The sequence below is a fragment of the Hoylesella buccalis ATCC 35310 genome, assembly GCF_000177075.1.
In the GTDB taxonomy this organism is placed as follows: domain Bacteria; phylum Bacteroidota; class Bacteroidia; order Bacteroidales; family Bacteroidaceae; genus Prevotella; species Prevotella buccalis.
Genome location: NZ_ADEG01000094.1, coordinates 1 through 57,671, shown reverse-complemented (window position 1 = coordinate 57,671; position 57,671 = coordinate 1). Strand labels below are relative to the sequence as shown.

The following is a 57,671-nucleotide window of genomic DNA, read 5'->3' as shown; positions in this document are numbered from 1 at the left end:
TGACACACCTTATTTTTATGCCGACACAGCGGCACATCGTCTTTTGTTTGACCTTGATTAACGGGCAGGTTCTTCTTTTTTAGCCTGCGCTGCTCGTGGTGATTTCTTCTTTTTGTTCACCTTAAACTTGTCAAATCCCAGTCCGTACACACCGATAACCGCACTCTGAGAGACAAAAGCCTCTGGGTCAATCTCGTCAATCGTTCTGAAAATCATGGACGACTCGGTTTGTTTGGCCAGCACGAAAAGCATTTTCATGTCGCGTCCCGAGTAAAATCCGTTGCCTGTGAGCGTGGTACATCCTCGTTGAACCGTCGTATTGATGGCCTTGCCTATCTCTTCGTATTTTTCTGAGATGATGAAGAATTGAACCGACCGTCGGTTCATGTTCACTACTTTGTCCACGCAAGCCGAAGAAACAATGAGCACCACATAGCCATACAACACCTGCTCCCAGTCGTGTAGCACCAGGTAGCTGGACGTGATGATGGTGATGTCGCAGAGCAAAATCACCTTTCCCAGCGAGATGTCATGATATTTGTTAATCATGGCCGCAATGACATCCGTTCCTCCCGTGCTGCCGTTGCTCGACAATCCCATTCCGATGCTCGACCCCATGAGCACAGCTCCCAGAATGGCCGCCATGAAAGGTTGGTCGTTGATGATTGCCTCATCGTGTGTCACTTGTCTGATGAGCCACACAAACATGGCGAACGTCAGGGCGGCATAGATGGTCTTGACGCAAAATCGCCACCCCAGAATCTTGAGCGCAAAGGCCAATAGGGTGGCGTTGATGACCAAATAGGTGACCTCTACGGGAATCTCAAAGCCCCAATAAATGATAGACGAGATACCTGTGATGCCGCCCATGCCGATGTGGTTGGGCAACAAGAAGACGGTTAAGCCTAAGCTGCCCATGAGCATGGCCAGTGTGATGATGGCGTAATCTTTCAGTTCTGATTTCTTTTTTCTTGGCATGGTAAGTTTGTTTTTTTAGCGTCTTGTTATTCCTTGTTGCACCTTGAATGGTGCAAAATGATGTCGTCGGCAAAGTTACGAAAAAGTAGTTTATCTGTATCGCATTGCGTTTAAAATATGCTGATGATGTGTGGTCTGTAATTCCAATGTAGCTGTTTTGGGGATGCGCTTGAGCCTTTTCCCGAAAACTGTCTGATAGTGTTTTGTGCAAAAATGTTCAGTTTCTTAACTAAAAAACAGCCCTAAAATGGCACTTCAAAACTTTCAATATAGAAAAAATCAATAGGCAAGGAAGAAGCAAACAAGCTATCATGAAGCAAGAAAAATGAGGTTTTAGGGCAAAAGCAATGCGTTTAAGGTGTTAGATGCATGATATTGCCGCCCAATAAACATGGTATTGCGCGGCAAAAGCATGCAAATATCTGCCTAAAAGCTATGCTTTTGTGCTTAAAATAGCGCACCATTTGAAGAATATTTGTGGTTTGATTTTGTAAGATATTGTATATCAGTCGAATACAAATGTTGCTCATTTTGGGCGTATTTGGGACGAAAGTGAAGGCTGTTCGTAAATACACAAATTATAAGAGAGTGTGTTGTCAAGAAAATTCACGCATTGGGGCGTGATTGATTGCGCTCCGCCTCTTTGTCATCACGTTCCGCATTCTTGTTTATTAGGTTTCGCATCGTTGCCATGATGTTCCCCTGCATCGGCATTATATTCCCCCGTATTCCCATGAGGTTCTTCCACATTGCCATCGTCTTTCATCGCATCACGCCCCATCTTTGTGCGAATGAAACCGCAGGTTTACCTTAAAAGTGTTAAAAAACAGGATGAATAGCCTTGCATATAGAAAAAACTCACTATATTTACATTCATTTTGAAATAACTAAAAATTGTTTTGTCGATATGGAAGATAACACGCAGCAGCAGGGATTGCAATTGGAGTTGAATCCCGAGGTGGCTCAGGGTAAGTATGTAAATCTGGCCTTGATCTCACACTCCAGTTCAGAGTTTGTACTTGATTTTACCAGTATTTTGCCCGGAATACCCAAACCTCAGGTGGTAAGTCGTGTGGTGATGGCACCCGAACATGCCAAACGACTTCTCATGGCCTTGCAGGAGAACATCTATAAATACGAGCAGCAGTTCGGCAAGATTCAACTGCCAGAGATGGCTGGCCGCACCATTGCTCCTTTCGAAGGCACAAAGGGGGAAGCGTAGATTGTGCTCCCTTTGGCGATAGATAGTTCTTTCTCTGTCGATAGGTGGCTCTTTCTTCAGCGAATGTGTTAAAGACTGTGGGTCGTTCGTGAAACTTTTTTCACGTTTTCTTGCTGTTTTCGTTAAGTCGTATCTGCGTAAAATCGGTTCCTCATCTTTGTCTTTCTCGGCCCCTTGATGAGTTTTCTCGTATTTTTAACGAAAAGCTTTGAGTTATCATTAAATTGTAGTATTTTTGCAACGGCTAGCGGTATCTGATACCTAAAAATGAGGATGTTTGATGATGAACACTTGTAAAGAACACCAGCCAAGGAACAACTATTTAAACGCACACATCAATATACTAACATTTAAATACTTTAATTATCAATCATTTATGTGGTTAATCAATTCATCTATTGGTAGAAAAGTGGTCATGTCGGTTACCGGCATTGCGCTTATTCTGTTCCTGACATTTCACATGTCAATGAATGTTGTCGCCCTCTTTTCAGGAGAAGCGTACAACATGATTTGTGAACTTTTGGGTGCCAACTGGTATGCGGTGGTGGCTACGATAGCACTTGCAGCTTTGGTTGTTTGTCATATCGTCTACGCATTCATCCTGACGGCACAAAACCTGCGGGCTCGCGGCAACGAACGTTATGCCGTTACGCAAAGAAGCTCTAAGGTAGAGTGGGCATCTCAAAACATGTTGGTGTTAGGCATCATCATTCTTTTGGGCTTACTTCTTCACTTGTACAATTTCTGGTACAACATGATGTTTGCCGAGATCTTTCACATTGCCGACCCGTTAGGCAATCCTGCTGACGGATTTGGTTACATTCGTGAAACATTCGCACAACCTCTGTACGTGGTGCTGTATGTCATTTGGCTGGTTGCCATCTGGTTCCACCTCACGCATGGCTTCTGGAGTGCGATGCAAACACTTGGAATCAGCAACAAAATCTGGTTCAATCGATGGAAGACCATCGGCGAGGTGTACGCCACGTTGCTGATGCTGGGCTTCCTTGTTGTTGTTCTCGCATTTGCCTTTGGCTGCGCGCCAAGTTTGTGCTGTGCGTAATTGTTTAATCTGATTACATGTAAGGAAGAATATTATGACACAAATAAATTCAAAAATACCTGAAGGACCAGTAGCTGAGAAGTGGACCAATTACAAGGCTCACCAGCGTTTGGTTAACCCAAAGAATAAATTAAAATTGGATGTCATCGTTGTTGGTACAGGCTTAGCAGGTGCCAGTGCCGCCGCTTCATTGGGCGAGATGGGATTCAACGTTTTCAATTTTTGTATTCAAGACTCGCCTCGCCGTGCACACTCTATCGCTGCACAAGGAGGTATCAATGCTGCCAAGGATTATCAGAATGATGGTGACTCTGTTTATCGTTTGTTCTATGATACCGTAAAAGGTGGCGACTATCGTGCTCGCGAAGCTAACGTTTACCGTTTGGCAGAGGTGTCGAATGCTATCATCGACCAATGTGTGGCACAAGGCGTACCATTCGCTCGTGAATACGGTGGCATGCTCGCCAACCGTTCGTTTGGTGGTGCACAGGTAAGTAGAACGTTCTATGCCAAAGGCCAAACAGGTCAACAGCTGCTGTTAGGTGCTTACTCATCACTGATGTGTCAAGTACATGCAGGCAAAGTAAAGCTCTATACGCGTTACGAGATGGAGGACGTAGTCATCATTGACGGTCGTGCTCGTGGTATCATTGCCAAGAATTTGGTGACTGGTAAGTTAGAAAGATTCTCTGCCAATGCTGTAGTAATCGCCACTGGCGGATACGGAAATGCTTATTTCCTTTCTACCAATGCAATGGGATGTAACTGTACTGCTGCTGTTCAGTGCTACCGTAAGGGAGCTTATTTTGCTAACCCTTCGTATGTACAGATTCACCCCACCTGTATTCCTGTACATGGTGACAAGCAGTCGAAGCTGACGTTGATGTCAGAATCGTTGCGTAACGACGGACGTATTTGGGTTCCTAAGAAGATTGAAGATGCCAAGGCATTGCAGGCAGGAACGAAACAAGGCTGGGAAATACCAGAGGAGGATCGCGACTACTACTTGGAGCGTCGCTACCCAGCATTTGGTAACTTAGTGCCTCGTGATGTGGCTTCGCGTGCTGCGAAGGAGCGTTGCGATAAGGGCTTTGGTGTGAACAACACTGGTTTGGCTGTGTTCCTCGACTTCTCTGAGTCGATCAATCGATTGGGACTTGATGAAATCATGCAGCGTTATGGAAACCTCTTCGAGATGTATGAAGAGATTACTGACGTATTCCCCGGTGACATGGCGAACGAAATCAATGGTGAAAAGTACTACAAGCCCATGATGATCTTCCCCGCTATCCATTATACCATGGGTGGTATCTGGGTAGATTACGAGTTGATGACCTCTGTCGCAGGACTGTTTGCCATCGGTGAATGCAACTTCTCTGATCATGGTGCTAACCGCTTGGGAGCTTCAGCGTTGATGCAAGGTTTGGCAGATGGTTATTTTGTGTTGCCATACACCATTCAAAATTATTTGGCAGACCAAGCTGTTTGGCCACGTCTTTCTACCGATCTTCCAGAGTTTGAAGAGGCAGAAAAGAAGGTACAAGCAGAGATTGACCGTTTGATGAACATCAAGGGTAAGCGCTCTGTCGATTCTATTCACAAGGAGTTGGGTCACATCATGTGGGAACACGTGGGAATGGGTCGTACCAAGGAAGGTCTTGAAGAAGGTTTGAAGATGATAGCAGACTTACGTAAAGAGTTCGATACCAACCTGTTTATTCCAGGTTCTAAGGAAGGTCTGAACGTTGAGTTGGATAAAGCTATCCATTTGCGTGATTTCTTATTGATGGGCGAACTCGTTGCTTACGATGCCATCTCTCGTAATGAGAGTTGTGGAGGTCACTTCCGTGAGGAGTACCAAACACCTGAGGGAGAGGCAAAGCGTGACGATGAAAACTATTTCTATGTAGGTTGTTGGAAGTACCAGAACAATGATGAAACCGCCCCCGAGCTGCTCAAAGAGCCACTCGAGTACGAGGCCATCAAGGTACAAACACGTAATTATAAGAATTAAATTGATGAGTTGACGAGTTAACAAGCTGACGAGTAGACAAGATGATAGTGAATTCGTGAGGTTCTTCTCATAGCTAATATGTAATCCGAATTGGATATGAAATCTACGCACAAAGACTTGATTGTTTGGCAAAAGAGCATCATTCTTGTGAAAAGGATTTATCAAGTAACGAGATGTTTTCCACATGAAGAACTCATGGGAATCTCCTCTCAAATGCGTAGAGCTGCAATTTCAATACCTTCGAACATAGCCGAAGGTTATGGAAGAGGAACAACAAAAGAGTTGTTACATTTCTTATATATAGCTTTGGGTTCAGCTTCTGAATTGGATACTCAAATTATTCTCTGTAAAGAGCTGGGCTTTATTATTGATTTGGAGGTTTATCAAGAACTTTATCAATTAAATGTAGAAGTCTTAAAAATGCTAACAGCACTCATTAAAAGTCAACAACAATAGACAAAATATTCATCAAACCGTTGCATTAAAATATATAGCTATCTATAAATATCTTGTAACTATTGAAAAAAGTCTATCAGCTTGTCAACTTGTCAACTCGTAAACTCGTAAACTAAAAAAAATACAAGCCATGTCAAAAAATATAAGTTTTACAATTAAATTTTGGCGTCAGAACGGTCCTAAAGACAAGGGACATTTTGACACTCACGAGATGAAGAATATCCCTGACGATACTTCTTTCCTCGAAATGCTTGACATCCTCAACGAGGAACTCATAGAGGATGGGAAAGAACCATTTGTTTTCGATCACGACTGTCGTGAAGGTATTTGCGGTATGTGCTCACTTTATATCAATGGTGTGCCACACGGAAAGACCGAACGTGGAGCCACAACGTGCCAGTTGTACATGCGTCGTTTCAACGATGGCGATGTCATTACTGTGGAACCTTGGCGTTCGGCAGGTTTCCCTGTCATCAAGGATTGTATGGTAGACCGTAACGCTTTCGACAAAATCATCGCTGCCGGTGGCTACAATACCATTCGTACAGGACAGGCACAGGATGCCAATTCCATCCTTATTCCAAAGGATAAGGCCGATGAGGCCATGGATTGTGCTTCATGCATCGGTTGTGGAGCCTGCGTAGCCGCATGTAAGAACGGCTCTGCCATGCTCTTCGTTAGCTCCAAAGTTAGCCAGTTGGCCCTGTTACCACAAGGCCGTCCAGAGGCTGCCAAGCGTGCCAAAGCTATGGTTCTCAAGATGGATGAGTTGGGATTTGGTAACTGTACCAACACTCGTTCATGTGAAGCCGTGTGTCCAAAGAACGAGTCGATTGCTAACATCGCACGACTGAACCGTGAATACATCACGGCAAAGTTTAAGGATTAAGCAGTGCTTGTTTTGTAAATTCACGATTTAGTCGAGCGTATTTGCAATTCAAAAACTCATAAATATAGCCCATACGTTCTCTTTGACGTATGGGCTTTTATAATGTTCATCATAAGGTGACGCACCAAGTAGATGCTTGTTCGTGGTTTAATGATTGGCGAGCAGGCGTTTACTAAAGTATCTTACGGGATACCATACCGCCATCCAACCAACTGCTATGACGGTGATGAAGATGAACAAGATATCTAAATAGTGGACACTAACGGGGTAAGCATTGACAACAAAGTCACCAGATCTTTGCCCAAGTGATACGAAACCGAAGGTTTGTTGAAGCCAACAGAGCAGCAAACCCAACAGAATGCCTATGAGAGCGCCTATGACTGAAATCATTCGGCCTTCGAAAAGAAAGATTTTAGTGATTTGTTTGTCACTGGCTCCGATGTTTCTTAACGTCACCACGTCGTTCTTCTTGTCAATCATGAGCATGGAAAGCGAGCCGATGATGTTAAAGCATGCCACAATCAAGATGAACGTAAGGAAGAAATAAGCGATAATTTTCTCTATCTGCATAATCTTGAATGTGTCCGCTTGTTGTTCAAAACGGTCAAGCACCTTGTACCGACTTCCCACGATAGCCTGTATCTCTTTCTTCACCTCCTTAAGGTTACAGTTCTCTTGAAGCCGGAGTTCAAGTGAGGAGATGCGCCCCTTCATGTCAAAGAGGTTGCGTGCAAATTCAATGGAAGTGAGTATATGTCCCTTGTCATATCTGGCTTGATTCACCGAGAACACCACGCCTGGTGACAGAAGAGAGTCTACCGCAAACCCGCTGGCAGGATTACTCATGTCCAGTTGTCCTGACCGTTTGGGTGCGTAGATCTTGAGGTAACCGTTCCAAGTTGCGCCTACATCAAGTGTTTGAGCCAGTCGAATGCCGATGATACCATACTCCAAATTGCCGGCGTGCAATTCATATTCGCCGTCGCCATATAGGATTTCCTTGATGTGGGTGAGCTTATCAAAATTGTCATCCACGCCTTTGATGGTCACCATAGTTAGTTTGTCGCCATACATGGCCATTGCCATGTCCTCCACATTCTCTGTGGCTACATCCACCTGGCGAAGTTGTTTAACCTTCGTGAGCAACGGGTCGTTGGCATTGGCTGATTTCCCTTCCGTAGGAACCACTTCGAGTTGTGGGTCGAAGTTGGTCAGAAAAGAGGCCACCAAGTCATGAAAACCGTTGAAAACACTCATCACAATGACCAATGCCATCGTTGCCACCGCCACGCCTATCATGGAGATGATGGAGATGACATTGATGGCATTCGTGCTCTTTTTTGAAAAGAGATAACGACGTGCGACAAATAAAGGGAAGTTCATTTACTGGAATATTTGTGCTCTGAGTCGTCGATTTATTTCTTCAACAGTTCGTCGATGTGCTCGATATAGTCAAGGCTGTCGTCGATGAAGAAACGCAATTCGGGAACAATACGCAACTGATTGCGTACCCGTGTACCCAAGTCGTAACGAATGGTTTTCTCATTTGCCGTGATGTTCTTAATGATTTCCTCCGCTTTTTCTGATGGAAATATACTTAAATAGGCGGTGCAAATGCTCAAATCAGGACTGACACGTACCCGGGTAACACTTACCATGACACCATGGGTAGCTCTTGTTTGCGATTGAAATATGATGGCGAGTTCTTTTTGAAGCAGTCGCGCAATGCGGTTTTGTCTTGTCTCTTGCATAATACTTGTATCTTAAGGGTGTATAATTTAGTGGAAAACTTAGTGGAAGACAAAGATAATTATAATAGTTGACAATTAATTCTTTTTTCGTATTTTTGTGGCGATGGTGACTACTTCTCCTACAAAACCTCGGGCAAGAATCTTGGAATTAGATTATCTCAAGTGTGTGTTTATTCTCTTGATGATAGTCTTTCATCTTGTCTATATTGGCAATCGCTATCCCGTTGCCAAGGCTTTTGTGTACACATTTCACATGCCTGGATTTCTCATTATTTCGGGTTACTTGCTCAATGTACACAAGCCCGTTCCGCAGTTCTTGCGCTATATACAGTGGATTTTCGTACCCTATTTACTGATGGAGAGCGGGTATGTGGTCATGGCATCTATCTTACCTATTCGTGAACATATTCAGCAACTCACCTTCGGTTTGTTTCTTGAAAAACTGTTTTTACACCCTTTGGGGCCTTATTGGTACCTGCATACGCTGATGTTGTGTGGTATTGTTACTTATGTAGTAGCCCAATTTGCGGGTCGTCATCGTGTGTTGATGTTGTTGGGCGTGTTACTGTGTTTGTGGGTGTTGGCACTTTTGGGACTTGTTACTTGGATCAATGCTGTGTATTTTTGTGTAGGTGTCGCGTTGCGTCTGAATCATCGCCCATTCGTTGATACATTCCATCCCGCATGGTGGTCGTTCATAGGTGTTGTGTTGGTTGCCACTTGTGTGCCAAATGCACTTCAAAGGCACACCATAGGGGGCATGCTCATCGTGTATTTCGTTATCTCTTTCTTGCTTTGGCTGTATCCCTATTTGCCCAAAGAAGTGGCAAAAATCTCCCATTTCATCGGTAGAAATTCACTCATCCTGTTGCTTTTCTCTCCCATGTTTACGGTACTTTCCAAGCTGTTTCAATCTTACCTGTTGTTCGAGCCGTCAGGAATGCTTTTCATGTTGGTGGCTTTGCTGTTTACGGTAGTTGGCAGTTTCGCCGTTGCATGTGCCTTACAAAAGCTGCATATAGCACGGTATGTGTTTGGACAATCAAGGATTATCAAGTGACAGCCCATCTGTTTGTCCTTTTAAGAGCTTCTTGTCATTCGTTTAACTTCTTCCTAATGATGGTCAAACCGTCGCGAATGGGCAAGATAACCTTTTCCACTCGTGCATCTTGAGCGATGAAATCGTTGAAATGGACGATTCCTTGTGTTTGCTGATCGTGTTGATAGTGCGGATCTATCACATGCCCATCCCACAACGTATTGTCAGCAAGAATGAATCCACCGGGCCGCAATAGCTTTAATACCGTTTCGAATGTTTCTATATAGGTGCGCTTGTCGCCGTCGATAAACGCCATGTCAAACACGACATTTAGCTTAGGAGCTTCCACGTTTGCGTCGCCAATGATGAACTGAATCTTTGATGCCACAGGACTATCTTCTATCCATGGTCGTGTAAAATCCTCCATTTCATCGTTGATTTCAAACGTATACAGTTGTCCATCTTCACCCAATCCCTCTGCCATACAAATGGCACTGTAGCCACTGAAGGTACCTACTTCTAAAACATTCTTAGGCCGAATCATCTCCACCAACATCTTGAGTAGTCGTCCTTGCAAATGTCCACTCGCCATGCGTCCATGCACAGTATGGATGTTTGTGGCGCGATATAGGCGGTATAGATAATCGCCTTCGGCATCAATGTGTGCGAGCAGATAACGTTCTAATTCAGTATCCATAGGTAGTTATTTAGTTTACGAGTTGACAAGTTTACGAGTTGACAAGTTGATAGTTTTGTTGTTGGAGTATTTCATGATCATTCCTCTTACAAGCCATTAACTCGTGAACTTGTGAACTCGTTAACTTGTCAACTATCCATAGTTGTTTTGTTGGGCTATTTCTAGTTCATTCCTTTAGCAAGCCATTAACTCGTCAACTTGTCAACTTGTGAACTTGTACACTTATCAACTATCCAGCTACTGCCTCGATGGCCAATTTGTACGAGTTCAACCCAAAGCCTGCAATGACACCAAGGCATGCCGATGAAATCATGCTTTTATGGCGAAACTCCTCTCGGGCGTGCACGTTCGAGATATGAACCTCTACGACAGGTGTGGTGAGCGAGCGGATACAATCGAGCAAGGCAATGCTGGTGTGGGTGTAAGCACCTGCGTTGAGCACGATGCCATCGTACGAAAAGCCCACCTCTTGCAACTTGTCGATGAGTTCACCCTCGATGTTGCTTTGGTAATAATCAATCTCCATCTGTGTAAAATCGTGGCGCAACTTCTGTAAAAACTCGTCAAACGAGCGGTTGCCGTAAATGTCTGGTTCCCGTTTGCCCAGCAAGTTGAGGTTCGGGCCGTTGATGATCATTATTTTCATAATTCGCCTTATTTGTTTATCTTTGCAGTATTGCTGCCACCCGCGCTTTTCTTTCTTTGATGCGGCGTGAATGCGTGGCAGGTGTATGTTGCAAAAATACGCATAAAAATGGAAAGCAACAAGAAAACAACAACAGATATCGTGAAGTCGTATACCCGCTATCTGAAGCTGGAACGCAATTACTCACCCAACACATTGATAGCTTATCAAAACGATTTGGGCTGGCTCTTATCGTTCTGTGAACAGCAGGAGATAAGCCCCTTAGACGTACGATTGGAAGATTTACAGCACTTCGCGGGCCAGTTGCACGAACACGATATCGGTCCAACTTCGCAAGCTCGCATCCTAAGTGGGGTGCGTTCGTTCTACCGTTTCCTGGTTCTTGACGGCTACATCGAGCAAGATCCTACCGAGTTATTGGAGTCTCCGCGGCTTGGGGAGCATCTGCCGGAGGTGTTGTCCACCGAGGAAGTTGACATGATAGAGAACAGCATCGACCTATCTAAGCCCGAAGGACAGCGCAACAAGGCCATCATTGAGGTGTTGTTCTCGTGCGGTTTGCGTGTGTCAGAGCTGGTCAACCTACAACTTTCCAATCTTTATTTGGACGAAGGCTTCATCCGCGTCACCGGCAAAGGCAACAAAGAACGGCTTGTACCCATCTCGCCCAAAGCCATCAAAGAATTGAATCTTTGGTTTCTCGACCGCAATTTGATGAAAATAAAACCTGGTGAACAAGACTATGTGTTCCTCAATCGCCGTGGTGCTCATCTCACGCGTACCATGATTCTCATCATGCTAAAACGCCAAGCTCAGGAGGCTGGCATCCAGAAAACCATCTCTCCGCACACCCTTCGCCACTCGTTCGCCACCGAACTGCTGAAAGGTGGGGCCGACCTCCGCGCCATTCAAGTGATGCTGGGACATGAAAGCATTGGCACCACTGAAATCTATACGCACATTGACACCACGACCTTGCGCGAGGAGATACTCCTGCATCACCCGCGAAACGCCAAAGATAGACCCGATGAGGCCAGCAGACCGTCTGCCAACGACCTTGAAAGTCAACAGTAGGCGCATGCTGACCAAAATGAACATGCAAACTCTCATGAATCTCGATTTACAAGTATTTAGAAGTGTGGCTCACCATCTGAGCTTCACCAAGGCCTCACAAGAGCTCTACATCAGTCAGCCTGCCATCAGCAAGCACATCCAGAAGCTGGAGGCCGCTTATCATGTCAGGCTGTTCGACCGACTGGGCAACCGCATCTCGCTGACACAGGCTGGGCGACTGTTGCTGAAGCATAGCGACGTGTTGGCGGCCGATTACCAGCGACTCGACTTTGAGATGAACCGTCTGCGGCAGCGCGTCAGTGGTGGAATACGCATTGGGGCCAGCACCACCATCTCGCAGTATGAGCTGCCCCAGATGCTGGCCAACTTTCTCAAAGCTTACCCGCAGACGGACGTCTCGGTTATCAGTGGCAACTCACGGGAGATAGAGGCAGCCTTGATGGATGGTAAGATAGACATTGGATTGGTAGAGGGCATCGTGCGGCAGCCGCCCTGCAAGTATTCTTTTCTGATGAAAGACGAGTTGGTGGCCATTGTCCGGTCGGGACATCCGCTGACGCAGCGTAGTTCCATCACTATCGGTGATCTGTGTCGACAGCCGCTGGTGTTGCGCGAGATGGGGTCGGGTACGCTCGATGTCTTCGAGCGTGAACTGAAAAGACACCAGTTAACGCTCGCAGACATGAATGTTAAGCTATACCTCGGCAGTACCGAAAGCATCAAGCGATTCATTCTGCATTCCAACTGCATGGGCATCATTTCCATCCGCGCGGTGCGGAAAGAGGTGCTGGAAGGTGAATTGAAGGTAATCGAGATAGAGGATGTGAAGCTGGAAAGAGATTTTGTTTTTGTAGAAAAACACGGTGAGAGCGGCCAATTGGTCAATGTCTTCAAGCGGTTTGTTACGTCAGAATGTAAGAGGTGAGTCCTGTTAAAATGCGATTCAAGGAAACTGTTAAAAGTTGCAGAAACGCTCATTTTTATACAGGCTGGTTTTGCATCGAGTTTTCTGTTAAATAGAAAAAACAAGACGGCAAATATGTGTTTTTCAGAGTACATTTTGCGTGTTGAAAACTTAGTAGCATGCTTTTGCCAGCCAATCTCTATGCTTTTATGCTCCAAAAGCATGCAGATTGATGACCGAATGCATAGAGATTACGAGGAAAAAGGCCGTCTTTACCGAGCATTTTGTAGGGGCAAAAATCGCAAAGTGTTGATAATGAGCGCGGTACATTTTTGCGATATTTTGAAAAATCTGATGCCTCGTGCGGAATAGGTCAAGGATTTTAGTTAAAAAACGCAAAGTTTTCTGTGTGGTTGTATAGATATGTAGGCGGCTGAAAGTTGTGTTGTTCTTGTCGTTATAACTACAGGTTATGAGTTATAGTTATTTACTATACGTCGCATTAGCGATTTTTGTGTACCTTTGCCACTCAATCATTAAAAAGTAAAATCAATGCTTAGTGAAAAAAGAAGCAGCATGCTGCATGGCGTACTGTTGATTACCTTGTTTTCGTTAGCCGCGTTCTATATTGGCGACATGGGGTTTGTAAAAAGCCTATCGTTCAGTCCGATGATAGTCGGCATCATCCTTGGCATGCTCTATGCCAACAGTTTGCGCAACAATTTACCTGACACATGGGTTCCGGGAATCCTGTTCTGTTCCAAACGCATCTTGCGAATTGGCATCATTTTGTACGGTTTCAGGCTCACTTTTCAGGATGTCACGGCCGTGGGGTTGCCTGCCATTCTCATCGATGCCATCATCGTAACCGTGACCGTTTGTGGCGGTGTGCTGATTGGTAAGCTGTTAAAGATGGATCGAAGTATCGCTCTGCTCACTTCCGTTGGCAGTGGCATCTGTGGTGCGGCGGCTGTGCTGGGTGCCGAGTCGGCCATCAATACCAAACCCTATAAAACAGCTGTGGCTGTGTCTACCGTGGTCATCTTTGGTACGTTGTCGATGTTTCTCTATCCAGTGTTATATCGCAACGGTGTCTTTGACCTGTCGCCCGAGCTGATGGGGCTTTTCACCGGTTCTACCGTTCATGAGGTTGCGCATGTCGTGGGCGCAGGCAATGCCATGGGGCAGGGCGTGTCCAACACCGCTATCATCGTGAAGATGATTCGGGTGATGATGCTCGTGCCCGCCTTGTTGGTCATTAGTTGGACGGTTGCCCGTAATCTTACCAAACGCGATTCCGCAGAACAAGCCAAAGGAAAGATTACCATTCCATGGTTTGCCATCTTGTTCTTGGTAGTCATCGGGTTCAATTCGTTCAATCTGTTGCCCGTTGCTTTGGTAGAATGGATTAATCAGTTTGATACCTTTCTCTTAACCATGGCGATGACAGCTTTAGGAGCTGAAACCAGTTTTGACAAATTTAAGAAAGCAGGAGCCAAGCCTTTTCTGTTGGCAGCCATCTTATTTGTTTGGCTCATTGGCGGTGGTTATTGCTTGGCTAAATATGTCGTTCCTATGCTGATGAATATATAAGGTACTTGATATAAAAGTCCTTTTGATGAACAACGCCACTTGGTTTCAGTAAACCAAGTGGCGTTGTTCTATATTTGCCAATGACGAAGTGTCCTTATTTCTCGTGCTTTCTGATAATAGCTCGCACCTCTTCAATGCTTCTGTCAAAAGGTCCGCTGTGTTCTAACTTGAGTGTACACATGGCAGCGGCAAACTTTCCTGCCTCTTCAAACCCTATTCCCTGTGACCGACAGTACAAAAAGCCAGCCGAGTAAGTGTCGCCACACCCCGTAGCATCTACTACTTCTCTCGGTGCATAGGCTGGGATGTCGTAAAAACGGTCGTTGGCATAAATGATAGACCCTTCACTTCCCAGTGTCACGATGACCTCTTTAACACCCCATGCGTGTAGTTGTTTGGCTGCTTGGCGTGCGTCTTTGAGTCCCGTGATGACCTCCATTTCGTGTTCATTCACCTTGATGATGTCCGTACATGCCAAAATTTCCAGCTTGTCTTTCCAGTCAATGGGGTGAACATCTTGTCCGCGAACCTCCCGAAGATAGCCTTGTGCATCTATAGAGATTTGTCCTTTGGTAGATAAATACTTCACTACCTCGGGTGAGAAATCGTCATTTAGAAGAGAACCGATGTGGTATATCTTTCCCGTTAACGGCTTCATCTCCTCAATGGTGAAGGGATCAGCCTTCGCTAATACACGTTGTGAGCGAGTATTTTGATTCTCTCCGTAGATGTTTTCAAACAAAACGGTGTGTTCACTGGGGTAAACTTTCACGTCAATACCCGCCTCTTTCATTTCTTGTGTCACTGGCATATCTTCGCTACCCACCTTGGTTACTAACTGAAAACTAACCTTCGAGGGAAGATGGTTGAAAGCATAAGCAACATAATAAGCAGTGCCTCCCGACATGGAAACGGTCTGTTTATGTGTTGTATTTTTATCTCTCGTGATATGACCCAAACAACATATATCTGTCATCGTATGTACCTTATTTGTGGCAAAGATACTTAAAAACAGCGAATATCAAAGGATTAGCTTTACAAAAAAAATGAAATGGGAGAGAATCGTGTCGTGTTTTTGATGGGTATGAGGCGTTGGTTCTTCTTTTGTTCATCGCAGAGTGTCGTTCCGCCGCATCATGTTTGTTTGGCATTGATAATCAAAACGATGCCGAATGTTAATGTTTGTATCACGATAGATAGAAATAAAGGTATTTGCTTTGCGCATCCATGGAATAGCCGTACCTTTGTACTCGATTAAAGAAAAGAATTTGAAGACATTTGAAGAATTAGGCGTTAGCGAAGAGATTCGCCGCGCCATTGAGGAGCTGGGGTTTGTACATCCCATGCCAGTACAAGAAGAGGTCATCCCTTATTTGTTGGGAAACAAGAACGATGTAATTGCATTAGCACAGACAGGAACAGGTAAAACGGCAGCATACGGCTTGCCCCTTTTGCAGAAAATAGATGTTGACAGCAAGCATACACAAGCCATTATTTTAAGTCCTACACGCGAACTGTGTTTGCAAATCGCTGATGACTTGAAGGATTTTGCTAAATATATCAAGAATCTACACGTAGAACCCGTGTACGGAGGTGCCAGTATTGTCACCCAAATTCATGCACTGAAACATGGTGCGCAAATCATTGTGGCGACTCCGGGACGACTTATCGACCTGATGAACCGTGGGGTAGCAAAGCTCGATCATGTAAACAATGTGGTGTTGGATGAGGCTGATGAGATGCTGAACATGGGTTTCTCGGAGAGTATCAATACCATTTTGGCAGGTGTTCCCGACGACCGCAACACCTTGTTGTTCTCGGCAACCATGAGCAACGAGATAGAAAAGATTGCCAAGACTTACTTGCGTGACTACAAGGAGATTGTAGTGGGAAGCCGAAACGAAGGTGCCGAGAACGTGAACCACATTTATTATATGGTGAATGCGCGTGACAAATACTTGGCACTGAAGCGCATCGTGGATTACTACCCACGCATTTTTGCCATTATCTTCTGCCGAACAAAGATAGAAACGCAAGAGATTGCTGACAAACTTATCAAGGATGGATACAACGCAGAGGCGCTGCATGGCGACTTGAGTCAGCAACAGCGCGACCTCACCATGCAGAAGTTTCGTCAACACGTCACCCAGCTGTTGGTGGCAACCGATGTGGCTGCACGTGGATTGGATGTGGACGACCTGACGCACGTCATCAACTATGGCATGCCCGATGATACCGAGAATTACACGCACCGTAGCGGACGAACGGGCCGTGCGGGGAAGAAAGGTACTTCTATTTGCATTATTCACACCCGTGAGCGTTCCAAAGTGCGTGCCGTGGAGAAAATAATTGGCAAGGAATTTGTTGATGGAACATTGCCTACCGCACAGGAAATTTGCGCCAAGCAGTTGTATAAAGCCATGCACGACATCGAGAAGATTGATGTTGACGAAGAGCAGATTGCGCCCTTTATGGTTGAAATTAACCGACACTTTGAATATGTCGACAAGGATGATATCATCAAGAAGATTGTCAGTTTGACGTTTGGACGCTTCTTGGATTACTATGCGAATGCGCCAGAGATAGAGAAACCCTCGCTCAAACGTGGTGACAGAGGTGAGGAAAAGGGTATGCGTGGTGGCAGAAAAGCTCGCTCGGAGCGAGGCGGAGGCCGCTCTCGAACGCCCGAAAAAGGTTATCGTAGGCTGTTTATCAACTTGGGTAAGGACGATGGATTCTATCCCGGAGAGGTGATGCAGTTTATTAACCAGCATGTAAAAGGTAGGCAGCAGGTGGGACATATCGACCTGTTGGGAAAAATATCCTATATCGAAGTACCCGAAAAAGATGCCAACAAGGTGATGCGTTCTTTGTCGGGAGCAATCTACAAGGGTAGAGAGGTGCGCTGCAATGATGCCAACGAGGAAGGTCATGGACGCAAATCGCAAGCCACAAGAGGTGGCGGAAGGGCTGCAGGTAGACGTGCGGAGGGTGGACGCAAGAATGGAAAAAGCACGAAACATCCCTCTTATCAGCAGGAAGACACTGGCGACTGGCGACAGTTCTTCCAGCAGCCCGAGGTGAAATTCAAGGGCGAGACCCCCGATTTCTCCGAAGAAGGTTGGGCACGCCGCAAGCCAAGAAAGAAATAGTGACGATGCAATAATAAATATAAGTTTCCATTTTATAAAATTATTTTACCTATGAAAATCAGACATCTTTTTAGTGCTTTGCTTCTGTTGTGTGCAGGAATGTTGCATGCCCAGATGCAGATGCCGCCCGTACCGGTAGACACTGCTGTGAGAATGGGTAAGCTCGACAATGGCTTAACCTATTTTATTCGTTACAACAACTGGCCCGAACACCGTGCAAACTTTTATATTGCACAGAAGGTGGGGTCCATTCAAGAGGAAGAAAGTCAGCGAGGACTGGCGCATTTCTTGGAACACATGGCGTTCAATGGCAGCGACAACTTCAAAGGCAACGACCTCATTGAGTACTTGCGCTCCATTGGTGTGGAGTTTGGAAGCGACCTCAATGCTTACACCTCCATCGACCAAACAGTTTACAACATTGACAATGTGCCCACTACCCGGCAGAGTTCGCTCGATTCTTGCTTGTTGATTTTGCGCGATTGGTCTACGGGTTTGACACTCGATCCAAAGGAGATAGACAAGGAGCGTGGTGTGATACATGAGGAATGGCGACTGCGAACCAGCGCACAGAGCCGCATGTTTGAGCGTAATCTGCCCAAACTGTATCCCGGAAGTAAGTACGGTGTGCGTTATCCTATCGGTCTGATGAGTGTCGTAGACAACTTCTCACCCAAGGAATTGCGCGACTATTACGAGAAATGGTATCATCCATCCAACCAAGGCATCATTGTGATTGGCGACGTGGACGTTGATCATACCGAGGCAATGATCAAGAAACTCTTCGGTGGTATCAAGAACCCAGCCAACCAAACTCCTGTGTTGAACGAGCCAGTACCTGACACTGCTGAGCCAATCGTTATCATTGACAAGGATAAAGAGCAGCGAACCAACAACGTACAGGTGATGTTCAAACACGATACGTACCCCGACTCGTTGAAAAATTCCGTTGAATACATCTTCTATGGTTATTTGAAAGGAGCCGCACTCAACATGCTGAACGATCGCTATACCGAAGCAGCACAAAAGGCAGACTGCCCATACGTGGGTGCTGGAGCCAGTGATGACAACTATATTTTCGCGAAGACAAAAGATGCGTTCAGTATCTTTGCTCAACCCAAAGACCCCTCTCAACTTGCCGCTTCGCTCACCGCAGCCGTGGTAGAAGCACGCCGTGCAGTCGAATTTGGATTCACCCCAACCGAATACGATCGCTATAAAGCCGACCTGTTGAGTAGCCTTGACAAGGCATACAGCAACAAAGACAAGCGCAAGAACACGCAGTTTTTCAATGAATGTCTGGGTTATTTCTTGACCAACGAGCCTATGCCGTCCATCGATTATACCTATCAATTGATGAAGCAGATGGTTCCAGCCATTCCAGTTGAGGCGGTCAACGAATACATGAAGCAGCTGATTCCCAAGAACGACAGCAACATTGTCATTGTGAACTTTAACAACGAGAAAGAGGGTGCTGTGTATCCAACCCGTCAAGAACTGCTCACTGCTCTCCAAACGGCCAAACAACAGCAGGTAACGGCATACGTTGACAACGTGAAGAACGAACCGTTGATTACGAAAAAACCGACCCCTGGAACCATCAAGAGTGAGAAGAAGAACGACAAATTGGGGTACACAGAGCTGAAACTGTCTAACGGTGCGACGGTTGTGCTCAAGCATACCGACTTGAAGAAGGATGAGGTGCTGTTGTCGGCAGAGGGCTTTGGAGGCTCTTCGTTATACGGTGAGAAGGATTATCTCAACGCCAAGATGTTTGATGAAGTGATTGCAAATAGCGGATTGGGACAGTTCTCGCTGACCGAACTGCAAAAAGCATTGGCCGGTAAGATTGCCAATGTCAACCTATCATTGGGTTTTAAGAATAGCTCGGCATCGGGGTCGTCCACGCCCAAGGATGTAGAAACGATGCTGCAAATGCTGTATCTCTACTTCACTGGCATCAACAAAGACCAGAAATCGTACGACAACCTCATCAGTCAGTACAAGGTAAGTCTGAAAAATCGCTCGCTCTCGCCGGAGGTGGCCCTCTCTGATTCGCTCACGGCGACGATGTATGGACACAATCCACGGTTGACTCCTGTCAAAGCAGATGACCTGCCAAACGTATCTTACGACCGCATCTTGGCCATGGCTAAGGAGCGTACGGCCAATGCGGCAGCATGGACATTCACCCTCATAGGCAACTATGACGAGGCTGCCATCCGACCCTTGATTTGTCAATACATTGCCAGTCTGCCCTCACAGAATAAGATTGTGAAGGGACATCGCGTCACCTTCTTGCAGAAAGGCAAGATAGACAACACCTTCAAGCGCAAGATGGAAACACCTAAGTCAACGGCTTATAAGATATGGTACAACGAAGATATGCCTTACACCTTGGAGAATGATGTCAAAGCATCTATCGCCGGACAGGTGTTGTCGATGGTTTATTTGCAGAAGATTCGTGAGGATGCTGGTGCAGCCTACTCGTGTGGGGCGCAAGGTGCCGCAACCATCGACGATGATTATCATGTGATTCAATTATTGGGCGTTTGCCCCATGAAGCCAGAGAAGAAGGATTTGGCCCTGAACATCATGGAGAGTGCCGTGCAAGAGCTTACCAAGACGGTGGATGCCACGATGGTTGACAAGATTAAAGCCGTGATGCTGAAGCAGGCGGATGATGTGGCTAAGACCAATCGTTATTGGAATGGTGTGGTGGATTTGTATCGTAAGCACGGTATTGACTCGCACACTGACTATAAAAAGGTGATTAGCGCACAGACACCACAGTCCATCGCCGCCTTCATGAAAGAATTCTTGAAGGCCGGAAACTACATCTCGGTAACCATGTTGCCGGAAGAAAACAAGTAAGCGATAGGGTGACGGCCTCACCCCCAACCCCTCCCCAAAAGGGAGGGGAGTGGTTAGCTTGTTTGTTCACAGGTATTGCCATTGAACTTGATCAATAGTTCAATGGCATTTTTCTTTGTGGCAGGTTACGGCACGTTACGATGTTGACACATCAAAAGATGAACCCTACATAGGGGCATAATTCAACATGTTCCGTCCGCAGTCTCGCCCCTACGATACCGTAACCGTTTCATCATATTGAACCAAAACGCCCATGCTCAGGGCGGAATTTCAATTGTCCTTTTTCTTGACAAACACCTCTTCACCTTTGGCGTATTTGCGAACAACATCCCTGCTTGCTGTAAATATGGGAAATATGAGGCTGTTTTGTAATGCTGTGTGTATCAATTTGTTGAGTGGAATTATCGGTTTTTCAATCCTTTTTGACCTGCGTTTTTTGTGCAATAGCATTGAGATTGGCTGGCAATAGCAATGCTTTAACGCTGCAAACCCATGTGAATGACAGACCAAACACATGCAAATAGGCCGTAATTTTCGATGTTTTAAGTCGAAAATATCGATTTTCTTCGCTTTTCATCCCATTGATGCATCCTGTAAGCATAGTTAATTTTTCTATTTCATCACTTTACACATGCCGTTTTATAGGCACTTTTTTAGGACAAAAAGTGTCAGTCAAACGAGTCAAAGATGTATGAAAACAATTTGGACATGCCCGCTTCTTGCCGTTGTCACCTTTTGGGTAACGTTTCTCAGAACCATCATTCAAAGGCGTGTAAACATAGTGCTTCCATACCAATGGCCTATTGTGTGTTGGCTTCGTTTGGCGAGCATGCGGAAACGCTATAAAGGAGTTAAAATAAAGCAGATGCGTGACAGATTGTGTTTTTTTTGCTAACTTTGCATGTTCAACAAACAACAAGAATCATAGATATGGCCTATTTATTTTCATCAGAATCAGTTTCAGAGGGACATCCAGATAAAGTTGCTGACCAAATTTCAGACGCTTTGCTCGATCAGTTCTTGGCTTACGATAGTGACGCACATTGCGCTATCGAGACCTTTGTGACCACCGGACAGGTTGTGATCATGGGAGAGGTTCGCTCGAAAGAATACGTTGACTTGCAAACCATCGCGCGCAAAACCATCAAGAAGATAGGTTACACCAAATCGGAATATCAGTTTGATGGCGATTCGTGTGGCATCATGTCGGCCATTCACGAACAGAGTGAGGACATTGACCGTGGGGTGAATCGTGCGAATGAGGACGAACAGGGTGCCGGAGACCAAGGCATGATGTTTGGTTATGCCATCAACGAAACCGAAAACTACATGCCAGTGTCGCTGGACTTGGCTCACCTTATCATGCGAGTGCTGGCCGATATCCGCAAGGAAGGCAAGGAAATGACCTATCTTCGACCTGACTCGAAAAGCCAGGTGACGATAGAATACAACGACGACCACACGCCCCGTCGCATCCACACCATTGTGGTGAGTACGCAGCACGATGAGTTTGACAGCGACGACGACCGCATGTTGGCCAAAATTAAGGCCGACGTCATCAACATTCTCATACCCCGTGTCAAGGCAGCGTGTGACGATAAGACGCGCGCACTGTTTAATGATGACATCTTATATTATGTGAATCCTACGGGAAAGTTTGTCATTGGCGGGCCTCATGGCGACACCGGGCTCACCGGAAGGAAGATTATTGTAGATACATACGGTGGGAAAGGTGCCCACGGTGGCGGAGCATTCTCGGGCAAAGACCCCAGTAAGGTGGACCGATCGGCAGCCTACGCTTCACGATATATTGCAAAAAACCTGGTAGCGGCAGGCGTTTCTGACGAGGTGTTGGTGCAGATTAGTTATGCCATTGGTGAGGCTAAGCCCATCAACATCTATGTAGATACGTACGGACGCGGCAAAGTTGGGATGACAGATGGCGAGATTGCCCAGAAGATTGGTGAAATGTACGATCTTAGACCGAAAGCCATTGAGAAGAAATTCGGCCTTCGCAATCCTATTTATTTCGAGACAGCGGCTTACGGACACATGGGACGACAGTACGAAGTGAAGGAAAAAACGTTTGAAAGTCGTTATCATGAGACGAAAGTCATGCAGGTAGAACTGTTTACTTGGGAGAAGCTGGACGACGTGGAGCGCATCAAACAAGCCTTCGGTATTTAAGAATAAATGTTGCAGACCGACTCTCTTTCACAGTCAATCGTTGCCGATACTGCGCATACTGGGTCCTCTATGGCGCGACAGCCCAAGCAGCTTACGCCGGCACAGGTGCTGAAGTGGTTGCCCAAAGATGCCACTCCGGCACAACAAGACTCGGCCATTCAGGCCCATATCAAGCCCAGCAAAATCAGTTGGAGCCAGATGCCGGATACCCTTCACTTGCCGGGTCATCCGGTAGGGAAGAGCTTTCGTGATGTCAGTTTGCCGCAATATTACAAGGAGTCGTTCTTTTCAAAAGACTCGATGTTCCATCCCGAACTCGATGGAGGGCGCGTGGGCGTGGTCGGTGACCCTGTTCCGTACACGGTGTCGGGTGACGACTTGATTACAGGTGTGCTGCTCGGGTGCTTTATCCTGGCCATGCTCGCCTTTTCAAAGTCTAAGAGGTTCTTGGAAAAGCAGGTCAAGACCTTCTTTTATCAACCACGCGGACGGACGACGGAAGTCACGGAAACGGGCGAAGAGATACGGTTCCAGTTCTTTTTTGTCTTTCAAACGTGCCTGCTGTTGGCCCTCTTGTTCTTTTTCTATTCACGCACCTACGTCACCGATATCTTTGTGCTGGAATACTACCAGATCATGGGTATTTATACCGCAGCCCTCGTTTTGTATTTCATGGCGAAGACCTTGGTCTATACATTCACCAACTGGGTGTTCTTTGATAGGAAAAAAAACGGACAATGGATGAAGGTGCGGTTGTTCTTGGTATCGATGGAAGGCGTGGCATTATTTCCCATTGTCATGTTATTGTCATATTTCGATGTCTCGATGAAAAGTGCTGTTATTTATGCAATTATTGTCATCGTGCTGATTAAATTGCTTACGCTCTATAAGTCGTATGCCATCTTTTTCCGTCAAACGGGGTCTTTTGTGCAAATAATTTTGTACTTTTGTGCACTTGAAATCATTCCAATGCTCGCTTTGTGGGGAGTTTTTGGATTGGCAAACAATCATTTTAAAGTAAATTTTTAGGACACTGATGGTCAAAAAAATCTTAGTATCACAGCCCCAACCAACAAGTGAGAAGTCGCCGTATTATGATATTGAGAAGGAATATGGTGTGAAGTGTGTGTTCCGACCCTTCTTCAAAGTGGAGGGACTCTCTGCAAAAGAATTTCGTAAGCAACGCATTAACATTCTCGATTATTCAGCTATTGTGTTCACTTCTCGCCATGCGATAGACCATTTTTTCACGCTGGCCAAGGAGATGCGCATCACCATACCGGAAGACATGAAGTACTTCTGTGTACTTGAAACCATTGCGCTGTACATCCAGAAATATGTACAGTATCGCAAACGCAAGGTGTTTTTTGGAACGAGTGGCAAGATTGCCGACCTGGTTCCGTTGATGGTCAAGCATAAAACCGAGAAGTATCTCGTTCCGATGAGTAGTGTTCACAACGATGATCTCAAGAACTTGTTGGACGCAAAGAAGCTCAAACATACCGAATGTGTGATGTATCGAACGGTGAGCAATGACATGACAGAAGAGGAAGTAAAGACGTTTGATTACGATATGATTATCTTCTTCAGTCCTACCGGCGTAAAGGCATTGCAAAAAAACGTGCCTCATTTTGAGCAAGGAGACATCAAGATTGGTGCCTTTGGGCCTGCCACATGCAAGGCAGTTGAGGCAGAAGGGTTTAGATTGGACTTGAAAGCACCCGATGCAGACAATCCTTCGATGACGGGAGCCTTGAAGGCTTATCTGAAAAAAAATAAAAAATAGAAAGTCAATTGCCGACCGATAGGCCTTTTAAACTTAGTAAGTGGGAGCGGATATGCAGTAGAACTCAGCTGGAAAAGCTCTTCACCGGAGGCAAAAGCAAATCCTTTTCGGTGTTCCCTTTAAGGGTTGTTTATTTGCTGACCGATCAACCTGATGGCGATTTACAACATGTAGTGCCCGTCAAGATGATGGTGAGTGTGTCGAAAAGGCACTTCAAGCGAGCCGTTAAACGCAACCGCGTGAAGCGACAAGTGCGTGAGGCATATCGGCAGAACAAAGAGATTGTGGTGTCATCTATGGCAGATTCCCCCAATCGTCAGCTGTTATTGGGCTTTATCTGGATGTCTGATGAGCTTCATGATACGGACACCGTGGAGCGAAGTATGCAGGTCTTATTAAAACGAGTAGCTGATAAACTGTGAATGTTCTCAAGTCTATAAGTCATGGTTTGATGCGGATTCTCCAAGGAATCTTGCTGGCTCCCATCTTGTTTTATCAGAAATTCATCACGCCTTACACGCCCCCGTCTTGCCGATTCACACCGACATGTTCGGAATATGCACGGCAGGCCATCATCAAGCATGGCCCATTCAAGGGGTTGGCGTTGGCCGTATGGCGCATCTTACGATGTAATCCGTGGGGTGGTAGTGGATACGATCCGGTACCGTAAGTTTCTCTTTGAGTAGAGGCCCCAGCTTCATAATACAAACGAAAAATATAAATTTGATTCGATGACAAAGAACTTTGTTGAAGAACTGAAATGGCGTGGCATGTTAGCACAGATGATGCCAGGCACCGAAGAACTGCTTGAAAAAGAACTCGTGTCGGCTTATTTGGGCACTGATCCAACGGCCGATTCCTTGCATATCGGCCATTTGTGTGGCATCATGATGCTCCGTCATCTGCAAAGATGTGGTCACAAGCCCTATCTGTTGCTGGGTGGAGCGACGGGAATGATTGGAGATCCGTCAGGAAAAAGCTTGGAACGCAACCTTTTGGATACTGACACCTTGTATCATAATCAAGAGGCTATTAAGCAACAGGTGTCCAAATTCCTCGATTTTGATGGTGACACACCCAACAAAGCCGAGCTGGTGAACAACTATGACTGGATGAAAGACTTCACTTTCCTTGACTTTGCACGCGAGGTAGGCAAGCACATTACCGTGAATTATATGATGGCCAAAGACAGTGTGAAGAAGCGTTTGAACGGTGAAGCCAGCGATGGTTTGTCGTTTACCGAGTTTACTTACCAGCTGTTGCAGGGCTACGATTTCCTTCATCTCTATCAGAAGCATGGCATCAAACTGCAACTTGGCGGCAACGACCAATGGGGAAACATGACGACGGGCACAGAGTTGATTCGCAGAACACTGGGTGCTGAGGAGAATGCTTACTGCCTAACGTGTCCCTTAATCACGAAGGCTGACGGGAAAAAGTTCGGCAAAACGGAGAACGGTAACATCTGGTTGGACAGAAACCGCACAACACCGTATGCGTTCTATCAATTCTGGTTGAACGTTAGTGATGATGATGCGGAGAAATACATCAAGATATTTACCTCCTTGGAGCGTGAGACCATCGAGGCACTTGTGGCCGAACATCAGCAAGATCCCGGCCGACGTGTTCTTCAAAAGCGTTTGGCTGAGGAAGTGACGGTGATGGTTCATTCACAGGAAGACTTAGACATGGCCATTGAAGCCAGCAACATTTTGTTCGGAAAAGCCACCAAGGAGAGCCTACGAAAGCTCGATGAGGCTACCTTCCTCGATGTCTTTAACGGCGTTCCTCAATACGAAATTGATAAGAATCAGTTGGGTTCGACGGCCGTAGATCTCTTCAATCAGGAGGGAATGGAGATGTTCCCAAGCAAAGGTGAGATGCGGAAACTGGTGAAAGGTGGCGGTGTTTCGCTCAACAAAGAGAAGCTTTCGTCCTTCGATCAGGTTATTACGGCAGACGACTTGATAGACGGTAAGTATCTGTTGGTGCAGCGTGGAAAGAAGAATTACTTCCTCATTACCGTAAAATAAAACAGTAACTGGTTGCTCTCAGTTCTGTTTTTAGAACCATAAACGGCCTATGTGTCACAGGGAATCGTGCCTTTCAGACATCGTTTCAGTGACAGGTAGGCTTTTTTGTTGGTGAGGGAAGTGCCGCTTATGCTGAAACATGCTTAAGATGTTCGATATACTTGAATTACTTATCTGTTATTGATTGTTTGGCTAAAACCAAGTGCTGGGTTGGCATGGGTGTTCTTGTTACTTTATTTTCGATAGAAAGTAAAGCGCAGACCTACTATCTACAAAGCGATTCAAGCGCATTGGTTGACAGCGTAGCGCTACCTGATACTTTGTTAAATCAATCGCCCTATGTGTTCAATGTTGACTCACTGATGGACAAACAATCAGCCAGTCCCCCCAAATATCCATGGCGGGCAGCCGCTGAAGTGGTGGGAATCAACGCTACCTTCCTGGCAGTTGACTATTTTGTATTAGATGCTAATTTCGCCAAGGTAACCAGTAAAACGATTAAACGCAACGTTCGGCTCAATCAATGGTTTTGGGATGGGGATGTGTTTCACACCAATTTATGGTACCATCCCTATCATGGTAACCTATTCTTCAATGCCGCTCGCAGTAATGGTATGAACTTCTGGGAGTCGATACCTTATACCCTGGCCGGCGACTTGTTGTGGGAAATTGCCGGCGAAAACGAACTCCCATCCATCAATGACGCCATTTCTACCGGCATAGGTGGGTTGGCTATCGGCGAAAGTACCTATCGTTTGTCGAACCTCGTGTACCATGATGACCAGCGAGGGTGGCGGCGTGTTGCCCAAGAACTGCTGGGAGCAGCCATCAATCCCATCCGCGCATTGAATCGCCTATTCACAGGTGAAGCTTGGAAGATACGTCCTCAAAAAGTAGCTTATCATGATGACGAGCGATTACCCGTACGCATAACAATGGCTGTTGGCGACAGATATGTATCGGGCCACGATGCTTCCACGATGCGGTTTCATACACCTTATTTGGATTTTTCGGTCTGCTATGGCGACGCTTTCAGTGAGGAACACAGACCTTTCGATTACTTTACCCTCGATGCGGGTGTGGTTGTGGGGCATCAACAACATGCGGTGAATCACGTCAACATCATCGGACAGTTGGTTGCAGCTCCTCCGATGGAGAGCTGGGGCATGCAGTCGCGCTTCGGTGTTTATCAACATTTCAACTACGAACATACCAATGGGCGTAACGGAGGCTTGCCTCCTTACCAGCTTTCCGAGGCTGCCAGCGTCGGAGTAGGGTGGCTTTGCAGGGTTCCTTCCATTCGTCAAAACCTGCAATTTGATCAATCTTTCTTCCTCAATGGTATGTTGTTGGGCGGACTTTGGAGCGATTATGCCGACAATCCCTTTCACAAATCCTACAACATGGGCAGCGGCTTCACCGCCCTGTCACGCACGCAATTCTCGGTAGGTCACCGCTTTTCTTTCTCTCTGGATGCCCGCTTTTTTAGAATGTACAGTTGGCGTGGCTACGAAGATGTGCCAGCTGACACGCCATACGAAACCTTCAGCGCACAAGGCGAGCGCAACCAATCATCCGTATGGATGTTGCGTCCCATGCTCAAAATCCCAGTTTGGCGACAATGGGGGCTTCATTTGTCGGGCGCTTATTATCATCGTGATACCCACTATACCTATCGAAACGATGCTACTGCTCGTACATACGAAGTGAGATTGGGCCTGCTTTATCAGTTAAAGTAGTACAAATTTCGCGCTTCCTCGCCCTGTTTACTTGTGTTTTGGTTTGGTTGTGTCACGCCAACTTCTTATCTTTGCAGATACATACGTAAATCATCAACTATCAATACGCATACCATTATGAAAAAATTATTTTGTACACTAGCCCTTGTTGCTTTTGCAACAGTCAGCATGTTTGCAGGTTCAAAAGTCATTGCTCACCGTGGTTACTGGACCACACCAGGCTCGGCTCAAAACTCAAGGACATCGCTCCAGAAGGCACTCGACTTGAATATCTATGGCTCTGAAATAGATGTATGGATCACGACCGATGGAAAACTCATGGTGAATCATGACGCTGATTTCAATGGCGTGGTGCTTGAAAAAGCTTCTTATAAGGATTGTAAGAACCTAACACTTAAGAATGGGGAGAAGATGCCACAGCTGAAGGACTTGCTGAAGATGATGAAAAAGACCAAAAGCAAGACCAAACTCATCATTGAAATCAAGACCCATTCAACGTTAGAAGCCAACAAACGCGCTGTCCAAGCAACGGTGAATGCCGTGAAAAAATATGGAATTCAAGACAAAGTGGAATACATTGCGTTCAGTCATGACGTGTGTTTGGAACTGGTACGACTGGACAAGCAGGCGAAAGTGGCTTATCTTTCGGGCAACAAGACGCCGGCTCAGCTCCATCAGGAAGGCATCACAGGCATTGATTACCATATCGGTGCTCTGCGCAAGCACCCCGAATGGATCAAAGAGGCGCACGATCTGGGCATGACAGTCAACGTGTGGACCGTCAGTGATAAGGCTGGTATTGAAGAAATGAATAAGGCTGGGGTGGATTACATCACCACCAACGAGCCCGTATTGGCCATTGATTTGACGCGGTGATGAGGCTGATGGAAAGAAAAAATCCATCTCTTCGTTAATAGAACATCCATTCAAAGCATGCGAAAAATCATCTTATTGCTTGTCTTGACCACCACTTTTGCCGTGGCTCAAGACAAGCAAAAACTTAGTAAAACGGCACAGTCGCTCGAGCGTCGGGGCTATGTCAACGTGCAACAACTCGACAAGACCATCCAGGTATCCTTGATGTATGCCCGCGCAGACAACTTCACTGGCGGCGTGTTGTACGACGATTTGCGCGAAGCCTACCTCCATCCGCGCGCAGCACAGGCACTGGTCAAGGCGCAAAAGCGGCTCAAGGAGTTGCGTCCGGATCTTCGATTGAAGATTTATGACGCTGCCCGTCCCATGTCCATTCAGCAAAAAATGTGGGACAAGGTGAAGCATACCTCCAAATATTTCTATGTGTCCAATCCCGCACGCGGCGGTGGTTTGCACAATTACGGACTGGCTGTCGACCTCACGCTGTGCAATCTGAAGGGCGATACCCTTGACATGGGCACCAAAATAGACTATATGGGACGTGCGGCTCACATTGACAACGAAGCCCAACTGGTGGCGCATGGGCGCATCAGCAGGCAGGCTCGCAAGAACCGTCAGCTGCTTCGTGACGTCATGACATACGCTGGTTTCAAGCCCTTGCGTACCGAATGGTGGCATTTTAACTTCCGCTCACGGGCACAGGCAAAGCGTTATTATCAGGTAATCAAGTAGCCCGCCGGCTACTTTTTTTATTTTATTTTCGATGAAGAGATGGGTATGATGAACGAAGTTACCGCAGCATTCATTCGCCAACACGCCGATGATGACGTGCGACAGCTGGCCCTCAAGGGAGGTCAACACCCAGGTGTGGACATGCCTTTGGCCTTGCAACAGATTGCGGGGCGACAGACTGCCCGACAAAAACTGCCGTCCTGGGCAGCGATAGACGCATTGTTGTACCCGCCACACCTGTCTATGGAGCAATGCTCTTCCGAGCAAACGGCGCGCTACAAAGCGCAGTTGGCCGCGCGGCTCTGTGCAGATTTCGGTCAAGAATCATGGTCAGAAGACCCGAAGAAAGCCCATCTGCCCCATGAAACAGAGCCATCTTTGGTCGATTTGACAGGCGGTTTTGGAGTTGATTTCTCCTTCATGGCCCGTCAATTCGAGCGTTGTATCTACGTAGAACGGCAACAAGCGTTGTGCGAGATGGCTCAACACAATTTCTCCCTCTTAGGTTTGCAACAGGCAGAAGTGGTGTGTGCCGATGGTGTGGACTATCTTCGGCGGATGAATCACGCCACGGTAATCTACCTGGATCCTGCCCGTCGTGACCGACAGGGCGGCAAAACGGTGGCCATCAGCGACTGCACACCTGATTTGTTGAGCCTGAAAGAAGAGCTCACGGATAAGAGTCTTTTTGTCATGGTGAAGCTCTCTCCGATGCTCGACTGGCACCAAGCCGTGGCTCAACTCGAGACTGATGGGGTGAAGGTGTGCGAGATACATGTCCTGTCGGTGAGAAACGAGTGCAAAGAACTGCTCTTCGTCTTGAGCAAGCAACGGCATAAGCCGCTCACCCTCCATTGTGTGAATGATGACCAGGCCTTTGTTTGTTCGGCCGATGAGCCGTCTGTCGTACCGCCTCCTTACGTAAGTCCCGAAGATATACGGCCGGGATTGTACCTCTATGAGCCCCATGCGTCAATCATGAAGGCCGGTTGTTTCTCGGCTGTGAGCGCCCAATTGGGCGTTCGGAAGATAGCACCCAACTCGCATCTCTTTATCTCCGAGCGTGACCTCCCGGCGTTTCCAGGGCGGAAGTTCTGTATTCAAGCCCTCGCATCGATGAACAAGAAAGAACTGAGGTCAGTGCTTCGCGACGTGCGCCAGGCCAACATCACCACCCGCAACTTTCCCCTTTCCGTGGCCGAGTTGCGCAAACGGCTCAAACTGAAGGATGGGGGAGCGGTTTATGTTTTCGCTACCACGCAGGCAGATGGGCGGCATGTTCTGTTGATTTGCAGCAAATAATCGGTGACGTTGTCATCAACCGCTCATGCGTAAGATGGATAACAATCTGCTGTTTGATATGTGCGCACCGGTCGATGACGAGCTTGTTTGACATCGCCGCCATGGCAATGTATATTATTGATAAACAGATGTTTATATCTTTTTCTCGCTATTTGATAGAATACTCGAAAACACTTGCCCGCCAAACTCAATGACTTTGGGCTCCAAACTCAATGACTTTGGCTGCTAAACTCAATGACTTTGGATGTCAAACTCATTGCTATTGAAATGCTCTTCAGCAGGAGCGTGATTCCCCTTGTCATGCTTGCACTCCCGCGAGCGGTAAAAAATGTAGGCGTTTTATTTTGAAAATAGGCCAAATAAGCGTAACTTTGCAAGCCTATATTGCATACAATCTTATTAAAAAGAATGCCATCTGTACAAATTAAAAAGGTCGAGTCGCTGCGCGATTTGAGAACGTTCGTTGACTTTCATTACGACCTTTATGAGGGAAACCCATACGATGTTCCGAATCTTTTCATGGACGATATGAACACCTTGCGTAAAGATAAGAACGCTGCATTTGAGTTTTGCGAGGCAGAATATTATATTGCGTACAAACAGGGTAAAGTAGTAGGGCGCGTAGCAGCCATCATTAACCATCGAGCCAATGAAAAATGGAAAACGAAGATCGTGCGTTTTGGCTGGATTGACTTCATAGATGACTTGGAGGTATCTCGCGCCTTGTTTGATGAAGTGGCTGCCTATGGCCGCTCAAAAGGCATGACCGAGATGGTGGGTCCATTGGGTTTCACCGACATGGATCCTGAAGGAATGCTCACGTGGGGCTTTGATAAGCTCAGTACGATGATCACCATTTACAATTATCCTTACTACCCACAGCATATAGAGAAGTTGGGCGGATGGGAAGTTGACCAGAATTATGTGGAATATTTCTTTGACGTTCCTAAGGAAATTCCTGAGAAATATGCGAAGATAGCCGAGGTTGTAGAAACGCGTTACAACCTGCACATCAAGAAACTGACCCGAAGGGAAGTGAAAAAGACCGATTATGGACGAAAGGTTTTTGACATCATCAACGAGACGTACAAAGACCTTTATGGCTATTCTGAACTCAGTGAGAAGCAGATTGATCACTATGTGAACATGTATCTTCGCTTCGCCGATTTGAACATGATTACGCTCATTGAGGATTGGAATAAGGACAGGAAGCTCATTGGCGTGGGCATTTCAATTCCATCCCTGTCGTATGCCTTACAAAAATGCCGTAGAGGCCGCTTGCTCCCCTGGGGGTGGTGGCATCTGTTGCGGGCCATCAAGTTTCAAAAGACAGGAGGTGGGGGCGACTTGCTGTTGATGGGTGTGCTGCCAGAGTATCGATCCAAGGGTGCCAATGCCTTGTTGTTCACCGATTTGATACCTGTGTTTAACAAGTATGGGTTCACTTGGGCCGAGAGTCAAGTGGAGCTGGAAACCAATGAGGGCGTGCAAAGTCAATGGGGACCGCTGAAGCCTACGAATCATAAGCGTCGCAGCTGTTTCAAGAAGAAGATTTAATTCTTGCCCACAGCCGTATCGGGTAAGTGGATTCTTTTTGGGGTTTTAAACGCTCTTTCGTGCGTGACGATGGTATGTAGAGTGTGCTGATATGGTAGAAACCATCCCCTACGGAACTGCTGAAAACGAATAACAACCAAAAAACCGATGACTGATAAAAACAAGCAAGAATTGCAATCGACGAATCATAACAATACAGCTTCTGCTCCGGTTGGGGCAGAAGAAATCGTTTCTTATACAGACGACAACATCCGGCACCTGTCGGATATGGAGCATGTGCGTACCCGTCCGGGCATGTACATCGGCCGATTGGGCGATGGAAACTTGCCCGAGGATGGCATCTATGTGCTGTTGAAGGAAGTGATTGACAACTCCATCGACGAGTTTAAGATGAAGTCGGGCGACCGAATTGAGATTGACGTGGAAGAAAACCTGCGCGTCAGCGTGCGCGACTACGGTCGTGGTATTCCACAAGGCAAACTGGTAGAGGCCGTGAGCATGCTGAATACAGGTGGAAAATACGATTCGAAAGCGTTTAAGAAGAGTGTGGGATTGAACGGTGTGGGTCTCAAAGCCGTGAATGCTTTGAGTGCACATTTTGAGGTGAAGTCGTACAGAGAGGGGAAAGTTCGTTCCATTACGTTTGAAAAAGGTGAGATTAAGACCGATCAGACCGATAAAACGAAGGATGAAACGGGTACCTATGTCTATTTTGAACCCGACAACACGCTGTTCAAGAACTACTCGTTCCACGATGATATCGTGGAAACCATGCTGCGCAACTATACCTATCTGAATGCCGGACTCACCATTATGTACAATGGACGGCGCATCAAAAGCCGTAACGGATTGGAGGACTTGCTTAACGACAACATGACAACGGACGGATTGTACCCTATTGTTCATGTGATTGGCGATGACATCGAGATTGCCTTCACACATACCAATCAGTACGGAGAAGAATACCACTCGTTTGTCAACGGACAGCATACCACGCAGGGAGGCACGCATCAGAGTGCTTTCAAGGAGCATATCGCCAAGACTATCAAAGAGTTTTACGACAAAAACTACGAGTACACCGACATTCGAAACGGCCTTGTGGCGGCCGTAGCCATCAACGTGGAAGAGCCTGTTTTCGAGAGTCAGACCAAGATTAAACTGGGGTCGACGCTTATGGCACCAGGTGGTGAGACCATCAACAAGTACGTGGGCGATTTCATCAAGCGTGAGGTGGACAACTACCTGCACATCCACAAGGAAGATTGTGCGGACGTGCTGGAGACTAAGATCAAGGCCAGCGAGCACGAACGCAAAGCTATGGCGGGGGTAACGAAGCTCGCCAGAGAGCGTGCCAAGAAGGCCAACTTGCACAATAAGAAGTTGCGTGATTGCCGAATTCACTTCAGTGACGAGAAAAATGATCGCAAGGAGGAGAGTTGTATCTTTATTACCGAGGGCGATTCGGCCAGCGGCAGCATCACCAAGAGCAGGGATGTGAACACACAAGCGGTGTTCTCGTTGCGGGGAAAACCACTCAATTCGTACGGTTTGACCAAGAAGGTGGTGTACGAAAACGAGGAGTTCAACCTCTTGCAGGCGGCTCTCGACATTGAAGATGGCCTAGACACGCTGCGCTACAACAAGGTAATTGTCGCCACAGATGCCGATGTCGACGGCATGCACATCCGTCTGTTGATTATCACTTTCTTTCTACAGTTCTTCCCCGAGCTTATCAAGAAAGGACATGTGTATGTGTTGCAGACGCCTCTTTTTCGTGTTCGTAACCGCAGAACGAAGATTAAAAATAAGCAAGTGATAGCAGATGCGGACGCCAGTCGTGACAAAAAAGAGCGAAAGAGCGATTTCATCACTCGCTACTGTTATAGTGATGAAGAGCGACAAGAAGCGATTAAGGATCTGGGACCCGAGCCTGAAATCACCCGATTCAAAGGATTGGGAGAGATATCTCCTGACGAATTTGTCCATTTCATCGGGCCTGACATGCGACTGGAACAGGTGACGCTGCACAAAAACGACCAAGTACAAAAGCTTTTGGAGTATTACATGGGCAAGAATACCATGGAACGACAAAACTTTATCATCGATAATCTGGTGGTCGAGGAAGACCTTCCGGAAGACGAACTCAAACCAATTGACTGACAATCTTTGTCATTTAGGCGGAGAATCGATGTCTTTGGGGCGAACAATTCTTTTATGTAAAATCAGACAAATGAGACGACTCGTTGCTACATGTTGGGCACTATTGATAGTTTATTCAGTATCCGCTCAAATCAATATCAATTTTGGGAAAGATTCACCTCTTCGCAAGTTGCAAATTGCGGAGATGGCCATCAACAATCTTTATGTTGATACGGTGAACGAAGACAAACTGGTTGAAGACGCCATTCGTGGTATGTTGGAGAAGCTAGACCCACACTCTTCTTATACAACGGCGAAAGAAACCAAGGCCATGACTGAATCTTTGCAGGGATCTTTTGAAGGTATTGGCATTCAATTCAACATGATGCAAGACACACTCATGGTCATTCAGACCATTACCAATGGTCCATCGGAGAAGGTGGGCATCATGGCCGGCGACCGAATCGTGAGTGTTAACGACAGTAGCATTGCGGGTGTCAAGATGGCACGCGAAGAGATTATGCGGCGGTTGCGTGGAAAGAAAGGAACAAAAGTAAAGTTGGGCATCCTCCGTAAGGGCATTGGGGAGCGGCTTTACTTTACCGTAGTGCGCGATAAGATACCTGTTAAAACCGTTGATGCCAGTTACATGCTCCGTCCCCAATTAGGCTATGTGCGCATAGGGAGCTTTGGTGCGACCACTTATGATGAGTTTATGGTCTGTATCACTGCACTGAAAAAGCAGGGAATGCGTGACCTTGTCTTGGATTTGCAGGACAACGGAGGTGGCTATTTGCAAGCTGCGGTGAAGATAGCCAATGAGTTTTTGCAGCGCAACGACTTGATTGTTTATACCAAAGGACGACGCGCAGAGCGTATAGAATATACGGCACACGGTAACGGTAGTTTGCTTTCGGGCAAGGTGATGGTGCTGATGAATGAGTTTTCAGCATCCGCTGCCGAGATTGTTACAGGAGCTATCCAGGACCAAGACAGAGGGCAGGTGGTTGGACGGCGTTCGTTTGGGAAGGGTTTGGTGCAGCGTCCGATCGATTTTCCTGATGGAAGTATGATGCGACTCACCATCGCTCACTACTATACTCCATCGGGACGTTGTATTCAAAAACCATATACCAAGGGTGATAACGAAAGCTATGCCCGAGAATTGGACACTCGTTTCAAGCATGGGGAGCTGTATAGTGCCGACAGTATTCATTTCGCTGACTCGCTGAAGTATAAGACTTTGCGCCTCAAACGCACGGTATATGGTGGCGGAGGCATCATGCCTGATTACTTTGTTCCACTCGATACGACCAAATTCACACCGTATCATCGGCAGTTGGCAGCCAAGGGAATCATCATTACAGAGAATCTGAAATATGTTGACCAACATCGTAAACAACTGCAAAAACAATATCCAACCTTCGCAAAGTTTGTGCGTGAGTTTGATGTTCCGCAGCAGTTGGTGGATGCAGTGATTCACTCTGGTGAGAAAGAAAAGGTGAAACCGAAGGATAAGGAGGAATTACAAACGACCTTACCCGCTGTGAAAAACCAACTCAAGGCATTGGTTGCACGCGATTTGTGGGACATGAATGAGTATTTCCAGATTATCAATGAAACCAATGACATTGTCCTTAAGGCCGTTGAACTGATGAATTAAGGCGAAGACGGGACAAGTCATAATATACCTTGTGATATCTCCTCAATGGCGCATGCCTTATTCTTTGCTATCACTAATAGTAGCATTGCGAGTGCACGCTCATGACGATAGCCGGCATTGATGCTATCGCCAGCGTTGGATGTCCATGGACTTTACGGGGGAAAGACGCAGGTTTGGGAACGATACTTAGCACCGTTGTTTGCTGGTCATGATACTTAGAACCATCTCATCAGTCATGCCCATGGCGTCTTTGCCAATGCTGGTGAGGTTGCGTATCGAGCGATCCACGTCCTCGTCGATGATACCTTCTGCCGACGTTACATGCTTGTTTTCCATCGACAGCAAGGCCGAAAGCACCGCAGTGCTGACACCTGAGCTGATTTTTAGTGAGCAACTGGGCTTGGCTCCGTCGCAAATCATGCCGGTAAGGTTGGCAATCATGTTCTTGATAGCATGACAGATGTGGGCATAGTCGCCGCCCATGAGGTAGGTGATGCCACAGCTTGAGCCGATGCTGGCCACCACACAGCCGCACAGAGCCGACAGTTTGCCCAGGCTCTGCTTGATGTAAATGGCCGATAGATGACTGAGTGTCAGGGCACGGATAAGTTCTTCTTCCGTATTTTCGTTTTCCATGGCGTACACCACCACTGGGTTTGTGGCGCAGATACCCTGGTTTCCCGACCCACTATTGCTCATCACCGGTATCATGGCCCCACCCATTCGGGCGTCGCAGGCCAATGCTGTCTTGGCGATGATGTGCGAGTAGATGCTGTTACCAAATATCCCTCGGCTCAATGGACGATCCATCGTCTTGCCCAAGCAGTGGCCGTAGTTGCCCTTCAGCGACTGATTGGCAGCATTCATGTTATACTCTTTTGTTTTCAGCATGAACCTGATTTCGTCGGTGGGGGTGGTGGTGGCGAAGTCGTAGACCATCCGGAAGGAAAGCTGTATGCCGTTCTCCTCCGGTTCATCTTGCTTCCTCAGCCCTTTGTCGAGCAGGATTTCCCCATTTTTGCATAGGTGGACAAAGTTGGTATGCGCGCCTGCAATGATGGCCTTTGCCGTTTGATCGTTTGCCTGGCATGTCACCTCAATGTACAGTTTCTCGGTAATTCCCTGTTTGAGTTGGATGTCTATGCGTTTTTCCTCTATGTATTTCTTCGCGTCTTCCAGCGTCTGAGGCGTGAGATCCTTGATTACTTCCAACTGATATTCACTCTTTCCTACAATGCTGCCCAGCGCTATGGCAATGGGTAGTCCTATCATTCCTGTACCTGGAATGCCCACACCCATGGCGTTTTTCAAGATGTTAGCACTCAGTAGGGCGGTTATTTTCTCGGGCCGACAGCCCAACATCTCCGTTGCTTTGGCCGTACATAGCGCCACGGCCATGGGCTCCGTGCATCCAACGGCAGGCACTACTTCCTGGTGGATGAGCTGTATGATTTGTTTTCGGATATGTTCTTCAAGCATGGTTTTGTAGATTCAAATGGTTTTTATATCGTGGTTTGTTTGTATGTAGGTGTGTCTTACCTGTGCAAAGCAGTTTGCCTTGCCACGCAGCACAATCTGTATTGCGTGGCAAGGGCGTGCAAGGTTAGTCGCGATTGCGGTATGCCTCCAGTCCTTTCTTCAAGAAGTCGAGGTACGCCGACACATCTTCTTTATAGCTGTATGAGCCAGTCAGCGGTTTTCCTGCATTGTCCAGTGGCACATAGAAGGGCTGTGTGTTGGCGCCAAACTTACTACTTTGCAGATAACTCCATTTGTCGCCAACCGTGCGAAGCGTGCGCTTTTTGCCGTTGTCCATCACTTCTAACTGTTCTTTCAGCGGCGTTTTGTCGTCCACGAACAAGGAGATGAGCACATAATCCTTTGTCAATACCTCCGCAACCGATGGATCAGTCCACACAGCCGCTTCCATCTTTCGGCAGTTGACGCAACCAAAGCCGGTGAAATCGATGAAAGCAGGCTTGCCCTGAGCTTTGGCGGCAGCCATTCCTTCTTCGTAATTAGTATAGGCGGCGTGAACCTCTTTGTTGTTCAGGTTGAAGTCTTGTGTGCTGATTGGGGGTGCGAAAGCACTCACGGCCTTGACTGGTGCGCCCCAAAGACCAGGCACCATGTACACCGTGAAGGCCAGCGAAATCATGCCCAGCATGATACATACCACCGGCATGGGTTTACTCTCGCCGCCCACCATGTCGCTTTGGAACTTGAGGTGTCCGATGAGATAAAGTCCCAACATGCCGAAGATGACAATCCACAGCGACAAGAACACCTCACGATCGAGGATGTGCCAGCCGTATGCCAGGTCGGCTACGGAGAGGAACTTTAAGGCGAAGGCCAGTTCGATGAAGCCCAATACCACCTTGATGGTGTTCATCCAAGAACCCGATTTGGGTGCTTGCTTCAGCCAAGAAGGGAACAGGGCGAAGAGTGTGAACGGCAGAGCCAGTGCCAAGGCGAAGCCAAACATGCCGATGGCAGGCCCCACCCAGTTGCCCGATGTGGCGGCTTGTACCAGCAAGAAACCAACGATGGGAGCTGTACAAGAGAAAGATACCAGCACCAACGTGAAGGCCATCAGAAAGATAGAGAGTAATCCGGTGGTGGAAGAGGCCTTGCTGTCCATCTTGTTTCCCCATGACTCAGGCAGCCGCAGCTCGAACCATCCGAAGAAAGAGAGTGCAAACACCACCAGCAGCAGGAAGAAGAAAATGTTGAAAACCGCACTGGTTGCCAGTTCGTTGAGCTTGTGTGGATCAGTAAATGCCGTCACAAGCAGTCCCAGCGACAGGAATATCACGATGATGGCCAATCCGTAGGTAATGGCATCGCGCATGCCTTTGGCCTTGTCCTTGGTGCGTTTGAGGAAGAAACTTACCGTCATGGGGATGATGGGCCATACGCAGGGCGTGAACAGCGCCAGCAATCCGCCGGCAAACCCCATCAGGAACAGAAACCACAGTGAACCGTTCTGCTCGCTACGGCCATCCTGTTGTTGCAATTCTTGGATGACAGGCTGCCATAAATCAGTGCTGACAGCCACCTGGTTGGTATCCACCGGTGCGGGAAGAAGCGTGTCCGTCGCCGCGGTCTGCATGGAGTCTGGGTTGAGGGATGAAGGCGAATCCGTATCTTTCGCCTCTTTTTCAGTCGGTTCCTGCGGTGTTGTTGCAGCCTCAACGGCCGGCGATTTCCCGGCTTTCTTGTAGGCTACTTCTTGCGGTGGCATGCACGTTTGGTCGTTGCATGCGCCATATTCCAAATAAGCATCAATGGTATAATTGGGTTTGGTGAACCTTACTTTCTGGACAAACTGCGCCTTATGCTCAAAAAAGCGCAGCTTCATGCCAAACAGGTTGTCCATCTTCGAGATTTCGTTGCCGCGCGCCACCAGGCCGCCCACTTTCTCTACGCCGTCCATTTTGTTGACATGGAAAGAGGCCTCGATAGGCCCACTGCTGCCAAGGTTCACGGAATAGACGTGCCATCCCTGTTCAATATCAAGGTTGAAGACAATTTCGCCTTCAGCAGTTTTCCCCGTTTTGAGTTGTGCGGATGATTGTATGGGGTCTACAATCTGTGCTTGGGTGAATAGCGTTGTCAACGACAACAATGCCAGCACTAAATACTTTTTCATGTTAAGTGATATTTATGGTTGTAATAGCAATATCATAGTATACAGAAAGTCACACGCCATTACCACAGCCCATTCATGGTTTTGCTACCGTTACAGGACTGTAGATGCAAGCACTTTCACGGCTTGTCCGACTTATAAAGTCGGCCTTGTCTGCAAAAATATATAATTCTGTTGATACAGACAAACGTGGAAGTAAAAAATACTTGTTTGAGAACGTGAATTTTTCATGCCATTCCCCGCAGCCGCTGTCATCATTGCTTTAAGAATCAAACCTTCACCACAATGAAAGCCAGGCGTGATGAATTATCTTGACAACGAATGCGCTCATGCTTGGCTTGTCAATCAGCAACCCCGCTTCTTGTTTCAAATTCGCCCAAAATAAGAAAGTTTTCTATTTTGTTGTCATACAGGAAGTTACATGTATTCACCACTGCCGTTGCTTTAATTTCCAGACCGTTAACGGGTAAAAGCATTGCTTTTGGTCACCAATAGCTATGCTTTTAGCCTGCAATGGCAGTCCTATTGACCGCCAAAAGGATGCTTTTCATCACATCATCTCGTTGTTATTGGGTCGAAATTTGCTTTTTTCTGCTCAATTAACGCCTTGTTTGCATCCCGTTTGCCTATTTTTTCTAGAAGGTACGCTTCTGAAGGCCGTTTTAGGGGCGTTTTCTTTCAAAAATACTTTACATATTCTGTGCGGTAAGGCCCCATGAGTATCCTTTTTCTTCAAGTAGTTGCTTGCGGAAACGCTTCATGATTTGTGTGCGTCTACCCCCTACCGTTCTGAGTAAGGTCACTGCCATCTTACTGTTTTACTAAACTTAATCAATAAAAAATAAAAATTTTTTGTGGATATAAAGATTATATGCTACCTTTGCACCCTATAAAAAATGCGGCAATAGCTCAGTTGGTAGAGCACAACCTTGCCAAGGTTGGGGTCGCGAGTTCGAGTCTCGTTTGCCGCTCATTTTAATATTTGTTCAGGCTGCTGTAGTCTGGTTGGTGCGACATGAAAACTTTTTTCCGTGGACAAACCTGGCAGATACAGTCGGTTTTGGCTGATTGCCGCAATGGTGGAATTGGTAGACACGAGGGACTTAAAATCCCTTGGCCAGTAATGGCTGTGCGGGTTCGAGTCCCGCTCGCGGCACACTAAAACTAAAAATGATTACTATGCGCAAAAATCTCATCTTTACTTTATCAGTATGTTCAGTGCTGGCACTCAGCTCATGCTCAAAAATGGGAGCGTTGTCAGCAGACAATTTCACGGTAACACCAAACCCGCTGGAGACAAAAGGCGGTCAGGTTCCAGCTACCATCAACGGTGCTTTTCCTGAAAAATACATGAAGAAAAACGCTGTTGTGACCGTGATTCCCGAATTAAGATATGGAAATGGGCAGGTTGCCAAAGGGACAGGATCTACGTTCCAAGGCGAGAAAGTGCTGGGAAACGATCAGATGATTTCTTATCGTTTGGGTGGTCGTTACACCATGAAGACGGCGTTTGATTTCGTTCCCGAGATGCAGAAAAGCGACATGTATCTTACTTTCAGCGCTCGCAGGGGCAATAAGAAGATTAATATACCAGCCGTGAAGGTGGCCGAAGGCGTGATTGCTACGTCCGAACTGTACAAACAACTGTTGCTGGGTGACGGCGGTTGCATCGCTCCCGACTCTTTCCAGCGTGTTAATGCGCGGAAGCAAGAGGCCAACATCAAGTTCTTGGTGAACCAAGCCAACTTGCGCCGGAGTGAATTGAAGAATAACTCTGTGAAGGAGTTTGTTGCCATGTTGAAGCGCATCAATGCCGATCGCGAGAAATTGAACATCCGTAACGTTGAGGTTCAGGCTTATGCATCACCGGAAGGTGGATTCAGCTTCAACGACAAGTTGGCTGGCAAGCGCCAGAATACTTCTGAGGCTTACGTTAAATCGCAGCTGAAGCAGACGGGAGTGGCCACTGGCATTGACGCTCACTACACCGCACAAGACTGGGATGGTTTCCAGAAATTGGTTCAGGCCAGCAACATTCAAGACAAGGATGTCATCCTACGCGTGCTGTCCATGTATAAGGATCCCGAGCAGAGAGAGCAGCAGATTCGTAACATGAGTGAGGCCTTCCGCGAATTGGCTGACGGCATTTTGCCTGAGTTGCGTCGTTCTCGTCTGATTATTAACTATGAGACCATCGGCAGAAGTGATGAGCAAATCAAGGCACAATATGCCACCGATGCCACCAAACTCAGCGTAGAGGAAATGCTCTATTACGCTACTTTGGAAGACAACATGGCCAAGAAGGAAGAAATCTACAAGCGCACGGCTGAATATTATGACAAAGACTATCGGGCTTTGAACAACCTGGCTACCTTGGCATTCAAGAAGGGTGACGAGATGGAAGCCACACGATATCTCGAACGTGCTTTGCGTGTTAATCCGCAAGCTCCTGAGGCTTTGGCTAATCTGGGTATCATGGAACTGGTTAACGGCAACGTGAAAGAGGCCGAGACCAGCATCGCCAAGGCACTGGGTGAACAGAATGTAAACGTGGCTATCGGTAGTTTGAATCTGGCAAAGGGCAATTTTGCACAAGCAGAGAAAGACTTCGAAGATGTTAACAGCAACAGTGCGGCCCTTGCACAGTTGATGAACAAGAACTATGCTGCAGCAGCGGCTACGCTTGACAAGGTAGCTAACCCTAATGCCTTGACGGACTATCTGCACGCCATCGTGGCTGCACGTCGTGGTAACAAGTTTGCTGCAGAATCTTATTTGAAAGAGGCTTTGAAGAAAGACCCCTCATTAAAGACATACGCTGACAACGATTTAGAATTGTCTATCTTGAGATAAGGCAACTGTTTGCTATGAAGCATATTGCCTATTTCTTTTGGCTCACTTTGGTTTTGATGTCGTGCGGTACCGACAGTCATCATTTTAAACTCGATGGCCGGCTGCTGCATCTCAACCAAGGTGAGTTTTACGTTTATAGTCCCGATGGCATCATCGATGGAATGGACACCATCAAGGTGACGGGAGGACGGTTCACGTACGAGATTCCTTGCGAGAAATCAGGAACGTTGCTCATCGTGTTTTCCAACTTTTCAGAACATCCCGTCTTTGCTGAACCTGGTAAAAAGGTAGAGGTGAAGGGGGATGCTTCGCATTTGAAGGAACTGGAAGTGAAAGGAACGGATGACAACGAGCTGATGACTAAGTTCAAGAAGAAGATAGCCAACGCATCTCCTCCGGAGGTGTTGAAATACGCAGAACAGTTTGTGAACGACCATCCCAGCTCGGATGTGGGCAGGTATCTTGTTTCTAAGTACTTTCTCAGAACGCCCAAACCTAACTACCCCAAGGCCAAACAGTTGGTGGACGTGATGGTGAAAAAGCAGCCCAAGAATGGAGCTTTGAGCCGGTTGCAACGACAACTCTCGGGAGGGTTCGTGGCAGAAGGTGACCGATTGCCATCCTTCTCGGTGACTGATATGAACGGCAATGTTGTGACAAGCGCAGCTTTGAGTCAGGCTCCACTGGCCGTCATCAATGTTTGGACGTCGTGGAGTTACGAAAGTTTGGATATACAGCGGCAGCTCAATCAGTTTCAGAAGAAGCATGCTGGTCGCCTCAAGGTGGTTGGACTATCGATTGACCCCAGCAAAAAAGCCTGCAAGGAGACCTTGGATCGTGACTCCATTCGGTGGTCGAACATCTGTGATGAAGCGATGTTCGAGGGCAGTCTTGTCCATCAGTTAGGCATTTCATCCATACCTTATAATATCATCTTGAAAAACGGACGCGTAGTAGCATGTGGACTTGACGCTCAGGCTCTCATGAAGAAGTTGGAAGAGTTGATCTAAAGCGACTTATCATGCTGGTTAAAACCTATTGTGCAGCTGTCAACGGAATGGAAGTGACAACTGTGACCATTGAAGTTAGTTTAACGAACGGCATCATGTACCATTTCACCGGACTGGGTGATGAGGCCGTGAAGGAAGGGCGTAGCCGTATTGCTGCCGCCATGCAGTTCAATGGTTACAAGTTTCCGCATGCTGACATCACGGTGAATATGGCACCGGCCGACCTTCGTAAGGAGGGCAGCAGCTTCGATTTGCCCTTGGCGATTGCCATCTTGGCCGCTAATGGCAGCATCGTTTCTGAGGTGCTCGACCAGTATATGATGGTGGGTGAGTTAAGTTTGGATGGTACCTTGCAGGCCGTGAAGGGCGCACTTCCCATCGCCATCCGTGCCCGTAAGGAGCATTTTAAGGGGTTGATTGTCCCCAAACAGAATGTGCGTGAAGCCGCGGTTGTCAACAATTTGGAGGTCTACGGCATGGACTCGATGGTGGATGTCGTGCAGTTTTTGACGGGTGCCAAATCGTTTGAGCCTACCGTCATTGATACCCGAAAAGAGTTTTACGAGCACCAATATCGGTTTGACCTTGATTACAGTGATGTTCGAGGACAGGAAAATGTGAAGCGAGCGTTGGAGGTAGCGGCGGCCGGAGGGCACAACCTCATCATGGTGGGACCGCCCGGAAGTGGAAAATCGATGATGGCCAAGCGCCTGCCAACCATTCTTCCACCCCTCACGTTGGCCGAAAGTTTGGAGACAACACAGGTGCACAGCATCGCAGGTAAACTGGGTGCCGATACGTCATTGATTGCGCAGCGCCCATTCCGCGCCCCACATCATACCATCAGTGAGGTGGCATTGGTGGGTGGTGGGTCCACTCCGCAGCCCGGAGAGATTACATTGGCCCATCATGGCGTGTTGTTCTGTGACGAGCTTCCCGAGTTTAATAAATCCACGTTGGAAGTGTTACGCCAACCATTGGAAGACCGGAAAATCACCATCTCGCGGGCGAAATACACCATTGAATACCCTTGTAGTTTCATGTTTGTGGCGTCAATGAATCCCTGTCCGTGTGGTTATTATGGCGATCCAACGCATACTTGCGTCTGTACTCCCGGTCAGATTCAGCGGTACCTCAACAAAATTAGCGGTCCATTGCTCGACCGCATCGACATACAATGTGAGATTACGCCCGTGCCTTTCAAGGATATTTCCAAGGCAGCTCCTGGAGAACCGAGTGCTGATATTCGTGAACGTGTCATTGCGGCCCGTGCCATTCAGATTGAGAGGTATAAAGACTGCAAGGGAATTTATTGCAATGCGCAAATGACCGAGCGTATGATTCATCGCTTTGCCGAACCCGATGCCGATGGAATCAACATGCTCCGCATGGCGATGGAACGGCTTAGTTTGTCGGCTCGGGCATATAATAGAATTCTGAAAGTGGCCCGTACCATCGCAGATTTGGAGGGTAGTGAGCCTGTCAAGACCGAACATTTGGCTGAAGCTATAGGCTATCGTAGTCTGGATAGAGGCGATTGGGCTGAGAGATAGCGCAGCAAGAAGCGGGTTTAACTACTCCCATTATTTTGCCATCTCTTTGATTTATCGTAATTTTGCATGAAGAAATATTAAAAAACAGCTATACTCATGGAGGAGAAAAATTTTAAGCGAACAACCGTTACGGCCGCTTTGCCATACGCAAACGGTGGAGTTCATATCGGTCATCTGGCTGGCGTTTATGTGCCGGCCGACATTTATGTGCGTTATTTGCGCCTGAAAAAAGAAGATGTTATATTCATCGGTGGCAGCGATGAACACGGGGTGCCTATCACCATCCGTGCCAGGAAAGAGGGAGTAACGCCGCAAGATGTGGTGGACCGCTATCATTCGCTCATTAAAAAGAGCTTCGAGGAGTTCGGAATCAGCTTCGACATCTATTCTCGTACCACCTCAGAAATACATCATAAGCTGGCTTCTGACTTCTTCAAGAAGTTGTACGAGGAAGAGAAACTGTTGGAACAAGAAACAGAACAGTATTATGATGAAGAAGCACATCAGTTCCTGGCCGACCGCTATATCACGGGCGAGTGTCCCCATTGTCACCATGAAGGCGCCTATGGGGACCAATGTGAGCATTGCGGCAGCGACCTTTCACCCATGGAATTGATTAATCCAAAGTCGGCGGTCAGCGGTTCAAAACCGGTTATCAAGAAGACCAAAAACTGGTATCTGCCGCTCAACGACTACCAAACATGGCTCAAGAAATGGATTCTGGAGGGTCATCAAGAGTGGCGCTCCAATGTGTATGGCCAGTGTAAGAGCTGGTTGGACCTTGACTTGCAGCCTCGTGCCATGACGCGTGACCTTGATTGGGGAATCCCTGTGCCTATAGAAGGAGCCGAAGGCAAGGTGCTTTATGTTTGGTTCGACGCCCCTATCGGGTACATATCGAATACCAAAGAACTCTGTGAGAGCAATCCTGAACGCTGGGGATCATGGGAAAAATGGTGGAAAGATCAAGACACCCGACTGGTACATTTCATTGGTAAAGACAACATTGTGTTCCATTGTCTGATTTTCCCCACGATGTTGAAAGCCCATGGCGATTACATCTTGCCCGATAACGTGCCGGCTAACGAGTTCCTCAACCTGGAGGATGATAAGATATCTACCACTCGTAATTGGGCTGTTTGGTTGCACGAGTACCTGAAAGACCTTCCTGGCAAGCAGGATGTGCTGCGCTATGTACTCACGGCCAATGCGCCTGAAACCAAGGACAACAACTTTACTTGGAAAGATTTTCAAGAACGTAACAACTCGGAATTGGTGGCTATCTACGGCAATTTCGTGAACCGAGCATTGCAGTTGACCAAGAAATATTTCGATGGAGTGGTGCCTCCATGTGGAGAATTGCTTGATGTTGACAAGCAAGCGCTTGATGAATTCAAGGACGTGAAGAACAAAGTGGAGGGCTATCTCGATGCGTTCAAGTTCAGAGAGGCGCAGAAAGAAGCCATGAATCTGGCCAGAATCGGCAACAAATACATGACCGAATGTGAGCCATGGAAGGTTTGGAAGACCGATCCAGAGCGTGTGAAAACCGTTTTGTACATCTCATTACAGTTGGTTGCCAACCTCGCCATCGCCTTCGAACCATTCTTGCCGTTCTCTTCAGAGAAGCTTCGTCGCCTCATTAAGATGGATACTTGCGATTGGAATTTGTTGGGGAATCATGATTTATTGAAGGCTGGTCACCAGCTGGCTGAGCCCGAATTGCTTTTTGAGAAGATAGAAGACGAGACCATTGAGCTGCAACTTAAAAAGTTGGAAGATACAAAGAAGGCCAATGCCGCTGCCGCCTACACGGCTAACCCCATCAAACCGACGATTGATTTCACTGATTTTGAGAAGTTGGACATCCGTGTTGGGCATATCAAACACTGTGAGCGTGTGAAGAAAGCCAATAAGTTGCTGAAGTTTACCATTGATGATGGTTCGGGTAAAGACCGCACTATTGTCAGCGGTATTGCCAAGTTCTATGAGCCAGAAAGCCTCATTGGTAAGGATGTTTGCTTCATTGCCAACCTGGCACCGCGTAAGTTGATGGGCATAGAGAGCCAAGGTATGATACTTTCTGCCGAGGACTTTGACGGTTCACTCAGTGTCACGGCCCTCGAACATCCTGTCAAACCAGGTAGTCAGGTGATGTAGGAATCCATCCAAAGGCAGGGATTATAGGGATAAGCCTCCATCCGTTGCCACTCGTTTGTCAACATTTCGTTGAGCTTGAAAACAGTTTTAAAATCATGGAGCAGCTATTGCATTATTGTTGGAAGCATCGTCTGTTTCCATTACGGCAACTCACTACCACCGACAACCAAGCGTTGGAAGTGATAGATGTGGGGCTGCATAATGTCAATTCGGGTCCTGATTTTCTCAATGCTAAAATCAAGATAGGCAACACGGTGTGGGTGGGTAATGTGGAAATACATGTCAAGTCGAACGACTGGTATGTGCATCGGCACGAGCAAGATGCGGCTTATAACAATGTGATACTGCATGTTGCGGGTGAAATTGATGGGGAAGTGAAAACCGAGAGCGGTCGTGTTGTGCCACAGTTGCAGCTTTCTGTGCCAGCTTCGGTTGCGCAGCATTACGAACAATTGCAGACCATCGATACCTATCCGCCGTGCTATGAGATTATTCCCAACCTGTCCATCTTGACGATTCACGCATGGATGTCGGCCTTGCAGACAGAGCGATTAGAACAAAAAACGCATGACATCGAACGCCGTTTGCAGCAGTGTGACGGCGATTGGGAGGCGGCTCTCTTCATCACGTTGGCCCGTAATTATGGCTTTGGCATCAATGGCGAGGCTTTTGAACAGTGGGCAAGATCGATTCCGCTGCACGCTGTGGATCATCATCGTGATGACTTGTTTCAGATAGAAGCGTTCTTTATGGGACAAGCTGGATTGCTGGAGCGTCATCTTATCCCGCAAAAATATCACGAAACGATGGATGAAGAGGGCTATTTTGAGCGTCTGCGAACAGAATATCTCTATCTGCAACGAAAGTTCTCGCTACGCCCTATCGAGGGAAAAATGTGGAGATTCTTACGATTGCGCCCGCAGAATTTTCCCTACATCCGCATCGCGCAGTTGGCCAATCTATACCATTCCCGTCGGTTTGGCTTGCGCAATTTGGTGGAAAGTGAGACCCTTGACGACTTAAAAGTAGCGATGAAATCGGCCGTTTCGCCCTATTGGGAAACTCATTATGTGTTTGGTTCGGTGAGTAAGAAGAGCGAAAAGCGGCTTTCGGAAGCGTCACTTAATGTTCTTCTCATCAACACCGCTATCCCATTTTTGTTCGCCTACGGTCGGCACGAGTCGTCTGAATCGCTTTGTGAACAGGCCATCAATTATCTGGAGCAGCTCAAACCAGAGCGAAACCACATTGTCAACATGTGGCAACAGTGTGGCCTCGATGTACAAAATGCAGGCGACACCCAGGCTTTAATCCAACTCAAAACGCAATATTGTGACCAGAAAGAATGCCTTAGATGCCGCATTGGCTATGAATATTTAAAAGGAAGGGAATATTGATACGCTGTTGGTCAGTGACCTAAAACGGCAGACAAGGCTCAAAAACTCACAAATTTAAGAACTCAAAAACTCACAAACTCAAGAACTCATCAACTCAAAAATGAACTATATTTTCGAGACACGAATGGAGGTTCGCGACTATGAATGCGACATAGAAGGCATCGTGAACAACGCCAATTACCTCCATTACATCGAGCATACGCGCCATTTGTTCCTCCGTTCGTTAGGCCTTAGCTTTGCAAAGATGCACGAACAGGGAATCGACGCGGTGGTGGCTCGCATGAGCTTGCAATACAAAACGCCACTCAAGTGTGATGACATATTCATTTCTCGTTTGGCTTTGAAGAAAGAAGGCCTGCGCTACATTTTCCATCAGGACATCTTTCGGGAGCAGGATGATAAGCTATGTTTTAAGAGTAAGGTTGAGTTGGTGTGCCTCATTCATGGTCGTTTGGGGCATAGTGAGGAGTACGACCGCGCGTTTGCTAAATATCTATGAACATGACAGACCCACAAGAACTCATCAACACTATCGCTTTAACGCGCATCAACCATTTTCATCTCACGGGAATGGTTCAGTTGTATCGTAGGTTAGGCTCGGCGACAGCCGTGATAGAGCATCGACATGACATCCGCGAGGTGCTGCCCGATGCGTCGCCTAAGTTGGTGTCATCGCTTCAAAACGTGGACCAATACTTGCGTAGAGCAGATGAAGAGCTCGAGTGGGACGTGTCAAATGGTGTCATGCCGCTTTGCATGAATGACGAAAACTACCCGCAACGGCTTAGGGAATGCGACGATGCACCGTTGATGTTGTTTTACAAAGGGTCGGTCAACTTGAACCAACGCCGTGTCATCAGCGTGGTGGGAACACGAAGAAACACCGTCTACGGCGAAGATTTAATTCGTCGGTTCATGGCAGAACTGCGGCAGTTGTGTCCACAAGTACTCGTGGTAAGCGGCCTCGCTTATGGTGTTGACATCCTCGCTCACCGCCATGCTTTGCAAAATGGATACCCAACAGTGGGCGTTCTGGCGCATGGATTGGATTATCTTTATCCTCCCAGACATCGACAAACAGCCGATGAAATGGTGCAAAAAGGAGGATTACTCACAGAATTCCTCACGCAGACGAATGCGGACAAAGTGAACTTTGTGAGAAGAAATCGTATCGTGGCGGGCGTTTCTGATGCGTGTATTGTTGTAGAAAGTGCTGCCCATGGTGGTGGATTAATCACCGCCAGTTTGTCTCGAACGTATAACAGAGAGGTGTTTGCCTTCCCTGGTAACGTGGGTAGTCCCTATAGTGAGGGATGCAACAACTTGATAAGAGACAACGTGGCAGGGCTCATCAATCACGCTTATGATTTCGTCAAAAGCATGGGATGGGAAGATGATGCAAGGCTCAGTCGTGCACATCATGAAGGAATTGAGCGACAGTTATTCCCTGACTTGTCGGCTGAGGAACTGCAAGTTGTTGGCGTGTTGGGAAAAAACAACGATTTGCAAATCAATATGCTGAGTGTTCAGGCGGGCATTCCCATTGCCAAACTCTCTGCCATTCTCTTTACTTTGGAAATGAAAGGCGTCTTGAAAGCCTTACCAGGTGGTATTTATCACTTGCTCATGGGTTGATAGGAAACTGCTAATGGGTTGACATCGTTCATGAACATTCTATGCCATGTCGTTTAGGCTTGGCAGCTTTATACAGATGAAATCAGAAACTTTTTCAGGAAAATGAAGATAGGAAACATAGACTTAGGCGTGCAACCAATCTTGTTGGCTCCGATGGAAGACGTGACAGACATCGGTTTCAGACAGTTGTGTAAGCGCTTTGGCGTATCCATGGTATATACCGAATTTGTCAGTGCAGAAGCACTTGTGCGGTCCATTCAAGCCAGTTTGAACAAGTTAACCATTAGTGACGCTGAACGACCCGTAGGCATACAAATCTACGGACGAGACGTTGAGTCTATGGTGGAAGCTGCCAAGATTGTTGAACAGGCTCATCCTGACGTGATTGACATCAACTTTGGATGTCCTGTTAAGAAGGTGGCAGGCAAAGGTGCGGGTGCTGGCATGCTGCGTAACATACCGCTTTTGTTGGAAATTACCCGAGAGGTGGTCAAGGCAGTGCATACACCTGTGACTGTGAAGACACGCTTGGGATGGGATGAAAACAATCTTATTATCACCGAATTGGCCGAGCAATTGCAAGACTGTGGCATCCAAGCGCTGACCATCCATGGCCGCACGCGCAGTCAGATGTACACCGGAAACGCTGATTGGACGTTGATTGGTGAGGTAAAAAACAATCCTCGCATCCACATTCCTATCATTGGAAATGGCGACATAACCTCGCCCCAGGAAGCCAAACAGGCTTTTGAGCGTTTTGGCGTAGATGCCATTATGGTTGGTCGAGCAGCCTTTGGACAGCCTTGGATCTTTAAAGAAATGCGTGACTATCTGGACGGAAAGCCTTACGATGCATCGCTTGGCATCAATAAAAAGATAGACATCTTGAAGGAGCAGCTGCACATCAATGTGTCGCGTATCGATGAATACCGGGGTATCTTGCACACTCGGAGACATTTGGCAGCCAGTCCTATCTTCAAAGGCATCCCCGATTTCCGACAAACCCGCATCGCCATGTTGCGGGCATCTACCGTTGTAGAACTGGAAAACATTTTGGAAGCGTGCAGAAAACGCTTGGTGGATGAATTGTAAGTTCTCCGTAGTAGAAACATCGCAGATAAGCTCTTTTTGCCAAATAGATAGCGATAAGATAATAATTCTCGATTATCTATCTACTCATCGCACTTGTTCTTCTCCTGATTATCGGGGTTCGTTCCATCCCCTCATCCTCATTTCATCTTCCTCATTCCATAAATAAAAGCGGCACAACCTCGGTGAGGTTATGCCGCTCTTGTTAGTGGTTTATTGCTTTGTTCAGCGTTCCATATCGTTATGCTACAACAACAGCCTCTTCTTCTTGTTCTTTCTTGATTTTGCGTCCCAATACCAAGTAGGCGATTGGTGATGCCAAGAAGATAGAACTGAGCGTACCAACGAAAACACCAATAATCATGGCAAAGGCGAAACTGCGAATGCTGTCAGCACCGAGGATGAAGATTGGAACCAACACAATCAATGTAGATACTGAGGTGTTGATGGTACGAGCCAACGTCTGGTTGATAGAATCGTTGAACGTTTTCTGTATATCTTGTTTTGGATGCAGCTTCAAGTTCTCACGGATACGGTCAAACACCACCACCGAGTCGTTGATGTCATAACCGATTACCGTCAGGATAGCACCAATAAACGTTTGGTCAATCTCCAACGAGAAGCCTATCCACCCGTAACATAACGAGAACAAGCCGACGACAATCATCGTGTCTATAATCAATGCTGCAACCGAACCAATGGAGAAACCGATGTTGCGGAATCGCAGTAAGATATATAAGAAGATACATATCAGTGCGATTACAACGCTCTTGATGGCGTTATTTGTGATGTCCTTAGCGATGGATGGACCCACTTTAGAAGAACTGATGATCGATCCACCTTCGCGGATATCGGGGTTCTTAAACGCTTCTATGCTGGATTGTTTCACGAGTCCGGCTTTCTTTAAAGAGGTATATAGAATCGTTTCTGCCTGGTCATCCATCTGCGGGTCATTGCTCTCCAGGTTGTAGTTGGTAGATACGCGGAAGGTCTTGCCGTCGGTACCGATGGCAATCACGGTGGTGGTTGCGGGTTTACCGGCATTCTTACCTACCGTATTTTGGAATGCATTGTCCAAAGCGTTGCGCACCTCTTCCACATGTGTGTTCTTATCTACCGTAACAACGTAGTTTCGTCCACCCGTAAAGTCAATGCTCTGACTCAGTCCACGAACAACAAAACTACCGATGCAGATGGCAATTGCAATGGCATAAATCGTGCCACTGGTCTTGAACATGCTCATGAATTTATAGCGTGTGTTCTGCATCATATTCTCTGATATGCCCGTCCAGAACTTGAGGTTCAACCATTTGTCTTTGTTCAGTTTGTGCTCATAAACCAAACGTGTCAAGAATACAGCACTGAAGAACGAACAAGCCAAACCAATCAACCATGTGGTAGCGAATCCCTGAATGGGACCTGTACCGAATATCAACAGGATAACACCCGTGATGGCTGATGTCAAGTTAGAGTCGAAGATGGCACTAAAGGCGTTACTGTAACCAGCTGCTACCGCCTGTTTCATGCCTTTTCCTGCTCGTAGTTCCTCTTTGATACGTTCATATATCAGCACGTTGGCGTCAACGGCCGTACCTAACGTAAGCACCATACCGGCAATACCCGACATGGTAAGGGCGGCTTGAAACGACGTTAGAATACCTAAGGTGAAGAATACGTTCACAATCAAGGCGCAGTTGGCGATCATACCTGGGATGAAATTGTACATCAAAATCATGTAAATCATCAACAGCACGAAGGCTATCACGAATGAGATGATACCTTGCTGGATAGACTGTGCACCCAGCGTAGGACCAACTACCTCTTCTTGTACGATGCGTGCAGGTGCCGGCATACGACCCGATTTCAGGGTGTTGGCCAAGTCTTTGGTGTCTTCAATGGTGAAGCTACCCGTGATAGACGATTGTCCGCCGTCAATTTGGCCTTGGATGCGAGGAGAGGTGTACACCAATCCGTCCAACACAATGGCAACAGCTCTACCGATGTTAGCCTTGGTGATGGCCGACCAGCGGCGTGCGCCGTCGGTGTTCATGGTCATGGAAACCTCTGGCTTACCTGACAAGTGGTCAAACTGGTCGGATGCGTCAACAATCACATCGCCTTCCAACGGAGCGCGTCCGGTGGTGGTTGTAATCTTCAAAGCATGCAGTTCGTAATAGTTTTTCACTTGCAGTCCATCGGCTGGTTTAGCACTCCAAAGCAGTTTCAAGTCAGCAGGAAGAATCTGCTTGGCGAGGTCTGAGTGGATAATTCTGTTTACTTCTGCGGTGTCACGTACACTGGCATAACCTACGAGGCTTAGTGCATTGCGCCCCGTGGTACTCAAGATGGCCAACAGCGGGTGCTCTTTTTTGGCAGCGGCAATTTGTTCTTCATTCGAAACTTTTACGTCGCCTTGTTTCTTATCTTTCTTAAGTTGGAACTTAGGATCTGCTTTCTTAACGACTTTCTCTTCACTGGTTTTCTCAACGGCCTTAGTTGCAGCGGTGTCGGCAGAGGTTGTGTCGGCCACTTGTGTGTCGCCATTAGCCAGACGAGCGTCGATCTGTGTCAGGTAAGGAATGATTTCTTCAGCGTTGAAAGTCTCCCAGAATTCGAGGTTGGCACTACCTTGCAACAGTTTACGCATACGCTCTGGCTCACGAATACCCGGCATTTCAACCATGATGCGACCTTGTTGTCCCTCCAATTTCTGGATGTTCGGCTGAACAACACCAAATTGGTCGATACGCGTACGCACGACGTTGAACGAGTTGTCGATGGCCGATTGAGTTTCTTGGCGCAATGCTTTCTCTACCTCGGCGTCGGTGCTTTGTGGGTTCACCTTACCTTGCAGTTGCTGCGTGGCAAAGATTTCAGCCAATCTGTGGCCTGGTGCATTCTTCTTGTACGCTTTAATAAAGAGAGAGATAAAATCTTCCTGGCTGGTTTCTTCCTCTGCTCTTGCCTCTTTCATCGATTTCACGAAGGCGGCATCTGTCTTGTGGTCAGCGAGCATTTCTACTACGTCAGGCACTGATATCTCCAATATCACGTTCATACCACCTTTCAGGTCAAGGCCCAATCCGATTTGAGTTTCCAGACATCTTTGGTAAGAATAGATGCCCAGATACTTCACAGAGTCTTTGTACTCTTGTTGTGCAATCGGATCTTTCAGCTTTGCTGCTTGGCCATCGTAATAACGAGTGGCTGCTGAAAATGACAAATAGAAGATGCTTGCAAGCGTCAGTAGGACAGCCGTTACAATTACAATTCCTTTGTTTTGCATTTTAATTTATTATTATTGATGATTGTTTTTTCACAACTTTTGATAGACGTGCAAAGATACTATTTTTTTGTTAGTACGAAAAATTTATGGCAGTTAAATGCACATTTTTAAGCATTTGGAGCCTTTTTCAGCCAGCAATAGATAGGATAGTGGTCGCTTGCTTTTATTTTGTTGTCTACCTTGCAGTTGTAGGGTGTCCAGTCTTTCGAGCACATCATGTGGTCAATACGCACATAAAATCCACCAAGATGATAGGATATGCCAGGCCCATTTGCCGTCTCTACGTAACAGTCGCGCAGTTGTTTGGCAATGGTACGGCGGGCATACGAATTGGGTCCGTCGTTGAAGTCGCCGCACAATATCACGCTCTTGTCCCGATGTGCTGCGATGTATTGGGCGATGGCGTCGGCTTGCGCGGCTCTGATGCTTGACGCCTCTCCCAGTTTTTTAATGAGGGTTTTGGTGCTTATTTGGGCTGAGTCGCCCTTGATGTTTCCTTTGACAACGCCCTTGAAGTTGGCTTTGTCTTCTGGTGACAAACCAATGGACTCCAGGTGGTTGTTAATGACAATCACCGTGTCGCCATGAATGTTTAGATAGAAAGCCGTTGAGTGATTGCCTTCAGAGGGATAGTTGATGTCTTCTTGACTGATGATGGGGTGACGGCTGTAGATATCCATGATGTCTCCTTTGTTCTTGGCGTGCGAACTGGCATGGTAGGGATATTGTGAATACATCAGTGCTTTAGCCTTGTCTGAGTACTTACCCCATGCGTCAGACTCCTGAAGGCATACGATGTCTGCGTCTTGCTCTTTGATAAAGTTAAGCACGGGGTTGTTTTCGTGCTCAAATCCATTACCCCCAAAGAACCAAACATTATAAGAAAGCACCTTGATGGCACCTTCGGGTGTCTGCTTAGGAAGGTTGATGGGGAAGTAAATCCTGATGGGTTGGTAGCATGCTAGAAATCCCAGCAGGGGAATCCAGACAAGTTTTAGGTGGAAAAAAATCCAGAAAACAAGAAATCCCAGATTGATGCTGATCATCACGGGGAGTAACAATCCCATGCTGGATAGTGAAGGGTGGAGGGCAGGGTTGAATCGGTCGGCGTAGCCAACCAGCAACATAACAATGATGGTCGCGATGTTTGCTCCGGCAAAGAGCTGGAAAACAAACTGCTTGATAGCTTTTCCCATTCCCCTTCTGCTTAACGTCGATTGCTGCTGTCAAAAAGTTTTTGTTTCTCTTCTGCCGTTAAGCTGTCGTAACCGCTCTTGCGAATCTTATCAAGTATCTTGTCTATTTCCTCTTGTTCACGCTGCTTCTGCGCATTGTAATCCCAGTCGCTTTGGCGCTCGTTGTAGGCATCGTGCTTCGTGTTGTCAGCCTTCTTGTGTGCGTGTTCTTCCCACTTCTCCCGCAAGTTGTCAAAGAATTGCTGCCCGTCCAATCGCGATGAGCCGCCGTAAGGATGGTGTTTCCAATAGCGAATCATGAAAAATCCGAAGACCATACCTCCCAAATGAGCGAAGTGTGCCACGTTTCCGCCGGTTGTGGTCAATGCCATCACCAGTGAAAGACCAGCGTAGAAAATCACGAACCACTTGGCTTTGATGGGGATGGGCAGCGGGAAGATAAAGATTCTCTCTTCTGGGAAAATCATGCCGAAGGCCAAGAGCAGCGCGTACACGGCTCCCGAAGCTCCCACGGTGGTCCATTTGTTGAGAAAGTCGCCCATGGCTATGCGCATCCCGTCGAACGACACACTGTCGTAAGCGGCGAGCCCTTCAACCATATAAGAACCGTATTGCGCCAGCTCCTGAAACAGACCGGCCCCGATACCACACGATATGTAATAGAACAAAAACTTTTTGGGCCCCCACACGCGTTCAACCACACACCCGAACATCCACAAGGCAAACATGTTGAAAAAGATGTGTTCGAAAGAGGCATGCATGAACATGTAGGTCACTAATTGGTAAATCCGGAAGTCGGAAGCCAAAAAGAAGTGAAGTCCAAGGATATCATTCAGGTCTACCTGTAATCTAAATACGTACATGGCGGCAAAGGCCAAGACATTAATGATAAGCAGGTTCTTGGTAACTGTGGGTATACTGCGCATAGATAATTCGTTGTGTAAAAGTCTTTTTAATGCGCACAAAATTACGAAAAAACTCTGTCATTCGGCATGAAATCGCTGATTTATCGGCTTTTTTTGAGCAAATCGTATAATTTTTCTTGTTTTTTGTTTGTTTTCTGAAATGTTTGACTTATATTTGTCCACAATTAGCATGCACATGAATTTTTATTAATCATTTTATAAACACAACAGTAATGAATAAAACAGAATTAATCGACAAGATTGCTGAAGCTGCAGGCATCAGCAAGGTAGCTGCGAAGAAGGCTTTAGATGCAACAACAGATTCCATCAAGGAAGCTTTGAAGGAAGGTGACAAAGTGCAGCTCATTGGCTTCGGTACTTTTAGTGTTTCTGAGCGTTCGGCTCGCGAAGGAATCAATCCTTTGACAAAAGAGAAGATTCAAATCGCTGCCAAGAAGGTTGCTAAGTTCAAGGCTGGTGCCGAACTTGCAGACGCTCTCAACTAATTTTTGTAGTTAAGACAAATAAAAAAGGTGATTTACTACTAGTAGTAATACTACCTTTTACTTTTA

Annotated in this window: 45 protein-coding genes and 2 tRNA genes; 35 read left to right on the top strand and 12 right to left on the bottom strand. The window is 47.0% G+C overall.

The window, feature by feature from the left end; all coding sequences use genetic code 11:
* Positions 1 to 57 precede the first annotated feature (57 nt).
* The gene (locus HMPREF0650_RS10605) at positions 58 to 978 is read right to left on the bottom strand and encodes a YitT family protein (protein WP_004350670.1); all 921 of its coding nucleotides are present in this window, start codon (positions 976 to 978) and stop codon (positions 58 to 60) included.
* Between the two features lie 606 nt (positions 979 to 1,584).
* Entirely contained in the window at positions 1,585 to 1,728 is a 144-nt protein-coding gene (locus tag HMPREF0650_RS13170) for a hypothetical protein (protein WP_162013135.1), read from the bottom strand.
* Positions 1,729 to 1,885: 157 nt separating this feature from the next.
* On the opposite strand from HMPREF0650_RS13170, the gene HMPREF0650_RS10600 reads away from it, so the two are divergent.
* The 5 genes from HMPREF0650_RS10600 to HMPREF0650_RS10580 all read left to right on the top strand — a co-directional run bounded on the left by HMPREF0650_RS10600 (position 1,886) and on the right by HMPREF0650_RS10580 (position 6,622).
* A complete protein-coding gene (locus HMPREF0650_RS10600; protein ID WP_004350668.1) occupies positions 1,886 to 2,200 on the top strand; it encodes a DUF3467 domain-containing protein in 315 nt (104 codons plus the stop codon).
* Positions 2,201 to 2,576: 376 nt separating this feature from the next.
* On the top strand, positions 2,577 to 3,263 hold the full coding sequence (locus HMPREF0650_RS10595) for a fumarate reductase (RefSeq protein WP_040563199.1): 687 nt from the start codon (positions 2,577 to 2,579) through the stop codon (positions 3,261 to 3,263).
* A 34-nt stretch (positions 3,264 to 3,297) separates the two neighbouring features.
* Positions 3,298 to 5,277, top strand: coding sequence for a fumarate reductase/succinate dehydrogenase flavoprotein subunit (locus tag HMPREF0650_RS10590; RefSeq protein ID WP_004350665.1), 1,980 nt, complete (start codon positions 3,298 to 3,300; stop codon positions 5,275 to 5,277).
* A gap of 96 nt (positions 5,278 to 5,373) precedes the next feature.
* On the top strand, positions 5,374 to 5,733 hold the full coding sequence (locus HMPREF0650_RS10585; RefSeq protein WP_004350663.1) for a four helix bundle protein: 360 nt from the start codon (positions 5,374 to 5,376) through the stop codon (positions 5,731 to 5,733).
* Between the two features lie 130 nt (positions 5,734 to 5,863).
* Positions 5,864 to 6,622, top strand: coding sequence for a succinate dehydrogenase/fumarate reductase iron-sulfur subunit (locus HMPREF0650_RS10580; RefSeq protein ID WP_004350662.1), 759 nt, complete (start codon positions 5,864 to 5,866; stop codon positions 6,620 to 6,622).
* Positions 6,623 to 6,769: 147 nt separating this feature from the next.
* Here the strand turns inward: HMPREF0650_RS10580 and HMPREF0650_RS10575 are convergent, their stop codons facing one another.
* Positions 6,770 to 8,005 (bottom strand): FtsX-like permease family protein, encoded by a 1,236-nt coding sequence (locus HMPREF0650_RS10575; protein WP_004350661.1) that lies wholly within the window; start codon positions 8,003 to 8,005, stop codon positions 6,770 to 6,772.
* Between the two features lie 32 nt (positions 8,006 to 8,037).
* Complete coding sequence (gene rbfA, locus HMPREF0650_RS10570; protein ID WP_004350660.1) at positions 8,038 to 8,373, bottom strand: 30S ribosome-binding factor RbfA; 336 nt, start codon at positions 8,371 to 8,373, stop codon at positions 8,038 to 8,040.
* Between the two features lie 142 nt (positions 8,374 to 8,515).
* Between rbfA and HMPREF0650_RS10565 the strand changes: the two genes are divergently transcribed.
* Positions 8,516 to 9,433 carry an acyltransferase family protein gene (locus tag HMPREF0650_RS10565; protein ID WP_004350659.1) on the top strand — a complete coding sequence of 306 codons (918 nt, stop codon included), beginning with the start codon at positions 8,516 to 8,518 and terminating at the stop codon, positions 9,431 to 9,433.
* A gap of 34 nt (positions 9,434 to 9,467) precedes the next feature.
* Here HMPREF0650_RS10565 and HMPREF0650_RS10560 read toward each other — a convergent pair whose 3' ends face one another.
* The gene (locus tag HMPREF0650_RS10560; protein WP_004350658.1) at positions 9,468 to 10,109 is read right to left on the bottom strand and encodes an O-methyltransferase; all 642 of its coding nucleotides are present in this window, start codon (positions 10,107 to 10,109) and stop codon (positions 9,468 to 9,470) included.
* A gap of 229 nt (positions 10,110 to 10,338) precedes the next feature.
* A complete protein-coding gene (gene aroQ, locus HMPREF0650_RS10555; RefSeq protein ID WP_004350657.1) occupies positions 10,339 to 10,755 on the bottom strand; it encodes a type II 3-dehydroquinate dehydratase in 417 nt (138 codons plus the stop codon).
* A 108-nt stretch (positions 10,756 to 10,863) separates the two neighbouring features.
* Here aroQ and xerA point away from each other — a divergent pair, with 108 nt between their 5' ends.
* The 3 genes from xerA to HMPREF0650_RS10540 all read left to right on the top strand — a co-directional run bounded on the left by xerA (position 10,864) and on the right by HMPREF0650_RS10540 (position 14,326).
* Positions 10,864 to 11,829 (top strand): site-specific tyrosine recombinase/integron integrase, encoded by a 966-nt coding sequence (xerA, locus tag HMPREF0650_RS10550; RefSeq protein ID WP_004350656.1) that lies wholly within the window; start codon positions 10,864 to 10,866, stop codon positions 11,827 to 11,829.
* 34 nt (positions 11,830 to 11,863) lie between these two features.
* Positions 11,864 to 12,754, top strand: coding sequence for a LysR substrate-binding domain-containing protein (locus HMPREF0650_RS10545; RefSeq protein WP_004350654.1), 891 nt, complete (start codon positions 11,864 to 11,866; stop codon positions 12,752 to 12,754).
* Positions 12,755 to 13,285: 531 nt separating this feature from the next.
* Complete coding sequence (locus tag HMPREF0650_RS10540) at positions 13,286 to 14,326, top strand: YeiH family protein (RefSeq protein ID WP_004350653.1); 1,041 nt, start codon at positions 13,286 to 13,288, stop codon at positions 14,324 to 14,326.
* Positions 14,327 to 14,420: 94 nt separating this feature from the next.
* On the opposite strand, the gene HMPREF0650_RS10535 is transcribed toward HMPREF0650_RS10540, so the two are convergent.
* On the bottom strand, positions 14,421 to 15,302 hold the full coding sequence (locus tag HMPREF0650_RS10535; protein WP_040563196.1) for a PfkB family carbohydrate kinase: 882 nt from the start codon (positions 15,300 to 15,302) through the stop codon (positions 14,421 to 14,423).
* A gap of 292 nt (positions 15,303 to 15,594) precedes the next feature.
* On the opposite strand from HMPREF0650_RS10535, the gene HMPREF0650_RS10530 reads away from it, so the two are divergent.
* From HMPREF0650_RS10530 to HMPREF0650_RS10455, 15 genes are all read left to right on the top strand, one after another.
* Positions 15,595 to 17,478, top strand: coding sequence for a DEAD/DEAH box helicase (locus HMPREF0650_RS10530; protein WP_040563206.1), 1,884 nt, complete (start codon positions 15,595 to 15,597; stop codon positions 17,476 to 17,478).
* A gap of 51 nt (positions 17,479 to 17,529) precedes the next feature.
* Positions 17,530 to 20,352 (top strand): M16 family metallopeptidase, encoded by a 2,823-nt coding sequence (locus HMPREF0650_RS10525; RefSeq protein WP_004350650.1) that lies wholly within the window; start codon positions 17,530 to 17,532, stop codon positions 20,350 to 20,352.
* Positions 20,353 to 21,282: 930 nt separating this feature from the next.
* Complete coding sequence (gene metK, locus HMPREF0650_RS10515; RefSeq protein ID WP_004350649.1) at positions 21,283 to 22,539, top strand: methionine adenosyltransferase; 1,257 nt, start codon at positions 21,283 to 21,285, stop codon at positions 22,537 to 22,539.
* 6 nt (positions 22,540 to 22,545) lie between these two features.
* A complete protein-coding gene (locus tag HMPREF0650_RS10510; RefSeq protein WP_004350646.1) occupies positions 22,546 to 23,568 on the top strand; it encodes a DUF4271 domain-containing protein in 1,023 nt (340 codons plus the stop codon).
* Positions 23,569 to 23,575: 7 nt separating this feature from the next.
* Positions 23,576 to 24,325 (top strand): uroporphyrinogen-III synthase, encoded by a 750-nt coding sequence (locus HMPREF0650_RS10505; RefSeq protein ID WP_004350645.1) that lies wholly within the window; start codon positions 23,576 to 23,578, stop codon positions 24,323 to 24,325.
* 8 nt (positions 24,326 to 24,333) lie between these two features.
* The gene (rnpA, locus tag HMPREF0650_RS10500; protein WP_040563192.1) at positions 24,334 to 24,747 is read left to right on the top strand and encodes a ribonuclease P protein component; all 414 of its coding nucleotides are present in this window, start codon (positions 24,334 to 24,336) and stop codon (positions 24,745 to 24,747) included.
* A 29-nt stretch (positions 24,748 to 24,776) separates the two neighbouring features.
* Positions 24,777 to 24,995: a membrane protein insertion efficiency factor YidD gene (gene yidD, locus HMPREF0650_RS10495; protein WP_004350642.1), complete on the top strand. Its 219-nt coding sequence runs from the start codon at positions 24,777 to 24,779 to the stop codon at positions 24,993 to 24,995.
* Between the two features lie 61 nt (positions 24,996 to 25,056).
* Positions 25,057 to 26,358 (top strand): tyrosine--tRNA ligase, encoded by a 1,302-nt coding sequence (gene tyrS / locus HMPREF0650_RS10490; RefSeq protein ID WP_004350641.1) that lies wholly within the window; start codon positions 25,057 to 25,059, stop codon positions 26,356 to 26,358.
* A gap of 215 nt (positions 26,359 to 26,573) precedes the next feature.
* Complete coding sequence (locus HMPREF0650_RS10485) at positions 26,574 to 28,097, top strand: DUF3943 domain-containing protein (RefSeq protein WP_155813634.1); 1,524 nt, start codon at positions 26,574 to 26,576, stop codon at positions 28,095 to 28,097.
* Positions 28,098 to 28,214: 117 nt separating this feature from the next.
* Entirely contained in the window at positions 28,215 to 28,973 is a 759-nt protein-coding gene (locus tag HMPREF0650_RS10480; RefSeq protein ID WP_040563191.1) for a glycerophosphodiester phosphodiesterase family protein, read from the top strand.
* Between the two features lie 57 nt (positions 28,974 to 29,030).
* Positions 29,031 to 29,705, top strand: coding sequence for a M15 family metallopeptidase (locus HMPREF0650_RS10475; protein ID WP_004350635.1), 675 nt, complete (start codon positions 29,031 to 29,033; stop codon positions 29,703 to 29,705).
* 45 nt (positions 29,706 to 29,750) lie between these two features.
* The gene (locus HMPREF0650_RS10470; protein ID WP_004350633.1) at positions 29,751 to 31,007 is read left to right on the top strand and encodes a THUMP-like domain-containing protein; all 1,257 of its coding nucleotides are present in this window, start codon (positions 29,751 to 29,753) and stop codon (positions 31,005 to 31,007) included.
* Positions 31,008 to 31,415: 408 nt separating this feature from the next.
* On the top strand, positions 31,416 to 32,564 hold the full coding sequence (locus tag HMPREF0650_RS10465) for a hypothetical protein (protein WP_004350631.1): 1,149 nt from the start codon (positions 31,416 to 31,418) through the stop codon (positions 32,562 to 32,564).
* 147 nt (positions 32,565 to 32,711) lie between these two features.
* Positions 32,712 to 34,724 (top strand): DNA topoisomerase IV subunit B, encoded by a 2,013-nt coding sequence (locus tag HMPREF0650_RS10460; RefSeq protein ID WP_004350629.1) that lies wholly within the window; start codon positions 32,712 to 32,714, stop codon positions 34,722 to 34,724.
* 70 nt (positions 34,725 to 34,794) lie between these two features.
* Entirely contained in the window at positions 34,795 to 36,366 is a 1,572-nt protein-coding gene (locus tag HMPREF0650_RS10455) for a S41 family peptidase (protein ID WP_040563187.1), read from the top strand.
* A 186-nt stretch (positions 36,367 to 36,552) separates the two neighbouring features.
* Here HMPREF0650_RS10455 and HMPREF0650_RS10450 read toward each other — a convergent pair whose 3' ends face one another.
* Both HMPREF0650_RS10450 and HMPREF0650_RS10445 read right to left on the bottom strand, forming a co-directional pair.
* Positions 36,553 to 37,845 carry an L-cysteine desulfidase family protein gene (locus HMPREF0650_RS10450; RefSeq protein WP_004350626.1) on the bottom strand — a complete coding sequence of 431 codons (1,293 nt, stop codon included), beginning with the start codon at positions 37,843 to 37,845 and terminating at the stop codon, positions 36,553 to 36,555.
* 124 nt (positions 37,846 to 37,969) lie between these two features.
* Positions 37,970 to 40,018 carry a protein-disulfide reductase DsbD family protein gene (locus tag HMPREF0650_RS10445; protein ID WP_004350624.1) on the bottom strand — a complete coding sequence of 683 codons (2,049 nt, stop codon included), beginning with the start codon at positions 40,016 to 40,018 and terminating at the stop codon, positions 37,970 to 37,972.
* 895 nt (positions 40,019 to 40,913) lie between these two features.
* Here HMPREF0650_RS10445 and HMPREF0650_RS10440 point away from each other — a divergent pair.
* The 10 genes from HMPREF0650_RS10440 to dusB all read left to right on the top strand — a co-directional run bounded on the left by HMPREF0650_RS10440 (position 40,914) and on the right by dusB (position 51,715).
* Positions 40,914 to 40,986: transfer RNA gene (locus HMPREF0650_RS10440), tRNA-Gly, on the top strand.
* A gap of 99 nt (positions 40,987 to 41,085) precedes the next feature.
* Positions 41,086 to 41,171 (top strand) — tRNA-Leu (locus HMPREF0650_RS10435).
* 23 nt (positions 41,172 to 41,194) lie between these two features.
* On the top strand, positions 41,195 to 42,868 hold the full coding sequence (locus tag HMPREF0650_RS10430; protein WP_040563205.1) for a tetratricopeptide repeat protein: 1,674 nt from the start codon (positions 41,195 to 41,197) through the stop codon (positions 42,866 to 42,868).
* A gap of 14 nt (positions 42,869 to 42,882) precedes the next feature.
* Positions 42,883 to 43,878, top strand: coding sequence for a DUF4369 domain-containing protein (locus tag HMPREF0650_RS10425; RefSeq protein ID WP_004350621.1), 996 nt, complete (start codon positions 42,883 to 42,885; stop codon positions 43,876 to 43,878).
* An 11-nt stretch (positions 43,879 to 43,889) separates the two neighbouring features.
* Positions 43,890 to 45,431 (top strand): YifB family Mg chelatase-like AAA ATPase, encoded by a 1,542-nt coding sequence (locus tag HMPREF0650_RS10420; protein ID WP_004350619.1) that lies wholly within the window; start codon positions 43,890 to 43,892, stop codon positions 45,429 to 45,431.
* Positions 45,432 to 45,527: 96 nt separating this feature from the next.
* Positions 45,528 to 47,591 carry a methionine--tRNA ligase gene (gene metG, locus HMPREF0650_RS10415; protein ID WP_004350618.1) on the top strand — a complete coding sequence of 688 codons (2,064 nt, stop codon included), beginning with the start codon at positions 45,528 to 45,530 and terminating at the stop codon, positions 47,589 to 47,591.
* A 95-nt stretch (positions 47,592 to 47,686) separates the two neighbouring features.
* Positions 47,687 to 48,988, top strand: coding sequence for a DUF2851 family protein (locus HMPREF0650_RS10410; RefSeq protein ID WP_004350616.1), 1,302 nt, complete (start codon positions 47,687 to 47,689; stop codon positions 48,986 to 48,988).
* Between the two features lie 100 nt (positions 48,989 to 49,088).
* The gene (locus HMPREF0650_RS10405) at positions 49,089 to 49,487 is read left to right on the top strand and encodes an acyl-CoA thioesterase (protein ID WP_004350614.1); all 399 of its coding nucleotides are present in this window, start codon (positions 49,089 to 49,091) and stop codon (positions 49,485 to 49,487) included.
* Positions 49,488 to 49,489: 2 nt separating this feature from the next.
* A complete protein-coding gene (gene dprA, locus HMPREF0650_RS10400; protein WP_040563204.1) occupies positions 49,490 to 50,623 on the top strand; it encodes a DNA-processing protein DprA in 1,134 nt (377 codons plus the stop codon).
* Positions 50,624 to 50,725: 102 nt separating this feature from the next.
* On the top strand, positions 50,726 to 51,715 hold the full coding sequence (gene dusB / locus HMPREF0650_RS10395; protein WP_004350612.1) for a tRNA dihydrouridine synthase DusB: 990 nt from the start codon (positions 50,726 to 50,728) through the stop codon (positions 51,713 to 51,715).
* A 238-nt stretch (positions 51,716 to 51,953) separates the two neighbouring features.
* Here the strand turns inward: dusB and secDF are convergent, their stop codons facing one another.
* The 3 genes from secDF to HMPREF0650_RS10380 form a co-directional block, all read right to left on the bottom strand.
* A complete protein-coding gene (secDF, locus tag HMPREF0650_RS10390; protein WP_004350611.1) occupies positions 51,954 to 54,998 on the bottom strand; it encodes a protein translocase subunit SecDF in 3,045 nt (1,014 codons plus the stop codon).
* A gap of 107 nt (positions 54,999 to 55,105) precedes the next feature.
* Positions 55,106 to 56,194, bottom strand: a complete 1,089-nt coding sequence (locus HMPREF0650_RS10385; RefSeq protein WP_004350609.1) for an endonuclease/exonuclease/phosphatase family protein — start codon at positions 56,192 to 56,194, stop codon at positions 55,106 to 55,108.
* Positions 56,195 to 56,205: 11 nt separating this feature from the next.
* The gene (locus tag HMPREF0650_RS10380; protein WP_004350608.1) at positions 56,206 to 57,120 is read right to left on the bottom strand and encodes a rhomboid family intramembrane serine protease; all 915 of its coding nucleotides are present in this window, start codon (positions 57,118 to 57,120) and stop codon (positions 56,206 to 56,208) included.
* A 197-nt stretch (positions 57,121 to 57,317) separates the two neighbouring features.
* Here HMPREF0650_RS10380 and HMPREF0650_RS10375 point away from each other — a divergent pair, with 197 nt between their 5' ends.
* Positions 57,318 to 57,605, top strand: a complete 288-nt coding sequence (locus HMPREF0650_RS10375) for an HU family DNA-binding protein (RefSeq protein ID WP_257998779.1) — start codon at positions 57,318 to 57,320, stop codon at positions 57,603 to 57,605.
* The last annotated feature ends 66 nt before the right edge of the window (positions 57,606 to 57,671 follow it).

What these genes read in the sequence shown, in the direction of transcription:
- HMPREF0650_RS10605 (WP_004350670.1), bottom strand. Translation starts at nt 978, where the DNA reads ATGCCAAGAAAAAAGAAATCAGAACTGAAAGATTACGCCATCATCACA.
- HMPREF0650_RS13170 (WP_162013135.1), bottom strand. Translation starts at nt 1,728, where the DNA reads ATGTGGAAGAACCTCATGGGAATACGGGGGAATATAATGCCGATGCAG.
- HMPREF0650_RS10600 (WP_004350668.1), top strand. Translation starts at nt 1,886, where the DNA reads ATGGAAGATAACACGCAGCAGCAGGGATTGCAATTGGAGTTGAATCCC.
- HMPREF0650_RS10595 (WP_040563199.1), top strand. Translation starts at nt 2,577, where the DNA reads ATGTGGTTAATCAATTCATCTATTGGTAGAAAAGTGGTCATGTCGGTT.
- HMPREF0650_RS10590 (WP_004350665.1), top strand. Translation starts at nt 3,298, where the DNA reads ATGACACAAATAAATTCAAAAATACCTGAAGGACCAGTAGCTGAGAAG.
- HMPREF0650_RS10585 (WP_004350663.1), top strand. Translation starts at nt 5,374, where the DNA reads ATGAAATCTACGCACAAAGACTTGATTGTTTGGCAAAAGAGCATCATT.
- HMPREF0650_RS10580 (WP_004350662.1), top strand. Translation starts at nt 5,864, where the DNA reads ATGTCAAAAAATATAAGTTTTACAATTAAATTTTGGCGTCAGAACGGT.
- HMPREF0650_RS10575 (WP_004350661.1), bottom strand. Translation starts at nt 8,005, where the DNA reads ATGAACTTCCCTTTATTTGTCGCACGTCGTTATCTCTTTTCAAAAAAG.
- rbfA (WP_004350660.1), bottom strand. Translation starts at nt 8,373, where the DNA reads ATGCAAGAGACAAGACAAAACCGCATTGCGCGACTGCTTCAAAAAGAA.
- HMPREF0650_RS10560 (WP_004350658.1), bottom strand. Translation starts at nt 10,109, where the DNA reads ATGGATACTGAATTAGAACGTTATCTGCTCGCACACATTGATGCCGAA.
- aroQ (WP_004350657.1), bottom strand. Translation starts at nt 10,755, where the DNA reads ATGAAAATAATGATCATCAACGGCCCGAACCTCAACTTGCTGGGCAAA.
- xerA (WP_004350656.1), top strand. Translation starts at nt 10,864, where the DNA reads ATGGAAAGCAACAAGAAAACAACAACAGATATCGTGAAGTCGTATACC.
- HMPREF0650_RS10545 (WP_004350654.1), top strand. Translation starts at nt 11,864, where the DNA reads ATGAATCTCGATTTACAAGTATTTAGAAGTGTGGCTCACCATCTGAGC.
- HMPREF0650_RS10540 (WP_004350653.1), top strand. Translation starts at nt 13,286, where the DNA reads ATGCTTAGTGAAAAAAGAAGCAGCATGCTGCATGGCGTACTGTTGATT.
- HMPREF0650_RS10535 (WP_040563196.1), bottom strand. Translation starts at nt 15,302, where the DNA reads ATGACAGATATATGTTGTTTGGGTCATATCACGAGAGATAAAAATACA.
- HMPREF0650_RS10525 (WP_004350650.1), top strand. Translation starts at nt 17,530, where the DNA reads ATGAAAATCAGACATCTTTTTAGTGCTTTGCTTCTGTTGTGTGCAGGA.
- metK (WP_004350649.1), top strand. Translation starts at nt 21,283, where the DNA reads ATGGCCTATTTATTTTCATCAGAATCAGTTTCAGAGGGACATCCAGAT.
- HMPREF0650_RS10510 (WP_004350646.1), top strand. Translation starts at nt 22,546, where the DNA reads ATGTTGCAGACCGACTCTCTTTCACAGTCAATCGTTGCCGATACTGCG.
- HMPREF0650_RS10505 (WP_004350645.1), top strand. Translation starts at nt 23,576, where the DNA reads ATGGTCAAAAAAATCTTAGTATCACAGCCCCAACCAACAAGTGAGAAG.
- yidD (WP_004350642.1), top strand. Translation starts at nt 24,777, where the DNA reads ATGCGGATTCTCCAAGGAATCTTGCTGGCTCCCATCTTGTTTTATCAG.
- tyrS (WP_004350641.1), top strand. Translation starts at nt 25,057, where the DNA reads ATGACAAAGAACTTTGTTGAAGAACTGAAATGGCGTGGCATGTTAGCA.
- HMPREF0650_RS10485 (WP_155813634.1), top strand. Translation starts at nt 26,574, where the DNA reads ATGGGTGTTCTTGTTACTTTATTTTCGATAGAAAGTAAAGCGCAGACC.
- HMPREF0650_RS10480 (WP_040563191.1), top strand. Translation starts at nt 28,215, where the DNA reads ATGAAAAAATTATTTTGTACACTAGCCCTTGTTGCTTTTGCAACAGTC.
- HMPREF0650_RS10475 (WP_004350635.1), top strand. Translation starts at nt 29,031, where the DNA reads ATGCGAAAAATCATCTTATTGCTTGTCTTGACCACCACTTTTGCCGTG.
- HMPREF0650_RS10470 (WP_004350633.1), top strand. Translation starts at nt 29,751, where the DNA reads ATGATGAACGAAGTTACCGCAGCATTCATTCGCCAACACGCCGATGAT.
- HMPREF0650_RS10465 (WP_004350631.1), top strand. Translation starts at nt 31,416, where the DNA reads ATGCCATCTGTACAAATTAAAAAGGTCGAGTCGCTGCGCGATTTGAGA.
- HMPREF0650_RS10460 (WP_004350629.1), top strand. Translation starts at nt 32,712, where the DNA reads ATGACTGATAAAAACAAGCAAGAATTGCAATCGACGAATCATAACAAT.
- HMPREF0650_RS10455 (WP_040563187.1), top strand. Translation starts at nt 34,795, where the DNA reads ATGAGACGACTCGTTGCTACATGTTGGGCACTATTGATAGTTTATTCA.
- HMPREF0650_RS10450 (WP_004350626.1), bottom strand. Translation starts at nt 37,845, where the DNA reads ATGCTTGAAGAACATATCCGAAAACAAATCATACAGCTCATCCACCAG.
- HMPREF0650_RS10445 (WP_004350624.1), bottom strand. Translation starts at nt 40,018, where the DNA reads ATGAAAAAGTATTTAGTGCTGGCATTGTTGTCGTTGACAACGCTATTC.
- HMPREF0650_RS10430 (WP_040563205.1), top strand. Translation starts at nt 41,195, where the DNA reads ATGCGCAAAAATCTCATCTTTACTTTATCAGTATGTTCAGTGCTGGCA.
- HMPREF0650_RS10425 (WP_004350621.1), top strand. Translation starts at nt 42,883, where the DNA reads ATGAAGCATATTGCCTATTTCTTTTGGCTCACTTTGGTTTTGATGTCG.
- HMPREF0650_RS10420 (WP_004350619.1), top strand. Translation starts at nt 43,890, where the DNA reads ATGCTGGTTAAAACCTATTGTGCAGCTGTCAACGGAATGGAAGTGACA.
- metG (WP_004350618.1), top strand. Translation starts at nt 45,528, where the DNA reads ATGGAGGAGAAAAATTTTAAGCGAACAACCGTTACGGCCGCTTTGCCA.
- HMPREF0650_RS10410 (WP_004350616.1), top strand. Translation starts at nt 47,687, where the DNA reads ATGGAGCAGCTATTGCATTATTGTTGGAAGCATCGTCTGTTTCCATTA.
- HMPREF0650_RS10405 (WP_004350614.1), top strand. Translation starts at nt 49,089, where the DNA reads ATGAACTATATTTTCGAGACACGAATGGAGGTTCGCGACTATGAATGC.
- dprA (WP_040563204.1), top strand. Translation starts at nt 49,490, where the DNA reads ATGACAGACCCACAAGAACTCATCAACACTATCGCTTTAACGCGCATC.
- dusB (WP_004350612.1), top strand. Translation starts at nt 50,726, where the DNA reads ATGAAGATAGGAAACATAGACTTAGGCGTGCAACCAATCTTGTTGGCT.
- secDF (WP_004350611.1), bottom strand. Translation starts at nt 54,998, where the DNA reads ATGCAAAACAAAGGAATTGTAATTGTAACGGCTGTCCTACTGACGCTT.
- HMPREF0650_RS10385 (WP_004350609.1), bottom strand. Translation starts at nt 56,194, where the DNA reads ATGGGAAAAGCTATCAAGCAGTTTGTTTTCCAGCTCTTTGCCGGAGCA.
- HMPREF0650_RS10380 (WP_004350608.1), bottom strand. Translation starts at nt 57,120, where the DNA reads ATGCGCAGTATACCCACAGTTACCAAGAACCTGCTTATCATTAATGTC.